General features: G+C 36.1%; 49 protein-coding genes (1 of these 49 running past the window's edge). 20 read left to right on the forward strand and 29 right to left on the reverse strand.

Features of this window, described 5'->3' with window-relative positions:
- Window positions 1-185: 185 nt before the first annotated feature.
- From ACM6F9_RS00865 to ACM6F9_RS00910, 10 genes are all read right to left on the reverse strand, one after another.
- Window positions 186-755, reverse strand: a complete 570-nt coding sequence (locus tag ACM6F9_RS00865; protein WP_414843990.1) for a hypothetical protein — start codon at window positions 753-755, stop codon at window positions 186-188.
- A gap of 9 nt (window positions 756-764) precedes the next feature.
- Window positions 765-1247: a hypothetical protein gene (locus ACM6F9_RS00870; protein ID WP_414843991.1), complete on the reverse strand. Its 483-nt coding sequence runs from the start codon at window positions 1245-1247 to the stop codon at window positions 765-767.
- A gap of 38 nt (window positions 1248-1285) precedes the next feature.
- Entirely contained in the window at window positions 1286-4033 is a 2748-nt protein-coding gene (locus tag ACM6F9_RS00875) for a hypothetical protein (RefSeq protein ID WP_414843992.1), read from the reverse strand.
- Window positions 4026-4826, reverse strand: a complete 801-nt coding sequence (locus tag ACM6F9_RS00880; RefSeq protein WP_414843993.1) for a WxL protein host-binding domain-containing protein — start codon at window positions 4824-4826, stop codon at window positions 4026-4028. Before ACM6F9_RS00880 ends, ACM6F9_RS00875 begins: the two co-directional genes overlap by 8 nt.
- A gap of 104 nt (window positions 4827-4930) precedes the next feature.
- Window positions 4931-5509: a hypothetical protein gene (locus ACM6F9_RS00885; RefSeq protein ID WP_129037491.1), complete on the reverse strand. Its 579-nt coding sequence runs from the start codon at window positions 5507-5509 to the stop codon at window positions 4931-4933.
- A gap of 188 nt (window positions 5510-5697) precedes the next feature.
- Complete coding sequence (locus ACM6F9_RS00890; protein ID WP_414843994.1) at window positions 5698-8043, reverse strand: phosphocholine-specific phospholipase C; 2346 nt, start codon at window positions 8041-8043, stop codon at window positions 5698-5700.
- A gap of 82 nt (window positions 8044-8125) precedes the next feature.
- Window positions 8126-9646: a SusD/RagB family nutrient-binding outer membrane lipoprotein gene (locus tag ACM6F9_RS00895; RefSeq protein WP_414843995.1), complete on the reverse strand. Its 1521-nt coding sequence runs from the start codon at window positions 9644-9646 to the stop codon at window positions 8126-8128.
- Window positions 9647-9666: 20 nt separating this feature from the next.
- Window positions 9667-12807, reverse strand: a complete 3141-nt coding sequence (locus tag ACM6F9_RS00900) for a SusC/RagA family TonB-linked outer membrane protein (protein ID WP_414843996.1) — start codon at window positions 12805-12807, stop codon at window positions 9667-9669.
- Between the two features lie 337 nt (window positions 12808-13144).
- Window positions 13145-14749: an autotransporter assembly complex protein TamA gene (locus ACM6F9_RS00905; protein WP_414843997.1), complete on the reverse strand. Its 1605-nt coding sequence runs from the start codon at window positions 14747-14749 to the stop codon at window positions 13145-13147.
- 99 nt (window positions 14750-14848) lie between these two features.
- Window positions 14849-15643 (reverse strand): SDR family oxidoreductase, encoded by a 795-nt coding sequence (locus tag ACM6F9_RS00910; RefSeq protein ID WP_414843998.1) that lies wholly within the window; start codon window positions 15641-15643, stop codon window positions 14849-14851.
- A gap of 397 nt (window positions 15644-16040) precedes the next feature.
- Between ACM6F9_RS00910 and ACM6F9_RS00915 the strand changes: the two genes are divergently transcribed.
- The 3 genes from ACM6F9_RS00915 (at window position 16041) to ACM6F9_RS00925 (ending at window position 22412) form a co-directional block, all read left to right on the forward strand.
- Window positions 16041-18929: a SusC/RagA family TonB-linked outer membrane protein gene (locus ACM6F9_RS00915; RefSeq protein ID WP_414843999.1), complete on the forward strand. Its 2889-nt coding sequence runs from the start codon at window positions 16041-16043 to the stop codon at window positions 18927-18929.
- A 25-nt stretch (window positions 18930-18954) separates the two neighbouring features.
- Window positions 18955-20463, forward strand: coding sequence for a RagB/SusD family nutrient uptake outer membrane protein (locus ACM6F9_RS00920; protein WP_414844000.1), 1509 nt, complete (start codon window positions 18955-18957; stop codon window positions 20461-20463).
- A 122-nt stretch (window positions 20464-20585) separates the two neighbouring features.
- On the forward strand, window positions 20586-22412 hold the full coding sequence (locus ACM6F9_RS00925) for an alkaline phosphatase (RefSeq protein WP_414844001.1): 1827 nt from the start codon (window positions 20586-20588) through the stop codon (window positions 22410-22412).
- 148 nt (window positions 22413-22560) lie between these two features.
- Here the strand turns inward: ACM6F9_RS00925 and ACM6F9_RS00930 are convergent, their stop codons facing one another.
- From ACM6F9_RS00930 to ACM6F9_RS00950, 5 genes are all read right to left on the reverse strand, one after another.
- Window positions 22561-23559, reverse strand: coding sequence for a phosphatidylinositol-specific phospholipase C (locus ACM6F9_RS00930; RefSeq protein ID WP_414844002.1), 999 nt, complete (start codon window positions 23557-23559; stop codon window positions 22561-22563).
- Between the two features lie 247 nt (window positions 23560-23806).
- On the reverse strand, window positions 23807-24487 hold the full coding sequence (locus ACM6F9_RS00935; protein ID WP_414844003.1) for a hypothetical protein: 681 nt from the start codon (window positions 24485-24487) through the stop codon (window positions 23807-23809).
- A 78-nt stretch (window positions 24488-24565) separates the two neighbouring features.
- A complete protein-coding gene (locus ACM6F9_RS00940) occupies window positions 24566-25792 on the reverse strand; it encodes a 3-phosphoshikimate 1-carboxyvinyltransferase (protein ID WP_414844004.1) in 1227 nt (408 codons plus the stop codon).
- A 113-nt stretch (window positions 25793-25905) separates the two neighbouring features.
- Entirely contained in the window at window positions 25906-26247 is a 342-nt protein-coding gene (locus ACM6F9_RS00945; protein WP_414844005.1) for a nucleotide pyrophosphohydrolase, read from the reverse strand.
- Window positions 26247-27656 (reverse strand): hypothetical protein, encoded by a 1410-nt coding sequence (locus tag ACM6F9_RS00950; protein ID WP_414844006.1) that lies wholly within the window; start codon window positions 27654-27656, stop codon window positions 26247-26249. The genes ACM6F9_RS00945 and ACM6F9_RS00950 overlap by 1 nt, the downstream gene beginning before the upstream one ends.
- Window positions 27657-27840: 184 nt before the next feature.
- Here ACM6F9_RS00950 and ACM6F9_RS00955 point away from each other — a divergent pair, with 184 nt between their 5' ends.
- Together ACM6F9_RS00955 and ACM6F9_RS00960 are read left to right on the forward strand one after the other, a co-directional pair.
- Window positions 27841-28092 (forward strand): type B 50S ribosomal protein L31, encoded by a 252-nt coding sequence (locus ACM6F9_RS00955; protein ID WP_002976190.1) that lies wholly within the window; start codon window positions 27841-27843, stop codon window positions 28090-28092.
- Window positions 28093-28196: 104 nt separating this feature from the next.
- Window positions 28197-29357 carry a GlmU family protein gene (locus ACM6F9_RS00960; RefSeq protein ID WP_414844007.1) on the forward strand — a complete coding sequence of 387 codons (1161 nt, stop codon included), beginning with the start codon at window positions 28197-28199 and terminating at the stop codon, window positions 29355-29357.
- Between the two features lie 30 nt (window positions 29358-29387).
- On the opposite strand, the gene ACM6F9_RS00965 is transcribed toward ACM6F9_RS00960, so the two are convergent.
- On the reverse strand, window positions 29388-30215 hold the full coding sequence (locus ACM6F9_RS00965; RefSeq protein ID WP_414844008.1) for a hypothetical protein: 828 nt from the start codon (window positions 30213-30215) through the stop codon (window positions 29388-29390).
- 302 nt (window positions 30216-30517) lie between these two features.
- Here ACM6F9_RS00965 and ACM6F9_RS00970 point away from each other — a divergent pair, with 302 nt between their 5' ends.
- The 7 genes from ACM6F9_RS00970 (at window position 30518) to ACM6F9_RS01000 (ending at window position 38115) form a co-directional block, all read left to right on the forward strand.
- The gene (locus ACM6F9_RS00970; RefSeq protein ID WP_047373602.1) at window positions 30518-31027 is read left to right on the forward strand and encodes an RNA polymerase sigma factor; all 510 of its coding nucleotides are present in this window, start codon (window positions 30518-30520) and stop codon (window positions 31025-31027) included.
- Window positions 31002-31691 (forward strand): hypothetical protein, encoded by a 690-nt coding sequence (locus tag ACM6F9_RS00975; RefSeq protein WP_414844009.1) that lies wholly within the window; start codon window positions 31002-31004, stop codon window positions 31689-31691. Before ACM6F9_RS00970 ends, ACM6F9_RS00975 begins: the two co-directional genes overlap by 26 nt.
- Window positions 31692-31707: 16 nt before the next feature.
- The gene (locus ACM6F9_RS00980) at window positions 31708-32994 is read left to right on the forward strand and encodes a DUF4252 domain-containing protein (RefSeq protein WP_414844010.1); all 1287 of its coding nucleotides are present in this window, start codon (window positions 31708-31710) and stop codon (window positions 32992-32994) included.
- Window positions 32995-33005: 11 nt separating this feature from the next.
- Window positions 33006-33509: a DUF4252 domain-containing protein gene (locus ACM6F9_RS00985; protein ID WP_414844011.1), complete on the forward strand. Its 504-nt coding sequence runs from the start codon at window positions 33006-33008 to the stop codon at window positions 33507-33509.
- A gap of 31 nt (window positions 33510-33540) precedes the next feature.
- Complete coding sequence (locus ACM6F9_RS00990; RefSeq protein ID WP_414844012.1) at window positions 33541-34245, forward strand: hypothetical protein; 705 nt, start codon at window positions 33541-33543, stop codon at window positions 34243-34245.
- A 189-nt stretch (window positions 34246-34434) separates the two neighbouring features.
- A complete protein-coding gene (gene guaB, locus ACM6F9_RS00995) occupies window positions 34435-35895 on the forward strand; it encodes an IMP dehydrogenase (protein WP_414844013.1) in 1461 nt (486 codons plus the stop codon).
- A gap of 348 nt (window positions 35896-36243) precedes the next feature.
- Window positions 36244-38115: a GEVED domain-containing protein gene (locus ACM6F9_RS01000; RefSeq protein WP_414844014.1), complete on the forward strand. Its 1872-nt coding sequence runs from the start codon at window positions 36244-36246 to the stop codon at window positions 38113-38115.
- A gap of 143 nt (window positions 38116-38258) precedes the next feature.
- Here the strand turns inward: ACM6F9_RS01000 and ACM6F9_RS01005 are convergent, their stop codons facing one another.
- The 4 genes from ACM6F9_RS01005 to ruvC all read right to left on the reverse strand — a co-directional run bounded on the left by ACM6F9_RS01005 (window position 38259) and on the right by ruvC (window position 41488).
- A complete protein-coding gene (locus tag ACM6F9_RS01005; protein WP_414844015.1) occupies window positions 38259-38951 on the reverse strand; it encodes a T9SS type A sorting domain-containing protein in 693 nt (230 codons plus the stop codon).
- A gap of 5 nt (window positions 38952-38956) precedes the next feature.
- Window positions 38957-39550 (reverse strand): phage tail protein, encoded by a 594-nt coding sequence (locus ACM6F9_RS01010; RefSeq protein ID WP_414844016.1) that lies wholly within the window; start codon window positions 39548-39550, stop codon window positions 38957-38959.
- Between the two features lie 161 nt (window positions 39551-39711).
- Window positions 39712-40782, reverse strand: a complete 1071-nt coding sequence (locus tag ACM6F9_RS01015) for a DUF4407 domain-containing protein (protein WP_414844017.1) — start codon at window positions 40780-40782, stop codon at window positions 39712-39714.
- 151 nt (window positions 40783-40933) lie between these two features.
- Window positions 40934-41488: a crossover junction endodeoxyribonuclease RuvC gene (gene ruvC, locus ACM6F9_RS01020; RefSeq protein ID WP_105701144.1), complete on the reverse strand. Its 555-nt coding sequence runs from the start codon at window positions 41486-41488 to the stop codon at window positions 40934-40936.
- Between the two features lie 109 nt (window positions 41489-41597).
- Between ruvC and ACM6F9_RS01025 the strand changes: the two genes are divergently transcribed.
- Together ACM6F9_RS01025 and ACM6F9_RS01030 are read left to right on the forward strand one after the other, a co-directional pair.
- Window positions 41598-42089 carry a hypothetical protein gene (locus tag ACM6F9_RS01025; protein ID WP_414844018.1) on the forward strand — a complete coding sequence of 164 codons (492 nt, stop codon included), beginning with the start codon at window positions 41598-41600 and terminating at the stop codon, window positions 42087-42089.
- A gap of 1 nt (window position 42090) precedes the next feature.
- Complete coding sequence (locus ACM6F9_RS01030; RefSeq protein WP_414844019.1) at window positions 42091-43449, forward strand: M64 family metallopeptidase; 1359 nt, start codon at window positions 42091-42093, stop codon at window positions 43447-43449.
- A 30-nt stretch (window positions 43450-43479) separates the two neighbouring features.
- On the opposite strand, the gene ACM6F9_RS01035 is transcribed toward ACM6F9_RS01030, so the two are convergent.
- The gene (locus tag ACM6F9_RS01035) at window positions 43480-44004 is read right to left on the reverse strand and encodes a 2'-5' RNA ligase family protein (protein ID WP_414844020.1); all 525 of its coding nucleotides are present in this window, start codon (window positions 44002-44004) and stop codon (window positions 43480-43482) included.
- Between the two features lie 80 nt (window positions 44005-44084).
- Between ACM6F9_RS01035 and ACM6F9_RS01040 the strand changes: the two genes are divergently transcribed.
- Both ACM6F9_RS01040 and ACM6F9_RS01045 read left to right on the forward strand, forming a co-directional pair.
- Entirely contained in the window at window positions 44085-44408 is a 324-nt protein-coding gene (locus ACM6F9_RS01040; protein WP_414844021.1) for a PadR family transcriptional regulator, read from the forward strand.
- Window positions 44405-45124, forward strand: a complete 720-nt coding sequence (locus tag ACM6F9_RS01045; RefSeq protein ID WP_414844022.1) for a hypothetical protein — start codon at window positions 44405-44407, stop codon at window positions 45122-45124. The genes ACM6F9_RS01040 and ACM6F9_RS01045 overlap by 4 nt, the downstream gene beginning before the upstream one ends.
- Before the next feature lie 14 nt (window positions 45125-45138).
- Here the strand turns inward: ACM6F9_RS01045 and ACM6F9_RS01050 are convergent, their stop codons facing one another.
- From ACM6F9_RS01050 to ACM6F9_RS01080, 7 genes are all read right to left on the reverse strand, one after another.
- Window positions 45139-46248 (reverse strand): serine hydrolase domain-containing protein, encoded by a 1110-nt coding sequence (locus tag ACM6F9_RS01050; RefSeq protein WP_414844023.1) that lies wholly within the window; start codon window positions 46246-46248, stop codon window positions 45139-45141.
- Window positions 46249-46417: 169 nt separating this feature from the next.
- Entirely contained in the window at window positions 46418-47122 is a 705-nt protein-coding gene (locus ACM6F9_RS01055) for a diphthine--ammonia ligase (protein WP_414844024.1), read from the reverse strand.
- Window positions 47123-47163: 41 nt separating this feature from the next.
- Window positions 47164-48207 carry a hypothetical protein gene (locus ACM6F9_RS01060; protein ID WP_414844025.1) on the reverse strand — a complete coding sequence of 348 codons (1044 nt, stop codon included), beginning with the start codon at window positions 48205-48207 and terminating at the stop codon, window positions 47164-47166.
- A gap of 78 nt (window positions 48208-48285) precedes the next feature.
- Window positions 48286-48486 (reverse strand): hypothetical protein, encoded by a 201-nt coding sequence (locus ACM6F9_RS01065; protein ID WP_414844026.1) that lies wholly within the window; start codon window positions 48484-48486, stop codon window positions 48286-48288.
- A 169-nt stretch (window positions 48487-48655) separates the two neighbouring features.
- Window positions 48656-52003: a methylmalonyl-CoA mutase family protein gene (locus ACM6F9_RS01070; protein WP_414844027.1), complete on the reverse strand. Its 3348-nt coding sequence runs from the start codon at window positions 52001-52003 to the stop codon at window positions 48656-48658.
- Between the two features lie 261 nt (window positions 52004-52264).
- The gene (locus tag ACM6F9_RS01075; RefSeq protein WP_414844028.1) at window positions 52265-53509 is read right to left on the reverse strand and encodes a hypothetical protein; all 1245 of its coding nucleotides are present in this window, start codon (window positions 53507-53509) and stop codon (window positions 52265-52267) included.
- Complete coding sequence (locus tag ACM6F9_RS01080; protein ID WP_414844029.1) at window positions 53506-53904, reverse strand: hypothetical protein; 399 nt, start codon at window positions 53902-53904, stop codon at window positions 53506-53508. The genes ACM6F9_RS01075 and ACM6F9_RS01080 overlap by 4 nt, the downstream gene beginning before the upstream one ends.
- A 282-nt stretch (window positions 53905-54186) precedes the next feature.
- Between ACM6F9_RS01080 and ACM6F9_RS01085 the strand changes: the two genes are divergently transcribed.
- Window positions 54187-54519, forward strand: coding sequence for a hypothetical protein (locus tag ACM6F9_RS01085; protein ID WP_414845090.1), 333 nt, complete (start codon window positions 54187-54189; stop codon window positions 54517-54519).
- Here the strand turns inward: ACM6F9_RS01085 and ACM6F9_RS01090 are convergent.
- Complete coding sequence (locus ACM6F9_RS01090) at window positions 54516-55610, reverse strand: DUF3667 domain-containing protein (RefSeq protein WP_414844030.1); 1095 nt, start codon at window positions 55608-55610, stop codon at window positions 54516-54518. The two genes, ACM6F9_RS01085 and ACM6F9_RS01090, sit on opposite strands and share 4 nt — an antisense overlap.
- A gap of 349 nt (window positions 55611-55959) precedes the next feature.
- Between ACM6F9_RS01090 and rplM the strand changes: the two genes are divergently transcribed.
- From rplM to rpsB, 3 genes are all read left to right on the forward strand, one after another.
- A complete protein-coding gene (rplM, locus tag ACM6F9_RS01095) occupies window positions 55960-56415 on the forward strand; it encodes a 50S ribosomal protein L13 (protein ID WP_047385928.1) in 456 nt (151 codons plus the stop codon).
- A gap of 6 nt (window positions 56416-56421) precedes the next feature.
- A complete protein-coding gene (gene rpsI, locus ACM6F9_RS01100) occupies window positions 56422-56808 on the forward strand; it encodes a 30S ribosomal protein S9 (RefSeq protein ID WP_047385930.1) in 387 nt (128 codons plus the stop codon).
- A gap of 183 nt (window positions 56809-56991) precedes the next feature.
- On the forward strand, window positions 56992-57671 hold the 5' portion of the coding sequence (rpsB, locus tag ACM6F9_RS01105) for a 30S ribosomal protein S2 (protein WP_034692922.1). Its footprint extends 82 nt past the window's final position; 680 of the gene's 762 nt are visible here — the first part of the coding sequence; it begins with the start codon at window positions 56992-56994; its stop codon lies off the right edge, out of view.

Genomic DNA, 57671 nt, shown 5'->3' on the forward strand with positions numbered 1-57671 from the left:
GTACAATTGATAAGAAGGTGGTCAATACACTATTTATTCTATAGAAATCTGAAGTATTGAAAAGTCTGAATTGATAGCTTTCCTAATCCTGCAACCGTGGAAATCGCAACCCTATAAATAATAGAATCAGTTTACCCCAAAACTCGTAACTCATAACCCGAAACTCTATAACACGAATCCCAGATTCAATTCGGGCCTATTGTGAAAACAATTTGGGTACCATAAGTTGTTGCGGGAATGGTTACAGAGACGCCACTTATTTGAACTTGTCCATTAATACCTGAGAACGTTACACTGTTTCCCAGTCCTAAAATTCCGGAAAAATTGATGGTAAAGAATGCGGTAGCCACGGCTTGTGGTATTTCCACATAAGTAGTTCCACCATTGATGGTTGCAGTACAACCAAGGCAGAGCCCACTGATATTCGTTGTTCCACCACTTCTTTTAGTATAGAGATGCAGATTACTATTCCATGTAGTTGGGGTATGATGTACGCTTATTCTTGCGGCCCCACTTGTAAGAAGATTTAGAAATGATCCGGGTAATGTTCCGGATAGAGTATATAAATTGGTAGCACTTTCATAAGTTCCGGCATAGTTTGTTCCTGCTTCGGTGATGGCTGGTACACTTACAGTCCAGTTACTGCCGCCAACATTTATTGTTTGCCCTTTCATATAGTTAGTGACAATAACAAGAATAAAGCATATATATATCTTAAGATAGATTTCTTTTAAAAAGTGAGCGTTGATTTTCATTTTTCAATTTTATTCTGTGATGGTGTAGGTAATGACGACAGCTGTATTAGCCTGTGCAACTAAATTAGCATAAGTATTCGTCGTTAATGAAATAGTGAGCAGATGACCGTTACTTGAGCCATTTCCTGTATACGCCCCCCCAATTCCACTGATAATAGTAGTAGCAGTAGTAGACAAGGTGACTATCCCTGCGGAAGTACCCAAAGTTCCTCCTCCCGCGCCTGTAGCCGCAGCCGCCTGTAATCTAATATTGACACCATCAATGACTTTATTTACAGATGCGGTAATTCTCCTGGTAACTCCACTGGGAGCTATAGCAGAAGTATAGTTAATTCGTTTTGATGTGTTGGGAGTTGGGCTTACAATAGCATTTCCAGCTTCCGTAGGAGCGGTAAAATTGAGTGAAAAACTTCCTGTAGGCTCAATATCCATTAAAGTGACCACTGGTAAAGTCATCGTAACATTAGTCTGAGAATAAAATAATCCCGACAAAACGAAGAGTGGTATTAACAAAAGGGAACGGATCAAAATCATTTTTTCTTTTTTATTTCATTATATCCCACTTTTAAGGATTCCTGCTGGTATTTTATTTCTATCTGCTGCTTAACAACATTGATGCTTATTTTTTTTGTTTCCGAAGGCTGTAGCGTAAACTGAAATTTATCGTTGGAAACCTTGTAGCGCTTATCAAGACCATTACGGTAAACTTTTACGGTCCAGTCTCCGGGCCTGAGGTAAGTGAAATCAAAATCCTCTCCTATAAAACAGATTTTTCGGTAAGTTTGATCTTTACTTGTTGCTTCTATAATAATACTTTCCTTTTTCTTTTTTTGAACTAAAGGTTCAGGAAGGCCCGGTTGATTTTTATTTTCTGTTTCCAGAAATTGGATATGCCCCTTAACATTGGCAGCAGTGGTTAATCCGAAATTAAAAATATTTTCTTTGTTACTAAGAGAAAGTGCGGCAGGAAAGGTTAATGTAGAAATATCATTGATACCTGTTGTTGAGCGGTCTATTTCCAGGAAATAATTTCCCGGGATCACATTTTTGAATACATAATTCCCCTCTTTATCTGTGACTGAAAGATAGCTGCCTAGCATTAATCTTATTCCTTCAGTCTTCTTTATTCCGAGATTACTAATGTTTCCGGATAAAGAAATATATTCTGCTATTTTCTGTACCGGAACGTTAGGACGCCAGGTATACCGCATGGAAAATATAAAATCTTTGTCTCCAATTTCACCTCTCTGTAAAGAATATCTTCCGGAGAGATCCAGTTCATTTCCGGGAAAAAGCTGTTGATGAAAGAGAAGTTCAAACAAATTTCTGTCTTTAAAATATTCTTCAGGCATATAATTGTTCTGATAAAAAATACTTAAAGAAGTTTTATCCGAGAACCTGCTGTATATTCTTGCTCCATAGTAAAGCTGTTTCTGATTCTGCAGCTGATATCTTGAGCTGATAGCATAACTTCCGAATACATTAAAAGATGTTCTGAATTTTTGAAATGAAAGATTAGCGGAATAGAAACTTGAATTACCACTAAATCCCAGCAGATAATTGTCTGTCTTTCCAAACTGTCCTTCTAAGTTTACCTGAAACATTCCGATCTTCTGATCTATGCTCACTTTGAAAAAACGCTCATAATAATCAAACTGTTTGGGTTCCAGACGATCCTGGTATTTCTGATAGCCATTATTAAGGATAACAGAGCCATTGGATAGATATTTATACTGTAATCCATACTGGAAATACTGTCTGTACGGAGCAGCTAAAAACAGAGTGTCTCTCTGAAAATTTTTAACATCCTGAGTATAGTTGATAAAAGCACCTAGTTTTTTTGAAATTTTGTAATAAACATTTCCGTTAAAGGTATTGGTATTGGTGAAATATCCAGCAAATTCTGGGCTTGCTTTTACATACATTAAACTTCCGTTGAATTTTTCAAAAGTAGCATCCGCCTGAAGCATATAAGCTGTTCCATCGGTCTGTTTTGTTGTACTGTATGCCACTTCTCCGGAGAGATTGATGTTTCCGGATATTTTGAATTTTCCCTTTGCATAAGGAAGGTGTGCATCAGAATCCAGTCTTACGTCACTATATCTGGTTTCTCCTTTTCTTGGTGTTTTATAAAGATATCCGATAGAAATTTCTGACTGTTTCCTGATTTTAAAGGTAGAATAGAAATTAAACTCATCTTTTATATCCCTGAAGAACCTTGGATGATTATAGAAGCCTCCTATGCTCACTTTATTAAAATCATACCGGATTTCTGCACCGCGGCCATATCTTGCAAACTCTGTTAAGTAGGATGAAGAGTAGGTTTTATCACCCAGATGAATAAAAAAATCATCACGTTTATAGTTTAAAAAATATTCTTCATATTGAGTAAATGAATTAAGCTCTACAGGATTGTGTGTAACTGCCCGAAATTCGACTTGGTTTTTATTGTCTTTATCAAGTGTCCCTTTCCCATAGATTTCCCCCTGAAAACCGTCATTGTAAACGCCCATATTCTTCATTCCGATAAAAGACAACGAAACGGCAACAGGAAGCCTGTGATAAATGTCATTTTCTGAGGGTTTTACGGAGATTACCTGAGTGCTTATGTAAACGCTTTGATTCTCTTTAGTGTTCCCTTTTGAATACACCGAAAGATTAAGGTTCTGAAATTCATTTTGGCTCAGTTCAGGATTTGTTATTTTGTGGATCGTGATTATTTTTGACTCGTTGGGTTCTAATACTAACGAAAAATCACTATCAAGAACTGCATTTTTACTTTCCAGAAAAATGTCTTCCGTTATATTGCCATTGTTTTTTAAAAGAAAGGTAGCCCGTATCGTTTCTCCGGCCCTTACAAATTCTGGTGAATCAAGAGCTGTGACAGAAAGGTTTCTGTTCCCGGAAACCGTTATTTTTGATGTTTTTGTGAAGGATATTCCGTTGCTGCGATCGGTAATATTCAATGTTACGGAATAATTACCCTGGCCTGTTTCTGCTGCTATACGCAAAGGTACCAGATAAACCGAAGTTTCATGGGGAGCAATCTGAAATTCCCCTTTTGCTAAAATGGGTGTAATAGATGGAGTTGATGTGGTAGCTGAAATCTCATACGTTTTGTTTTCAGCTGAATTATTTTCTAATGTAAAAGGGATAGAAGTAGACATTCCCGGCATTAGACTATCTTTTTTACTGATCAATCGGTTGGATTGATGTTGAGAAAAAATAAATACCGGGAATAATGATATAATAATAAATAAAGTCCAAGTTCTAATCATTTTTTACTTCTAATTCCACATTGAGTGCAAATGCATTCTCCTCTTCATCCGTAGCTATAATGGTGGCTCTGTATTTGTCTGGTGGTATTTTACTGATATCAATGTAAAATGTCTTTGAGGTTTCAGGTAGCAGCCCCATCGTTAAACTTGAATAAGTTCCTACTTTTTCACCTGTTTTACGGTTATAGATTTCAATAGTTGTTGTGGGTTTACAGTAAAGATTACCATTATTGGCTATTGCAATCTTCGCGGTTTGTTTTCCCTCCTGCTTTTCTACTTTTACGCTTTCAAACTTAAGATCAGGTTTTGCCTTTTCTGCCTCAAAATCGGTAATAACCTGAATAGCATATCGTATCACAGAAGTGATGCTCACTCCAGGTTTACCGTCGCTGGGTTTTATATCCTCCACCGGCTCTACAATGATGACACTCCAATAGCTTCCGGGATCTACTATCTGATTAGGAACAGTAATTTCATAAAATACATCTGTCTTTTCTTTACCTTTCAAAGTAACCAGATTGGTATTGAGTTTTATCCACTCTCCGTTGGTGCGTTTATTGGTACGTATTGCTGTGTAATTGATGGTTCCATCAGCATGATAACCAAAATCCTGTAAGAATAATTTTACACTCTGAGGATTACTGCTTGTGTTTTCAATAGAAACTTTTCCTTTGTAAACCTTCCCGTTTTCTATTTTGTAAGAATGCGTAAGCCCGTTGAGAATCACAATGTCGGCGTGTAAAAAGCTGAACTGCAAAATCAGGGTGATCAAAAGAAGAATACGCTTTATCATCATGTAAAGTTGGGTGTTAAATCATTAATAATACAAAACCAGGAAGAAACTGAATGACAATTTCTTCTTGCTTTTGAAATACAAATTAGGAATTTATTTAAATTCTAATTGTCTGATATCGTATAAGTAACGGTAGCTACTACTGTGGCTGTTGCCTGTAAATCTGCGTATGCTGCTACACCTCCGGGGCCGCTTCCGGCAGCAAGGGCATAGGTAAGATTGTGCCCGTTATTGGCGCCATTCCCTGTATAAGCACTTCCGATACCTGAAATAATAGTCTGATCAGCCGCACTTAACGTTAATAGACCTGCAGATGTACCCAGGGTACCTGCTCCTGATCCGGTAGCTGCAGCTGCAGTTACATGAAGATCCACTCCCGGAACAATGGCATTCATTTTTACACTTACATTACGGGTAGGATCTGCAACAGATTTGATGGAAGAATAATTAAGCCACAAAGTAGTATTAGAAGCACTTGGTGTAACAGGATTTCCTGCTTCAGTAGGAGCAGTGAATCCAAGAGTGATGTTTTTTGTAGCTGCTGGCTCAATATCTACCAAAGCAACTTCGGGAATAGAAATTGTGACTGTATGGTTGTCTGTATTGGTGTCCTGTGCGCTAAGGTTCCCGGACAGAGCAAACGCAAATAAAGACATTGCAATCGTTAAATTTAATTTTTTCATGATGCGGATAATTAGTTAAGTGAATATAACAAAATTCAGTATAATTTGAAAAAAATATATTATAATTTTTATATTAATAATTATTTAAGCCATGTAATGCATTATATTTGAAATATGCTTTAACAGAATAAGTCAAAAAAAATCCTGCACAAATAAGTACAGGATTTTATCAATATTATAAGCGTTTTCTATGCCCAATGTGGATCAGAAACAGAAACTTTTCCGGTCTCTATTCTTCCTGCAAAATGCCATAGATAGTCATTAAGCGTTAATTTCAAATCATACCAGCCTTTATTTTTATCAAGATCAATGATGATTTTTTCTTCAGGTTTTTGTACTGCAATTGTCCTTTTAGTCTTTCCGTACAAATTTTCCAGCTGTAGGGAAACAGAATTCTTTTTATGGTTTCTGACAGTCAGCTCAACCTGGCTTTTTGAAGTCAAATTCACCAAAATTACTTCCAATTCGGGGGTATTCTGGCCTTTAAATCTCCTGAAAAAGCCATTGGGACCGAAAATTTCGTAATCATAAGCTCCGGAATGCACAGCATGGGATATCTCTTGCCTGGAATATAAAGCATAAGAGAAATGATAATTATTACTATCAAATTGGGTTCTGTCATACACTAAAAGTGGAACTCCGTTTTCTTTTAAATTAGCCATTTTGATATGCCCATCTTCTAAATTGACATGGAAATTGTAAGGAAGTGGGTTGGAGGGTTTCAAGCCTCTTTCCTGAATTTCAAGTAAATTCTCCTGAAGTTCATTTTCAGAATACCATTTCAGATTGGGAACAGGTTTATTTTTAGCGGCATTGATTGTTTTCGCATAATCTTTCTGATCCAGATAATCCATCTGTGGAGCTTTTACACTGGAAGAATTGAAAGCAGAAGTAAGATCTCCGCACACCGCTCTTCTCCAGTCGCTGATATTATCCACATGTACATTCTTTTTGAATTTCTTCATAATGAATTTCTCCAGAAACTGTAGCACAGAAGTATGATCCGATACTTCAGAATTTACAAAACCTCCTTTTGTCCATGGTGAAGCAATGATCATCGGGACTCTGTAACCTAAACCAACGGTTCCTTCTACTTTTTCATAGCTTTTTAAAGAAGGATTGCTCATGTATTCCTGAGATTTATCTACATATTCTACCCCTTCTTTTCCGTTCATATCTACAGGTTGGCTTGGATTCACTGGTGGAGCGAAAGGAAGTACGTGATCGAAGTATCCGTCATTCTCATCGTAATTGATGATAAATATTGTTTTTTTCCATGTTTCAGGATCTTTGGTCAGAATATTTAAGACCTCGGAAATATACCATGCTCCGTACCAAGGTGATCCCGGATGGTCTGAGAAATGTTCTGGAGCTACCAACCAGGAAACAAGGGGTAGTTTTTTCTCCTCCACGTCTTTTCGGAACTGGAACAGTACATCACCTTCCGGAACAACCAGCCTTTCTCCGTTTTCATCTTTTCCAATTTCCAGTTTCCAGTAATCAGGATCATTGGAATTGGTAGTGAAAGCTTTTTCGTGAAGGTTTTTTTCTTCTTTTGAAAGTTTTGAATAATTATCCGGATGGTATTTTATCTGATCTTCCTGAACTTCAGTCAGCATTGCTTCCAGCCTTTCTTTCTGATTAGGATTTTTTTCAATCTCTTGTTTCAGGTAAGCAATGATATTGGGAATATTCTGATAATATCCTTTTGAAAACTTCACATTGAATTTTGAAAACCATTCAATCGGATTATCGGTAAAATTACTTAACCAGGCTTCTTGCTCACCTGACATTCCTTTTGGAAGACTGATTTCATTCTGATAAATTCTCCACGAAACATTCTGCTCTTCTAAAATCTCCGGGAAACTTTTCCATTTTGCCTGTCTTGCTTTGTCATAATCAATATTTTCATTCACGACATTGGCTTTTACTTTTCCGTTTTGCTGTTCTCTTAATGTTCCAGACCAAAGAAACAGTCTGTTCGGAGTGGTTCCGGTAAGTGAAGAGCAGAAATACTGGTCAAATATGGTAAAAGCGTCTGCCAGCTGATAATAGAACGGTAGGTCTTCACGATTATAATAACCCAGTGTAAGTGGAATATTTTTGTAATCTTTATTTCCTGAAGCTTTCGCCTGAAGCCATTGGTCAAATTTACCTTTGTTCAGTGCTTTCTGTTGATCCGCCCATGAATGAGGGAGAGAGCTCATCCACGTTGATTTGGTATTTCTTAAATCCAGCCGGGCAGGGGAGGCATATTTTCCTTCATCATTCTTTTGAAAGAATATAGAATGGCCATCCTGTTTTACAAACGCTCTTTTATCCAAAAAACCTCTTACTCCTTTAAGAGCACCAAATGCATGGTCGAATGAACGATTCTCCTGCATCAGGATTACAACATGTTCTGCATCGTAAAATGTAGACTGTGCAGCCGGATCAATGGCTAAAGCTTTTAAAATGGAAGGATGAAGAACACTTGAAGTTCCTAACCCAGCTAATAAAAGACTTGATTTTTCTAAAAATTCTCTTCTGTTCATGTTCAATCGTAATAAGAAAGAAACCGCAAGTTAATAGGATTTTCCTGCGATTTCTTTGTTTTATATAAAAATAATCAGATTTCTATTGTAACCACCAAGGTTTGGAGTTGATATTGTCATTTCCTCCATACTGAGCAGCCAAAGCAGCTTTTAAATTGTTGCTGTTATAGCTGTATTCCGATTGCGGATATCTGAATCGGAAAGGCGCTGCTACTCCTGCTTTTAGAGGGTAGTTTGGATATCCTGTTCTCAGATAATCATAATAAGAGGTCCATTGTGCCTGGTGAAACATCGTCATGTACTTTTGAGTCATGATTTTTTCAAGCTGTGTCTGAAGAGGATCTGCATTATTGTAAACTACTAAAGGAGTTGTCAGATATTGATTCACATCAAAGCCTGAGAAATATTGTCCCGGATTTTTTACATACGTTTGATAAAAATTGAAACTTGCTTTAATGGCATTGTCATAATGCGTTTTTGCCGATCCGGAAATCCAGCCTCTTGCTGTAGCTTCAGCCAGAATAAACTCAAGTTCCGAATAACTTAACACAGAAGCAGGCTCATTGGTAGGATCTTTGTAAAAACGATCATTTACTTTAGAGATGTTTTTTGCTGTGATCAACGCTGCATTGTCAGAATAAGGTGAGGTAGGGTTTCCTCCGTTGTATCCTGTGTAATCTGTGATGGCTTTTCCTGCTTCTTTAGCTCCTGTAGTTTGCGCTGCAAAAGTAAACAAACGTGGATCATGTCTGTCTTTGAATAGATTAATGAAATAATCTGCCATATACAAACTGGAACCGTATCCGCTGTTATTAAACATCGTATATCTGCTGTCTGCAGCATCGGCAAACTTAAGCTCACCATTATCTGCAATCGAGGTCATGAGAGACTGGCTCCCTGCAATAGAAGCAAATTCTGTAGCAATATTATAATTTCCTACAGTTGTTTTTTTAGAAAGTGTGATTAAAACCTTTAAACGGAAAGAATTGATCAGTTTTTTCCATTTCATAGCATCTCCATTGTACACAATATCTCCTTCAATTTTATCATTGGTATTAATAAGATCATTGGCTTCTTTTAATTCTGATAAAATTCCGGACATGATGGCTTCCTGGGCATCATATTTAGGCTGTGTAATTCCGGATTCTCCTTTTGCCGCTTCGGAATAAGGAGCACTTCCTACTTTTAAACTGATATTGAAAAAATGATAGGCTCTCAGAAATTTACCTATGGCAGCATAGTTTTTATTGTTGATTTTTTCCGCTTCCTGCATCATTTTTCCGGTGTTCAGAAGTCCTTTTGTATAGACTTCAAAAGAGGCATCATTCCATTTCATATACTGGTATGAATTTTCACCATCAGTACCAATCATCATTCTTGAAGCGTACATATTATCACCGTTTACCTGAAACGTATATTTTTCCACATAGGTAAGAAGAAATTTAGGATCAATGCTTGCCTGGTCATTAGGATTTTCATTGATTTTATCAAGGTTGGATTCGCATGAAGCCAATGTCAGAAGTCCGGCAGCAAAAATACTCTTCATTAATCCTTTCGTTGTTTTGCCTCTTTGCCCTTTCACTTTGTTTATATTATTTTTCATTGTCTTGACGTACTTTTTAGTTAAAACTTAAGATTAAAACCGATTCCGAACCATCTGCTTGAAGGATCCTGAATATCATTCTCTGTTTTTGCCTGGAAATCAGGGTCAGAATAAAGATTCTTTGATTTTTTCCACATCGCCAGGTTATAAGCAGAGATATTGGCGGTGAAACCTTTTACCATACCTTTCGGATTCAATAATGAAGAGAAATCATATTCCAGAACTACAGATCTAAGTTTTACGAAAGTTCTGTCGAAAACGTTGGCAAACTCTTCACTTTCATCCTGCGTTACTCTTGCCTGGTATGGATAATTCTGTGCCCAGTCCTGGAAGCTGATTGCTTTGGTGTGTGGAGTATACTGACCTGTTGCCGGATTGTAATTAACCCCATCCGGTACAAAATAGTATGTTCCTGGATTGGCGTACTCAAGATCTCTGTAAGCTACAGAATTTGGATGTTTTCCTCCCCACCACATTTTTTCCACTACCTGCGATCTCATGACACCACCGATGCTTCCATCAATTCCGATATTTAAAGTAAACTTCTTGTATTTGAAAGTGTTGTTGAAACCGAAAGTCCAGTCCGGATTGAAATGCCCCAGATTACTTGGTGCATTGGCTCTTGTTGGCATTCCTGTATTGGCATCCAGAATGACTTTTCCGTCCGGAGATTTTTGCCATGTGTAATCATAATAGCTGTCCATTCTTTCGCCTAACTTAATGTTTTTGTAGTTCGGCATATTATCATAAATGGAAGTCAGCTTTTGTTCATAAGTACTCCAGTTAATCAAAGTTTTCCAACTGAAATCGGCAGTTTTTACCGGAACTAAACCAAGGGAAACTTCAAAACCTTTTGTAGTATATTCATTTCCGTTTACATATTGTGAAGTGAAACCAGAAGATTCAGCAGCTGGAAACTGGAGAATATTATTATAATCTAATGTTCTGAAATAAGTGGCGTCTAAGGTAATTCTGTTATTTAGGAAACCTGCGCTTAACCCTAATTCATAAGATTTTGTCTGCTCCGGTTTCAAAGAGTTTTCTACATTCAGAGTGGTTGGATAATAATACGTAGGATTTCCGTTGAAAGTTATTCCCTGATTATTCAAATAGTAATTTCTGATGGAATAAGGCTGGAAGTCATATGCTACTTTTGCCCATGAAGCAGACAATTTCAGCATATTGATAGACTCCGGCAATTTTACCAGGTTTGAAATAACTGCACTGATGGATGCAGAAGGATAGAAGTAAGACCTGTTAGCCTTAGGTAGAGTAGAAGACCAGTCGTTACGTCCTGAAATATTGATGAAGAAAGCATTGTACAATCCGATATCAATCGTAGAATAAGCACTGTAAATCAGCTTTTCCTTCAGATAGGAATAATTTTTCAGCGCTCCGATAGAGTTTTCAAAGGAGTAAACTTCAGGAATCTTCAATCCATCCGTAGATCTTTCGTTATTATTGTTTTTATAATAGAAAGCTGAACCTCCGGCATTGATGGTGAAATCAAAGTTTTCAGATATTTTTTTCTTGTAAGTGGCAAGGACATCATAGTTGAGATTCCATGTCTTGTTATCTTTTAAAATATAACCTCCACTTCTTGGTGCACTATAATTGAAGTAAGAATAAGGGCTCAATACTTCTGTTTTGCTGTGGTTTTCCACAAGGGAAATTTTCCCTTTTACCGAAAGATCCTGTGTAGCTTTATACTCTAAACCTGTTTGTGCATTGATGATGTTCGTTCTGTTCTGATTTTTATAATACTCAGCTCCGAACCAAGGGTTGTTGTACCATGCATAGTTCCAGTTGGCTTGTGCTCTTCCTTCTCTTCCTGGAATCCACATGTGGTTTTTCAGGGCTTTTCCGTCTACATCGCCTCCCATCCAGATCAGAATGGTGTACATGTGTCCGCTTGGGTTGTAATCGTAGTTCGGAATATTAGGGGTAAAAGCCTGGTTGAAATTGAATTTTGTATCAAAGATTAATTTATCTCCAAGATGATTTTCAGAAGAGAAGTTGATTCCATATTTCTGAAGATAAGAATTGGGAACTCTGTCATCATAGTTCATGAAGTTTCCGGAGAACCTGTATATATCTTTATTATCTCTGTAGCTGATCGCAAAATTATTATTATTGATCACTGCCGGCTTTAAGAATGTACTTAAGTTATCATGGTATTTCCAGTCGATTGGAACTCTTTCGTATCTTGATTTATCATCATATTGAGTTCCAGTTACAGCGCCATACCATGGCACTACCTGTCCTGTTACTTTATCTCTGATCGGGCTGTTCCATTGGGCAATCTGTAAACCGGGAACAAATTTGGGCCCCCAAATCATATCTCCGTCATTCACTCCGCCATCAGCACCGTCCCAGAATTCATATTTTCCGTGTGAACCATTTCCATATTCAGTCTGGGTTTTCGGAAGATTGGTGAACCCTCCGGTGATCATGGTATTCTGAGAAAACTCTACAGAAAATCCTTTCTTCTTAGCATTTTTAGTGGTGATCAAAACTGCTCCGTAACGGCCTCTTGAACCATATAAAGCAGAAGCGGTAGCTCCTTTCAGTACATTGATGTTTTCAATATTGTTGGGATCTAAATTCTGGAAAACCTCTCTTTCAACAATCACGCCGTCAATCACAAAAACCAGATTGGAGTTTCCTCTCAATGTAAACTGGGGTGCCTGCTGCATTCCCGTTGGGTTAGAAACATTAAGACCTGCTACCTGCCCGGAGAATAAATTCCCAATACTTGGTGTAGTGATGGTTTCAAACTGTTTGGTTCCCACTTCCTGAGTAGAATATCCAATTTTTTCTTTCTTCTTGGCAATACCTAATGCGGTAATCACAACACCTTCAATCTGTTTTTCGTTGGGCTTTTTTAAGACAACGGAATACTGTTTTTTGGAAGAAACCTCAACGGTATAAACAGAAAAATCAGGAGCAAAAAACTCAAGAATGTCTTTGGGGTTTGCAGAAATGGTGAAATTACCATTTTCGTCTGTAGTAGCAGTCTTTCCTGTGTTTTTGTCGGTGATGTTCACACCGGAAACACTAGAACCGTTTTCAGATTTTACATTTCCTGTAATATTGATTTCTTGTGCAGAAAAATAAAGGGGAAGTAAAAAAACGGCAAAAGTGGCTAGAGTCTTCTTCATTTTTTTGAAGGCAAATTTAGCAGAGCACTGTTACCTGTATTTTAATGAAGTATTAAAATAAAAATACGATTTTAATATTTTTTAACAGGAAGAATTAATAGAAAAGTAAAGTATAAAATGTCCTTTGTATAAGGGATTTTGCTTTATTATATAGATATTAATATAAGGTAGGAAGGAAGCTGGGAGAGGGAGGCTGGAGGTTATAGTGGTATTGTCAACGACTTGAAATTTTCAGTAATAAATTTTTGAAGAAAAACTTTTATCTCATGAAAGAAACAGATTGTGAAACCAAGACTCCGATAACTTCCAACCTCCAGCTTCTCTCTTCCTTTCTTTTTTAAAACCTGCTCAGAATTCCCCAGTGGATTTTGATATCATTAAACTTAAAAGGATTACCAAATTCGTTACCATTAGACAGCTGGAAACTCATCAGCCCGATAGGAATGAAGAAATTGAAACCGAGCCCAACACTGTAGAGTTTGGGTTTTACATTCAATGATTTATTATTGAGCTGTCCGTATTGCCCAAAAACATCGAAGAATGCCTGATTTCCGATCAGATATCGGTATTCCAGACTTCCGTAGTAGAAAAAGTCGGCGGCGAGGGAGTTTTCATTGAATCCCCGCATAGAATTCCAGCCCCCGAAACGGTATAATTCATTGGCAGAAAATTCTATTTTAGAATCCATCATAGCTCCTTCTCCTTTAATGTTCAGGAAATGATTCCCTGAGATATGGTAATTGTGTTCCCCAAAGAAATAAAACTGGTTTTGGTTCGCTTTGATGTTATTCTTTGAGTAAGTGGTTGTTAAGAAGTCATATCCTGCATTGATCCTTGTTTTATAAAGAAAAAGATCAATATCGGTAGGCTCTACCATTTCAAACCATACACCGATTCCGCGTTTGTTATAATCTTTCCCCTGAACGTACAGCGTATCAATAATAGTAGAGGTTTCCAAAGTTGCTCTCAAACCTATTTTGTTCCGGTTGTTGATATGGTAATAAAAAGCTGGAAGGAACTTTACGTTGGCAAACGTAGAATCCTGTCGGTAGATATTTACTTTTGTATCCATTCCGACATTTGATTTGAACAGGTACGGAATGTCCACCCGAAGATCGAAATTCTGTCCCTTATCCGGGTTTCTCTGCCAGTATAAATTGACCGTTTCAAAACCATTAAACATATTCCTGAAATTGACATTCATGGTTCCGTTTAACGTAAACTTTGAGCTCTTGTCATTTCCGAAACCAATCACTCCATCAAAGGTATTCGTCTTTTTCTTTTCCAGAAACAGATAAATGCTGGTGGAATCTTTCGTAAATAAAGTTTGTGGCTGCCGTTCGAGAGTCAGAAAAGGATGACTTTGAAACGTTTTGTTGATAGCCAAAAGGTTTTTGTCATCATAATTTTTACCTTTAAACTCCTTTTCCAGATTTTTGATAAATCTTTTAGGAACTTTTTCATATCCTTTAACAACAAAATTATTGATCGTTCTTTTATCATTCTTATTGATGTCAAGTTCTACGATCGGATAACCGTTTTTCTGACCTTTATATTTTGATTTGATTCTGCTGAAAGAATAGCCTTCATCAATATAAGTCTTGTTGATACTTTTCTTGGTGGAGTCTAAATTTTTGGTGAAAAAATCTTTCTGAATCTTCAGTTTCTGAACCAGAGAATCTGTAAGGTTAACATAGGTTTCATTGAAATTTTTTCCTTTGTCATAGAAAATTTCAGTGCTGTCACCTTTTACTTTTACATCTTTCAGCTTGGTGAAAAAATAATTACTTTGAGCTAAAGAATCCAGGAACTTTACAGCAGAAGTGGAATCTTTTACTTTTTTTCTGACTTTGGTTTCTGTATCGATCAGCCAATACTGCTTCTTCTGCGCTTGTGTGAAAACGCAGAACAGTACAAAAAATATTTTTAAAAGTAATTTCAATTTATTCTTCTGAATATGAAGAGGAATCTCTATAAAAATACAAAAGATTCTTCACTGCATTTCATTCTGTTCAGAATGGCAATGCGCCTTATCAATCAACTAATTTTTATCCAGTTTATTATATTTCTTCATCAAATTCTCATAAGTTCCCTGTGGAAGAATCCATTTCAAAGGAACCCCGATTTTCTGCCCGAATTTACCAAAATAATAATGAGCTTTCCATTTATTTTTTGCTAAAAGTTTTTCAATGTATTCTGCTACTTCCAAAGGCTCAGTGCCGTCATTTACATGAGAATTCATCAGCGCGTACACTTTGTCGAAAACATTTTTGTAAGGCTGGGAAACCTGTGCAATGACTCTATTGTCTGCAATATTGGTTTTAATATCTCCCAAATGCAGAGAGCATACATCAATATTCCAAGGGTATACTTCATACCTCATTGCTTCCGTTACTTTATCCAATGCCGATTTTGATGCGGAGTAAAATCCACGGAAAGGCAGTCCCATTTCACTTCCGATACTGGAAACATTAATGATTTTTCCAAATTTGTGCTCACGCATGTTCGGAAGAACGGCGCTCATCATCTGTACAGGGCCGGCAAGATTCAGGCTGAACAATTTTAAAATATCTTCTTTCGTAGAATCTTCTACAGCACCTACCATTCCCATCCCGGCATTGTTGATGAGAACATCAATCTTGGATTCTGTTTTTAAAACCTCAGCGACAGCATTCTGAACTGCGGAATTATCGGTCACATCAGTTGGGATAGATTTGAAGTACTGGCTTTCTGTATGCTTTCTGCTTAATCCGTATACTTTATGTCCTTTTTTACCAAAATATTCGGCTAAGGCAAACCCGATTCCTGATGAGGTTCCTGTAATAATGATGGTCATTGAATTCGTATGATTTTTAATGTTTTATTTTTCTTCTGATGCAAATCCAAATGTTTTTTAAGGTCTGTATTCAAAAGTAAAATCTATTTTCAGCAAATGTAAAAAAAGAAAAATGAACTCAGTTATTTATTATTCCTGAAATAATTTTTAATGATTTCTTGATCTATTGTCCCGGATTGATGATAAACTTAAAATAAAGTTAATCTGAGTTATGCATAGAATATCAGTGGAATGATTACTTTTAATTGCTTATATATCTGTAAAACAGGTGTTTATTTTTATTTTGTGGTAGGAGGTATCTGAAAAAAGCTAAAATTTCTTAATAAAAACATAAGAAAACCTTAATGAGGTGTGGGAGCAGGCTGTTCTAATTTTGCACCTAATCAAAAAGGAGATCATGAATGTATTTAAAATCCCTGTCTCAGTAACATATTTAACGGGTAGGGTATTACTTATTGGTGCAATATCAGCTTCACCGATGTTCCTCGCTCAGAAAAAAGACAGCTTAAAAGAAAAATCAATCGACGAGATTGTGGTTGTAGGGTACGGAACACAGAAAAAAAGTAAAGTTTCCGGCGCGGTTTCGGAGGCTTCACTGGATAAGCTTACTTCCAGATCTCTGTCTGGTGTAGGAGAAGTGCTTCAGGGTAAAGCTCCCGGAGTCACTGTAGTGAACGAAGGTGGAGATCCTAACGGAGCACCTAAGGTAAATATTCGTGGTTTGGGAGGAATCAATGGAGAAACTCCTCTTTATGTAGTAGACGGAGTGGTTTTTAACGGAACTCCTTCTATTAATCCCAACGATATTCAGGATATCTCTGTGCTTAAAGATGCTTCTGCAGCTATTTATGGAGCAAGATCTTCAGGAGGGGTTATTCTTATTACCACTAAAAAAGGGAAAAAGGGAAATCTTACAGTAGATTTTGATGTTAAATACGGGATCAATGAGGCATGGAGGCTAAAAGAATCTCTGAATGCAGCAGAGTTTCAGGATGTGATGTACAAGGCCTATGAAAATGCAGGGAAACTGGGAAGCTTACCTATAGCTTTTAATCCTACTCAATATCCGGACGGAAGAATTACCAGAACAGACTGGATGAAAGAAATTTTCAGAACCGGAACTATTCAGGAATACAATGTGAACCTAAGCGGAGGAAGTGAGAAATCCAGATATTTTGTAGGGATGAATCACAGAAGCCTGGAAGGAATCTTACTGAATACTCAGGCAAAACGATACAATTTCAGAGTCAATTCTGAACATAAAGTAAAAGACTGGCTGACGATCGGAGAAAATATGTACTATAATTATTCCGACGGAAACACAGCAGATACCAAGAGTGGATATACAGGAGCTTTGGTTGCTGCTATGTATTATCCACCCAATGTTCCGGTATACACTCCTAATGGTGCATTTTCAGGATTGCCGATTGATGTGGCAGGAGGATATGGGGATATGATCAATCCGGTGGCTTATCTTCAAAGAATCAGTATCAGAAACCCTACTCATGAGATTTTGATCAATCCATATGCGGAAATTACATTGGCTAAAAATTTAAAATTCCGTTCCAATTTTTCACAGACTTTTAAATTGGGTACTGTAAAAAACTTTACCTACAGGGTACTGGAGGTTGGGAAAATTTTTGATACCAATAATTTAGAATATCAGTCTAATAATTCATCTACAGCACTTGCAGAGCAGTTACTTACCTATAAAATCACTGCGGGACAGCACAATTTTGATTTCCTTGGAGGTTTTACGTTCCAGAAAACAATTGATGATGGTTTTGTTGCAAAATCGTACGATTTCAGAAGTGAAGCTGAGGTTTTCCAACACCTTCAGAACGCTGCGGATACCAATAAAGATGTTTCCAGTTACAGATTCAAACAATCTTTGGTTTCTTATCTGGCGAGAGTAAACTACGACTATGCAGGAAAGTATATCGTAAGTTTATTGGGAAGACGTGATGGTTCTTCACTTGTAGCAAAGCAGAACAGATTTGCCAATTACTATGCGGTTTCCGGTGCGTGGGTGGTTTCGAAAGAAAACTTCATGCAGGATATTTCTTGGCTTTCAAGTTTGAAACTGAGAGGAAGTTATGGTATTCTGGGTAACCTTGGAGGAATTTCACCACAAGCTGTGAACCCATTGATGACCAGAGACAATAATATCATTTTCGGACAGGATCCTTCTCAGAATATTGCTTATTATGCTACTACACGTCCGAATCCGGATTTGAAATGGGGAAAATCTGAGCAGACCAACTTCGGGGTGGATGCTTCATTCTTTCACAACAGTCTTTCCTTACAGTTCGATTACTTTGTGAAGAACTCTAAAGATCAAATCTTCAATGTAAGCTTACCAAGTACGGCAACGTATAATAATCAGTATGTAAATGCAGGATTATTCCAGGATAAAGGATTTGAATTAGGAATCAATTATAACAAGGTCGTTTCAGGTGATTTTACTTTCTCAGTAGGTGCTACAATGAGTCAACTAAAAAATACGGTGAAACAGCTTGCCAATGTGGATGAGATCTTTATCAATGATAATGGAGTAAGAGGAGTATTGAAACCAACCCGTGTAAAAGTAGGTGATCCTCTGTATTCTTTCTATGGTTATAAGACGGGCGGAATTTTCCAGACTCAGGAAGAAATCAACAACTATAAAGATGCTAACGGAAATCTTATCCAGCCGAATGCAAAACCGGGAGATATTAAATTCCTGAAAAAAGAAGGAAATACAGGAGTTCTTAATAATAATGACTTCGTCAATCTTGGAAGCCCATATCCTAAATTCTCTTATGGATTCTCTTACAACATGACCTGGAAAAACTTTGATCTGAATTTATTCTTCCAGGGAGTATACGGAAATAAAATATTCAACGGGATGAAGTTTATTTCTTTGAACCCAGGTGGAACAGGACAGAATTATAATATGGACAAAGATATTCTGAATGCATGGACTCCTCAGAATACCAATACCGATATTCCAAGACTGGTACACGGTGATCCTAGTGGTAATTATTCTAAAGTGTCAGATTTCTATGTGGAAGACGGATCTTATTTAAGATTGAAGAATCTTACCATTGGTTACTCATTACCGAAAGAATTGTACAGCAGGCTGGATGTAAACAAAGTGAGAATCTATATGACTTCCAACAACCTGTTTACGATTACAAAATATACAGGATTTGATCCTGAAGTAGGAATGAACTCTTACGGAGTAGATACCGGAAGATATCCTCAGGCACGCTCATTCATCTTTGGAGTGGAGATCGGATTATAATTTTTAACCAACAAAAAGAAAGAACATGAAATTTTTCAATAAAATATTTTTAATATCAGGAATATCCGTTATGCTTTTGTCATGTACAGGAGAGCTGGATGTTCAGCCGGAAGGAACGCCTACAGAAGCCAGTTTCTGGAAAACCGAAAATGACCTGATTACCGGAGCAAATGCCATGTATAAACCTTTATTCGATGGAGAGTTTTATGGAAGAGGATTATTCTGGTTCATCAATGCCAGTGATGATATGGTAACCGGAAGAGCGAAGAGTGAGGCTGATAATGCTAAAAATTTCAGCAGTAATTACATCGCAGCGGGTGATCTTGAAACGCAATGGAACAAAAGATATAATGTAATCGGAGTGGCTAACCGTGTCATCCGTAATGTTGATAATATTCAAACTTCACAGGCTATTAAAAATAAATACCTTGGAGAAGCTTTATTCATGAGCAGCAGAATGTATTTTGAGCTGGCTTATTCTTACGGAAACGAAAAAGCTGGGGTTCCGATTATTGACCGTTCAAAAGATCCGGATCCAAACCCGATTCCAAGAGCAGCCAACGTAATGGAAAACTACACTTACATTGTGAACGACCTGAAAAAGGCTGCAGAATTATTACCTACACAGGCAGAACTTCCCGCAAAAGATTACGGAAGACCTCATAAAGCAGCAGCTTGGGCATTGCTAGCAAAAGTATATCTGTTTATGAAAGACTGGAAAAATGCGGAGTTCTGGGCCAATGAAGTAATGACCAAAGGAAACAGAGCCTTGTTGGGAAATTTTGCTGATGTTTTTAAAGCAGATAATAATTACAGCTCAGAATACATCTGGTCTATTCCGGGAACACCTAAGTTTACAGCATGGGGAAGTATTCTTCCAGGCGTAATGCTTGAAAATAAAGGATGGGGAGAATACAACGGATGGGGATATTTCCAACCGACTAAGGAATTATATGATGAGTACGAAACCGGAGATCTTAGAAGAAGTACTACCATCCTTAAAACCGGAGATCAATTTACTTTTAACGGAAAGGTAAGAACATATGCTTCTACCAATTCTCTTACCGGATATCAGTTCAATAAATATATGGATGCCTTCAAATATCAGCTGAACAGTGGTCACGTGAGTGCCAATGGAGATTATCCATGTACAGATCTTGCCGTTCCGATTATGCGTTATGCTGAGGTAATCCTTATCAAGGCAGAAGCTTCACTGATGCAGGGGAAATCTGCAGATCAGGAAATCAATATGATTAGATTACGCGCAGGATTAACCGCGAAAAATGGATGTACAATGGCCGACCTGAAACATGAAAGACGTTGCGAACTGGCAGGTGAATGGGCAGACAGGCACAGAGACCTTGTACGTTGGGGAGATGCGCAGGCAGCTTATGCGAAGCCTCTGCACGGTATCAATGGACAGGAAGTGTGGGCAGCAAGAAACTTTAATCCGGCTATACATAATGTTTGGGCAGTTCCACAGGCTGAAATCGTAAACAGTCACGGGATCATTAAACAAAATGAAGGCTGGTAACATTTTAATCTTTTATATAAGCCACTATATCATTGCAGAAGTTTCTGTGATGATATAGTTTTTTTCAAAGAAATGGAGATAGGCCGGCTTGTTGGGCCTATAAAAAAATAATGATATTAAGAATGAAACTATCAAAACTACTGGCTGTAATGGCTCTTGCTGTTTTTTCTAAAAATCAGGCACAGAATTATTTACATTACAATGTTGGGAATGCACATTCTCATAATGACTATATGCAGGAGATCCCTTTCTGGCAGGCTTATTATGCTAATTTCGGATCTATTGAAGCAGATGTTTTTCTGGTAAACGGAAAACTTTGGGTGGCTCATACCGAAAAGGAACTTTCGGGAGACAGAACACTGGAAAATCTTTATCTAGACAATATTTCAAAACAGATTAAACTCAACAAAGGAAATATTTATCCAGATGCCAGCAAGAAACTTCAATTACTTATTGATATAAAACAGGATTATAAAACTTCACTGGCTGCTTTAGTGAGTACATTAAAGAAATATCCTGAGATCACCGGAAATCCAGGAATTAAAGTTGTTATTACCGGAGGAAGACCTCAGCCGGAAGATTTTAAAAATTATCCAAGCTATCTTTATTTTGATGGAGATTTAGATAAAAACTATTCCACAGATCAACTGAAAAGAGTAGGAATGTTCAGTGCAGATCTTCCGGGGCTGGTAAAATGGAATGGAAAAGGAATTCCAAGGGATGAAGAAACGCAAAAAATCAAAACTGCTGTAGACAAAGCGCATGCTCAGCAGAAACCTGTTCGTTTTTACGGAGCTCCGGACTTTCCGAATGCCTGGGTAAATCTGATGGATTTGGGAGTGGATTACATCAATACCGATCATATTCCGGATCTTAAAAAATTCATGAATACGATTCCGAAAAACTTTTATAAGAATACAAAAGAATACGCTACTTATTCGCCAACTTATCAGTCAGATGGTGTGGAGAAAAAAGTAAAGAATGTGATCCTTCTTATTCCGGATGGAACTTCTTTACCCCAATATTATGCTGCTTTTACAGCAAACAAAGGAAAACTGAATGTTTTCAACATGAAATCCACAGGGCTTTCCAAAACCAATTCATCCAATGCTTACATTACAGATTCCGCACCAGGTTCTACAGCATTCGCAACCGGTGTGAAAACCAAAAATACTTTTGTAGGGGTTGACAATATGGGAAAAGCACTAGCACAAATCCCTGATATTATCTTTGAAAAAGGGATGACTTCAGGATTGATTTCAACGGGAGATGTTACAGATGCTACGCCTGCAGATTTCTATGCTCATTCAGATAACAGAAACAGTTCAGAACCTATTCTGAAAGATTTTGGAACTTCAAAAACAAAAATATTGATCGGTGGTCCTACAAGCGGGTTGTCTCAGGAGAATATTCAGAAATTCAAAGAAGCAAAAATAGACTTGTATCAGGATTTGAAATCTGTAACTAAAATAAACAACCGTACTTTGATTATTGATCCTCTGGCTTCACAAAGAATAACCAATGGAAGAGGAAACTGGTTGGCAGATGCCTTTGATCTTACTTTAAATGATTTAAAGAATAATAAAAAGGGATTCTTCATGATGATTGAAGCTTCCCAAACTGATGGCGGAGGTCATAGCAATAATATAGAACAGCTGGTTACAGAATTATTGGATTTCGACCATGTGGTAGGGAAGGCTATGAAATTTGCTGATGAGAATAAAGAAACTTTAGTGATTGTAGTGGGAGACCATGAAACAGGAGGATTAACGCTTTTAGACGGAAGCCTTAAAGAGGGTTGGATATTCGGAAATTTCAGTACGAATGATCATACTTCTATTCCATCAAGTGTTTTTGCTTATGGACCGAATTCAAAAGAATTTACAGGATTGTTCGAAAATACGGAGATCTTCAATAAAATACTGGCCGCATACGGAATTCAAAAATAACTTTTTAATTTATACTTTTACTTTTACAAAGAGAGACTGTTTCGTTTTTGAAACAGTCTTTTCTTTTAAGTTAATCTGTGTGAGAAAATAATAAAAAGGCTGCCTCAAAAAGAGAGACAGCCTTTGAGTATATCTAACAAATAATAATTTAGAAGTTGGTCTTAACGATTAATTCAGAAAGTTCAGCATTCACAAAGTCAATCGGCATTACCCCAAATGAACCTTGAGTATTGGTTTGGAAGAATGTTTTAAGTTTTGGATTAATAGCATTGGATACCGTAGGAATACTAGGAATTCCGAAAATTCCAGGTTTATAACCGCTGGTGAAATTCACGAAAAGCTTACCATTCGTATCATTTTTAGCTTCATTAAGAAGGCTGGAAATTCCATTCCATTTATCATCATTGTTGGTTACTTTGTAATAATCCTGTACTTTTAACTGTACCCCGGAATTGTTGATATCAAAAGTAGTATTGTCTGCCCATGGTGAAGCATTGATTCCCTTAGTTGTTCCTGCAGAGAATCTTCTTAATAACTTGATCTTTCCTCTTACGGCACCCAGCGTAGGAATATTTGAACCCAGATCCCATTTGGAAGGATTTTTCTGTACATAAGAATCAAAAGTCTGTTCAAAACTTCTGGTTGTATTCGAAGCATCATATTCTTCCTTTACAGACATGATAATTGTTTCAGATGGATGGCTGTTAAGAAACGTATAGCAGGCATTCAATACATCATCAAAATTCAGATTTTGGTAAATCGCTCCGTGATGAATGGCGAAAGAATTGTCAATATGTCTGCAACGTATATCCAGGAAACGAACTCCTGCATTCAGTTGTTCTGCAATGCTAAGGTTTTGAGTTTTTGCCGTACCTGATACAACAGGGGTATCTACACGTGCTCCGGAATCATGAGTTCCGGGAATGGAGATTTTTGAAAGGGAAATATTATCCTGAAGACCAGACATCCAGCTATTCATTTCGATGGGTGCTAAAGAAGCTCTGTTGTTATTTTTTGCAAAAGAAGCTAAATTGTTTTCATTAGAATCCCTTTCAATCAAGCTGTCATTTGAACAGGAAAAAAAAATAGATGCAGTAACCACTCCAAGTGTGATGGCTGTCATACGTTTCATGCTTTGTTTGAACATAGTTTTTTTATTTTTTTAATGTAGCTTAAAAATAAGAATATATCAAAACATAAGGAGTTAATTTAACTTTAAGAGATAATTAAGTTGGTTTAAAGCTAGGAAGCTTGAAGCTGGAGGATGGAAGAGGAGAAGTTGTTAATAGTTAAAGAGTACTCCAATTTTAAAGAGAAAGTATTTACAATAAAAGCTGCTATCATAGATTAACCGTCAAACAGTAACCTCCAGCATCCAGCTTCAATCTTCCCTCTTAAAAAACAAAATCCTCCTTCAACCCGGAAACTTTAAACTTGTGTTCCCCGATTTTGAAATCATCCATTCTGATGAGGTTCTGAAGTTTGTAAGTAAACTCTTTGTGAAAATCCTGAGGTATTTTTGCATCATCATCACAGGAAGAAAAGTGCTTGTCAACAATTACTTTTCCTGTAGAAAAATTGATGTCATTGGTAAAACTGAAATCGCAGGTGTCTTCAAAATGATCAAGTGATCCTATCAGATAGAAGTCTCCATTTTGAAACCTGAAAGTATGTTTGTATTGCTGAGTATGTCTGGAATTGGTAAAAAACGATTGGGTGATACGAAGGGTGTTATTTTTTATACTGATTTCAAGCGTATTGTCTGAAGGGTAAAATCCGGTTCCGGTTGAAAAAAGAATAGAAGAATTCTTTTTCCAGACTTTGATTCCGTCATTTTCGTTTTTTAGAATATAGAAAACTCTTGTATAGTCTGTGGTACCTTCCAGATTTCGGTCGTCTGATGCTTTTATGTTTGTATCAAAGACTAATATCATTTCATCTGTTCCATCTTTGTCAAGATCACCTGTGGCTTCTGCAATCTGGGTATATCCTTTTGGAACGGAAAAGTTCTTCAGATTCTGAGCAGATAAACTCGAAACAGATAAAACAGCCAAAAAGGAAAAGAAAGTTTTCATTATTATAATGATAGAATTAAAATGTGGTAATCCGAAATAAAAAACATTTTCAAATTACCACACTTTTATATTGTTAAGTTAATGAGTCAGTATACTTTCAAGATCTTTCCAGAACATCGGATAAGACTTTTCTACTACATCTTCATCTTCAATATTCAGTTCTTTAATCAGACTGAACGGAGCAAAGCTCATTGCCATTCTGTGATCCTGATACGTTTTGATCGAAATATTATCTTGTGGTTCTCCGAAACTAATGGATTCAATGGTTAAATCTGTGATCTCTGTTTCTGTCCCCAGTTTTTTAAGCTCATTATATAAAGCAAGAAGTCTGTCGGTTTCCTTTACTCTTAAGGTTCCTAATCCGGAAATATCAAAAGGGATTTTTAAAGCAGCCGCTGTTACACATAAAGTTTGTGCAATATCCGGACAGTTGTTCATATCCAGGACAATCTTTTCCGGGAAAGAAAAATCAGGCTGAGGTTCAAGAGTTAATTTATGTTCATCTTCTGAGAACGTAGTTTTGATTCCGAAGAACTTCTCGTAGATGTCAGCAATTGCGGAATCTCCTTGTGTGGATTCTTTGTAAAAACTTTTAAGGTGAATGGTTTTTCTTCCCAATGCACAGATAGAGTAGAAGTAAGAAGCCGAACTCCAGTCGCTTTCCACCTCATAATGAACTGCTTCAGTATTATTGTCAGGAGTGAAAGGTTCTACTTTGATGGTATTTCCTTCAAAGCTACTTTGAATGCCAAATCTGGTCAGAATATCAAGTGTCATTTCAATATAAGATCTTGAAGTAACATCGCCCACAAGATTAATAATCAAACCGTTTTCTAGCTTTCCTGCAATAAGGAGGAGTGATGTGATAAACTGGCTTGAAATATTGGCAGGAACATTTACAGAAGTCTGAGTGATCTTTCTTCCAATAATTTTTAAAGGAGGAAATCCTTCATTTTCCATATATTCAATTTCTACTCCAAGATCTCTCAAAGCAGTTACCAGATTTTTGATGGGTCTTTCTTTCATTCTTCCGGAACCGGTAAGAATAGTTGTCTTCCCTTCCTGAATAGAATAATAAGAAGTAAGAAAACGCATTGCCGTTCCTGCATGATGAATGTCCACCACGTCTGTATCTTCGGATAATGCTTTTTTCAGCAACTGAGTATCCTGAGAATTGGATAGATTACCGATTTTTATATTGCTAAACAGGCTTTCCAGAATCAATAAACGATTCGAAATACTTTTCGAACCGCTGATCTGTACTGTTTTATCTCCTGATAATTTTGATTTTTCTAGCTTCTTCATTATGATCTACATTATATTTAAACAATTATGAGTTAAAAATATTCTATAATTAATAACTCATAATTCATACTTATTTAAGTTTTTCGTTATTCTGATGGCGGTCTTTATCGCGGTCAGTTTTTATTTTCATTTTTAAGTTTTTCGTTATTCTGATGGCGGTCTTTATCGCGGTCAGTTTTTATTTTCATTTTTCTGTCGAAGGCATCCTGCAGATTGACACCGGTCTGATTGGCCAGACACAACGTTACAAAAAGCACATCTGCGAGCTCTTCACCAAGATCTTTAGTCTTGTCGCTTTCTTTTTCGCTTTGTTCACCATATCTTCTGGCAATGATTCTGGCAACTTCGCCTACTTCTTCTGTCAGCATAGCCATATTGGTAAGTACATTAAAGTATCTTACTCCAATGGTTTTGATCCATTCATCTACCTGCTGTTGTAACTGGGTAATCTCCATTATTGATAAGCTCCTATAGTTGGATTAGTCGTTCTGGATACATTCACAATATCGAAAGGTACCGTTGCTGCTACAGCTGTATTCCCTTTTCCTATGGCTGGAGAGGTGGATTTTACTCTTAAATTCATCTTAGCCATAAAATAATTGACAAACTGAGGATCGGTATTCTTTGTTGTTTGTACCACACGTGGATTGTTATCAAAAGTGAAACCTGCTCCCGTTGCACTGGTATATTTGATTAATGAATTTTGAAGTAAGAATTCAAACTGCTGTCCCGGAGTCTGCTCAAAATGCACAGCATCATCCCTGTCAGAATATATAATACTGTTTTTGATATCAAGTAATTGCAAGGCTCCCTGTTGTGTTTGCCCGGCATCATTCTTCCATTCATTGGCTGCAAAAATTCCTGCTCTGTCGAAAGAACTCATAGTCTTAGAATAATTTGCAATAGTAGCATGAGTATAACTGTGTTTTCCACCAAGGAAAATACCAATACAGGATAAACCACAATTGTTCATCACAAGATTATTGGCATTCACCGTAGAACCTACTGCGTAGATTCCATATTCAAAGAAAGTATGGATGAAAGAATTAGTAATAGTAGCATTGGTTTGTCTCATATCAAGACCTCTTGTTCCTCCGAAAAGTCTGGCATGATTCATATTAAGAGTAGAATTGGCTTCCATTCTGATTGAATTCCAGTTTTTAGGAATCGTATCATAATAAGGATCATTTCTATCACCACGAAGAATTACCTGATCAGTCTGGGTTCCATTAATATTTAAAACAGCACCTGAAGAAACTTTCATTCCGCTGTTTTTGTGGAAGTAGACTTTAGTTCCAGCGTTGATATCAAGGGTAACACTTGGGTTGATGGTAAGGTTTCCGTAGATGATCTTTGCTTTATTGTTATTCCATGTGGTGGAACTGGTAATTACATTTGGATTGCCAGGCGTCTGGATAAAAAACTCAGCATCCTGAACTACAGAAAATAATGTCACGTGTTGTTGGCCACCAGGACTGGTGAAAAGTACTTTGTCTTCGGCAATCGCTTCAGGTCCGGTAGCTTGAGGAGCAATTTCAACAAATATATAAAGACTGTCTTTCTTTCTTAAAGGAACGTTTTGAAAATCATATCCTGGTTTTCCATCCACATTAATTCTATATAATGATGCGGCACCCTTTTCAAGATTTACTCTTGGGATCATAATATCTTTATCTTCATTATTATATACCTTTACAACATAAGTTTCCGAACGCACCTGATGATATACCGTGTCACAGAAGACCGTATCTCTTGAAAAACGTAATTGCTGCGTAGGACTATCAAAGGTTATATCATCTTTATTACATGATACTGCTACAAGTAACATCCAAAAGGAAAAAGCCAGTAATAATTTGAATTTCATTGAAATTAAAGTTTAAGTAAGTTCCAAATTTAACGAAAATACTTTGAATTTCTTATCAATAAAAAAATATTGAATCGAGTATTTGGAATTTAGAAAAAATGTTGTATTTTTGCAACCTAAAATTTAGCAGAGAAATATCCATTACTATTTCGAAAGCAAACTTAATTTTTTTAAAAATAGTATTATGAAAAACGGAATCCACCCAGAAAATTATAGACTTGTTGTTTTCAAAGATATGAGTAACGACGAGGTGTTTCTTTGCAAGTCTACTGCAGAAACAAAAGACACTATCGAGTATGAAGGACAAGAGTATCCTCTAATCAAAATGGAAATCTCTTCAACTTCTCACCCTTTCTACACTGGTAAAGTAAAACTAGTTGATACTGCAGGTAGAGTTGATAAGTTCATGAACAAATACAAAAAATTCGCTAAGTAATTTTTGTATAACTAAAAATAGTAAAGTCTTCCAATTTTTGGAAGACTTTTTTTATTGTAAATTTGCTAACCTTGAATTTTAAACTTTAAACCAAAAACTGAACGATGCAATTAGTATTTTCAGATGCACAATATTGGGAAGACTTTCTTCCACTTACCTTTACACGCCCGGTTGCTGCGATGCGATGCGGAATTCTTACATTCTCTGAAAGATGGCAGAAAATCCTTGAAAACACTGAGGTTTCATACTTCACAGAAATGTACCTTCAGGATAAATTTAAAAGCCCGGAAGAAAAAGAAAGTCTCTTTTTAGTTCCAAATTTCCTTCCTACAGAAACTGTAATTCAACAGATTAAAGATCTTAAGCAAGGAGAAGCTTTGGTTTATGAAGACGAATTGATCGCCGCTAAAATCAATATGAAAGGTTTTTCTCTCAATCAGATTGAAAAAATGACGGATATTAAGGAAGAGCTTATTTTCTTCAAAAGACCAAAAGATCTGTTTTCTTATAACCATCACGCCATTGATTTCGATTTTGAATTGCTTACCAAAGGAAGAACTTCACAGGAATTATCTTCCACAAACGGTTTTTTAGGAGATAAAAAAGATTTATTTATTGAAGAAGGTGCTGAAATTGAATTTTCTACTCTGAATACTAAAACCGGGAAAATTTATATTGGTAAAAATGCTGAAGTAATGGAAGGCTGCCATTTGCGCGGACCTATCACACTAGGGGAAGCTTCTAAATTTAATCTTGGTGCTAAAATTTATGGCGCTACCACTATCGGGCCCCACTGTAAAGTAGGTGGAGAAGTGAATAATATTATCATTTTCGGATACACAAGTAAAGGACATGATGGTTTCATTGGAAACTCAGTCATAGGAGAATGGTGCAACTTTGGTGCTGATACCAATTCTTCCAATATGAAGAACAATTATGGAAATGTAAAACTGTGGAATTACAGAACAAAAGCATTTGAAGATACAGGCTTACAGTTTGCAGGCCTTATCATAGGCGATCATTCCAAAGCAGCAATCAATACTCAGTTTAATACAGGAACGGTAGTTGGAGTTGCTTCCAATATTTTCAAACCAGGTTTCCCTCCTAATCTTATAGAGAACTTTTCATGGGGTGGATTGAAAGATGACGAAAGATTCAAACTTGACAAAGTATATGAAGTAGCAGAAAGGGCCATGGCAAGAAGAAAAGTCGCTTTAACAGAAGAGGATAAAGCGATTCTGAAACATATTTTTGATACGTATTAATAGAGAAACCTCAGAAATTTTCTGAGGTTTTTATTTTGAGTATAATAAATATAAAGTGTCTACAAAGTTATCCTTCGAAATGATATCAGCTTCTTTTCCTTCAAAAGAAAAATAGTGGTATTGAGGATTTTCCTTTCTTAATTTTTCAAATTTTTCTTTGCTAATATTTCTTCCATCGAAATAGTCATAATTTGGAGGAGGGTTTTCGACGATTACTATGCCTCCTATATATGAAAGTTTAGAATCAATCTGAAATTCTTTCTCATTTATTTGTTCATTTTTGGAAAAGATAATGGAAGTATTTTCGTAAATATCTCCATTTATTGTATTAGGTACATCTCTGTTGGGGTTTTTATAGGTTTCATCATTTAACTTATCAAAATTAAAGTATAAAACATTTTTTCTTTTAATCAGCTTATTGGGTATTTCTAAAGTGAAATTTCCATTTTTTTCTGTTATTGTTTTTATATATCTTGATTTACAAATGAAGAAAACTTCAGCATTAGATATTTCCTTGTTAGTTCTTTTAAAGATCAGTTTTCCTGAAACCTTTGTGATAGCTGTTGCTTTTTGTTCGGTAGCAATTCCCGGATTGTTTTTAATCTGAGCCTGAACAAAAGTAAGATTGGTAATTAAAATAATTCCTGTAGTAGCTAAAGCTAATGATAGTTTTGAAATTCTTCCACAGATTTCTTTGCCATTGGCTGTCTGAAGAATCTCATGAATCTGTTCATCAGTTTTCTCAGTAAAATCTACTACACATTTAGAACATTTCTCACAGAATTTCCCTGAAGGAAAATCTTGCATATTTTCCCAGCTTTCTGGGCAGGGATTTTGGATCCTAACTTGGTTTTTCATAATCTGTGTTGGTAAATAAAACCTCCAGTGTTGGAGTTCTTATCTTATTGTTAATACTATTTTCTCTTTTGATTAAATATATAAAACTTTTATTACTCTACAAATGTGTGAATAATATTTTGAATTACTATCGTAAAAATTATTGGTTTCCGTAATATGCAGTGTTTTTTAGAATGAAAGATGCATTATTTTAGAAATAGTTTCCGGATAAAAATAAAAATTTCAACATTTTTCAAAGTTTTTTTATTTTTGATGTAATAGATCTGTAACGGTAACTGTCTTACCTATAAGAAACAAAACTCATGACCCAAGAAACTTTCAAGAATACGGTGTTTATTCTCAAAGACGAGATGTATCGTTTTGCGAAGCGGTTTGTCATGAGCAGTGATGAAGCAGAAGATGTCGTGCAGGATCTCATGATGAAGTTTTGGCAGAAGAGGGATGAACTGGGGCAATTCGGGAATTTTAAATCCTATGCGCTGAAGTCTGTCCGGAATGAATGCCTGAACCGCCTGAAGCATCACGATGTAAAGATCGGCTTTGCGGATATGCAGCTTCATCGCTCGGAGCTTTACAGTATGGAAGTTGATAACCTTAAGGAACATATTGTAGGATTTATCAATCAGCTCCCCGAAAAACAAAAGATGGTCATCCACTTGAAAGATGTAGAAGAATACGAAGTTTCCGAAATTTCTGAAATGCTGGAAATGGAGGAAAATGCAGTCAGGGTAAACCTGATGCGTGCGAGACAAAAAGTAAAAGAACAAATCTCACAACTGATGAGCTATGAAAAAAGATCAATTACAAGATAAATACAACGAAATCTTCCGGGATATTAAGGAAGAAAAAATGGACTGGAGTTTTGAAGACTTTCTTCAGACTGCAGAAGGTGCGGAACCTGAACAGAATACTGCACCTGTTATTCCACTGCAAGAAAAGAAAAAGCCCTCCTTTCCTAAATGGTTCTGGATGGCCGCCAGTGTGATGCTTATTTTTAGTATAGGATTGTTTTTTAATTATAATAATTCCGATACAACAGATGCGCAGAACAGGGAAAAGCTTGTAAAAGACGAGATCTTAAAACAGAAATCCGGATTTATGGAAGAAAATAATGATCATCAGGAACAAGTAGCAGTGAATCATACTGATTCTATTTCCGGAGTGAAAAAAGATTCTGTTTTCCAGGAAAATCAGGTGGCAGAAAAAGATGTAATGGACGAAATCCTGCCCAAAAGAGGAAGACTGAAAAAAGAACGAAAACCTAGATATGTTGATAATTCTTCCTTCCCGAATAAAAATTTAAATGATTCTGCAACAGCATACAATGACTCTTATGTAATTGTAAACGGCAAAAGAATCAGTAGTGAAAAAGAAGCTCTGGATGTTACAAGGTATTCCTTTATGAAATTAGGAAACGAGTTTAAAAAAACAGTAGCATCTTCTCAAAAAAATGAAAATCTTGACAGCGAATACTAAAAATCAGAACAATCCCATGAAAAAAATATTTTTTATAATAGCCATAATGCTAAGCAGCTTTGCAACTTATTCTGCACAGACTGAGAAATTGGATAAGCTTTTTCAGGATTTTGAAAAAAATGGAAGAGTAACATCTATCAATATTAAAAAACCAATGTTCAAACTACTGAACACCATTGATGTTGATGATGCTTATATTGGAAAAATAAGACCTATTTTGAACGATGTGGATGGGCTTAAAGTTTTGATCATCCCTAAAATCACCTTCCCCGATCGTTTAAAAGATGAGAATCTTGCCAATATAAAAATGAACGAAGACAAGACAGAAAGAGTGAACAAAGCTTTGAAGTCTCTTAACTTTAATGAACTGATGTCCATGAGCAGTGATGGAACCTCCATGAAGTTCCTGGCTGAAGAAGAGAGAGACAATTATCTGGAAAATCTTGTTTTCAACGTTGATTCCAAAGAAGAGAATATTATTTTTATTCTCAACGGAAAAATGAAATTATCAGATGTAAACAAGATCATTAATTCTGGTGAAACAAGTACTTCTACTATGACCAGTACCACAAGAAGCAGTCTTACATCAGATAACACTTCTTCTTACCTGAACGGAGATAACAGAAATGTAGGTGAATTCTCAAAAATAGATGCCAGCGTAGGGGTAAATGTTACCTTCAAACAAGAAAATACTAGAAGTGTAAAAGTAATTGCTGATGCAGATAAGCTTCAATATGTTATCACTAAAGTGGAAAACGGAGTGCTAAAAATATATGTAGATAATAAAGGCGTTCGAAATCTGAGATTTAAAAACCTGAACGTTAATGTTTCTGCTCCTAAAATTGATGCTATAAAAACATCATCTGGCAGTGTGTTTACAGCAGTAAATCCTATCACGGAAAATAGCTTGGCAATTGAAGCAGAATCTGGTTCTATTATTAAAGGAACATTCAAATTGAATGAAAACGCTGCGGTAGCAGTAAGTTCAGGTTCTGTTCTGGATGTTGACATTAAAACACCCAAGCTGGCACTGGAGACTTCCAGTGGTGCAAGTATTAGCTTATCAGGAGAAGCTGCTTCTGCAGTGATTGATATCAGTAGCGGAGCATCTTGTAAAGCGGATGATCTTAAGATTGCTACAGCGGTGGTAGAATCTACTTCAGGAGCAAGTCTTTCCCTGTTGGTAACAGATAAACTGAAAGTAAGCGTTTCATCAGGAGCTGCTGTAAAATTGAGAGGAAATCCTGATCTGGATGCCAGAGTAGATAAAGTGTCCGGAGGAAGCTTTAGACAAATCAAATAAAAAACTAACCTATGAAGACTCTTAAACACATTTTTCTCACTATTCTGACAATAGGATTGTTTCAGTCATGTATTGTTTCAGAAAAACCGAATATAGATTTTTTCCAGAATTCAAAGTATGATTTCAAAGGCGCACAGTTTGCCAGTATTAATGTACCTATGGTTTTGGCTAAATCTTATATTAAGAAAGCCCTGAGAGAAGAAGGAGAAAGTGAAGAGACTATAGATCTGGTTAAAAAGGCTTCCAAAATAAAAGTACTTACCGTAACCAACGGAAGCAAAGAAATGCTAAATGATTACGCCCTGTTTTTGAATAATAACCATTATGAAGAATGGGCCAGTATAAAACATGAAGGAGACGATATCAACATACGGGTAAAACAGGATGGAGATATTATTAAGAATATGCTGATTACTGTAGGTTCCAGTAAAAACGAAATGGTGTTTGTAGATGTGAAAGGGAATTTTACGGCCAATGATATTTCGAAAATGATCAATTCAGTTTCAGATAAATAAACCAGATAATTAATCTCAAAATCTTCACAGCATGGAAAAATTGATAAGAGAAGTCCGTATCCTTAAAATCTATGCCGTTGTACTTACCATACTATGTGCTATGTTTTTCTTCCTTGCATTTAAAAATCAGTCTTCCAACGAACGTTTTAAAGAAATAGATGTGGAACGTATCAATATCGTTGAGAAAGACGGAACGTTAAAAATGGTCATCAGTAACAAAGAACGCCAGCACCCAGGTTTGGTGAATCATAAAGAGTTGAAACCAAGGGAGAGAGAAGCTGGACTTATTTTCTTCAATTCCATGGGAGATGAATGTGGAGGTCTTGTATATGACGGCAATGAAAAAGAATCCGGGATGGTGTATTCTGTAGATCAGAGAAACACAGATCAGATTATGCAGCTTCAGTATTTTGAGGGATCCGGAAAAGATAAGAAGAGAGTATACGGATTAAAACTTTGGGACCGCCCAGATGATTTCCCACTGGAAGATATTATTAAGTTTGAAGACTCTCTGAAAAAATTAAATGACCCGGCTGCAAGTAAAAAAGCCTATGCAAAACTCAGAGAAGAAGGAAAACTTACCAATGAGCGCTTTTTTGCTGGCAAGACAGCCACTGGTGATGTAGGGATCTTTATCCGTGATACCAAAGGAAAGGTAAGATTAAAACTATACGTTGATAAGAATAATCAAACCCATATTGAGAATCTGGATGAAAATGGAACCCCTGTCAAATAAACCTTTAATGTTCATTATTTAATAAATAACTAAAGTAGTTTCATACTTATTCAATTATTTTGTATCGTAACCGTTCTGACAAAAGAACGGTTTTTCGATTTAAGTTATTGATTATTAAATTTTATTTAAACTATTAAAAAGGATTTTCATATCTCACCAAAATAACCTAATTTTGCAAAGAAAGTAAAGATGTCTATTCATAACAAAATTGTAGAGACAGCCATCACTTTCGATGACGTTCTTCTAGTCCCTTCTTATTCAGAAGTTTTACCTAACCAGGTTTCATTAAAATCAAGACTTACCGACAAAATTACGCTGAATGTTCCGATAGTTTCCGCTGCGATGGACACCGTTACAGAAGCTGATCTGGCAATTGCTTTAGCAAGAGTTGGAGGGTTAGGATTTATCCACAAAAACATGACGATCGCTGAGCAGGCAGCTCAGGTAAACCGAGTGAAGCGTTCCGAAAATGGAATGATCTCAGATCCGGTTACATTATCCAAGGATCATACTTTAGGAGAAGCTAAAAATCTTATGTCGAAATATAAGATCTCCGGTCTTCCGGTAGTAGATCCAGATAATGTTCTGATCGGAATTATTACCAACAGAGATGTAAAATATCAGGAGAATCTTGATATGAAAGTTGAAGAGATCATGACGAAAGATAACCTGATCACTTCCGACAAAGATACCAACCTTGAAAAGGCAAAAGAAATCCTTCTTAAGAACAGAGTTGAAAAACTTCCTATCGTAGATAAAGACAATAAACTTGTAGGTTTAATTACCATCAAGGATATCGACAATCAATTGGAGTACCCGAACGCTAATAAAGACGAGAATGGTCGTCTTATCGTAGGTGCCGGAGTAGGGGTAGGAGAAGATACATTGACGAGAATTGAAGCGTTGGTACAGGCTGGAGTGGATATCGTAGCTATTGACTCTGCACACGGTCATTCTAAAGGAGTTTTAGATAAAATTTCTGAAATCAGGAAAGCATATCCGAACCTTGATATTGTAGGAGGAAATATCGTAACTGCAGATGCTGCTAAAGATCTTATCGCAGCAGGAGCAAACGTATTAAAAGTAGGAGTAGGACCGGGATCTATCTGTACAACCAGAGTAGTTGCCGGAGTAGGAGTTCCTCAGCTATCTGCAATCTATAATGTATACGAATATGCTAAATCTCAAAATGTAGCTGTAATTGGTGATGGTGGTATCAAACTTTCAGGAGATATCGTTAAAGCAATTGCCAGTGGTGCAGGTGCAGTAATGCTAGGTTCACTTTTAGCAGGTACAGATGAAGCTCCGGGAGAAGAAATTATCTTCCAGGGAAGAAAATTCAAATCTTACCAGGGAATGGGAAGCCTTTCAGCAATGAAAAGAGGTGGTAAAGAAAGATATTTCCAGAGTGAAGCTAAAAAATTCGTTCCGGAAGGAATTGAAGGAAGAGTTCCACATAAAGGAAAATTGGAAGATGTTATTTTCCAGTTGACTGGAGGTCTGAGAGCTGGTATGGGATACTGTGGAGCAAAAGATATTGAAACACTTCAAAGAGATTCCAAACTGGTAATGATTACCGGAAGCGGATTGAAAGAATCTCACCCGCATGATGTAATTATCACGCAGGAGGCTCCGAATTATTCATTATAAACAATAATTGAATTTATATAATTAAAACTGCACAATTTGTGCGGTTTTTTTATTTTTCGATTTTATACTAACAATATGATTACTAGTGTTTTGTTTTTATATTTCAACTTTTGTGAATTATTTATATACTTTATTTGTAGTATTATTTTTATGAATTATTTAAATAATTTAATCACATTTTGATGTGGCTGTAATTTTATTTTAATTATTTGATGTAACAAAAATCTATGTTTTTCTACTAACTGTAATGAAGTTTTAAATTTTAAATTTGTTTTTGTGTTAAATATTATCATATAAGGCATAAAAAGAATAAATTTGTAACCTGTTTAATTTTTTTAAATTACTATAATGAAGAAAACTATACTTTGTGGGATCTTGTTACTTTCCCTTTCGGTATCAGCACAGCAAAAAAAAGACTGGTGTGATTTTGATAACGAACAAAGAGTACACCAGAAACAGAATAGTGAAATTGACGAAATGATTCGCAATATCCGTAACAGAGTTATTAGCAGTAACCAAAATACAACTGCTAAAAATGGAAGTGCATACAAAATTGTAGACGGAGTTTATGAAATTCCTGTTGTAGTACACGTAATAACACCTACTGGTGCTGCTCTTGGAACGGCTTACAATAAAACGGATGCACAAATTCAGGCTTGGTTGGATCATTGTAATCAAATGTATGCAGGTACTTATCAGTGGGCTCAGGGAGTTCCAGCTGATTTTGGTAATGCTGCTACAATGCCTATCAAATTAGTATTGGCGAAGAGAGACCCTAACTGTAATGCTACTACCGGAATTGTAAGATATAACGGTGGAGCTCTTCCGGGATATGATGCAAACGGCGTGAACCGTAGCGGAACAGCTGGTGTTACTACAACACAAATTAAATCAATTGCACCACACTGGCCTGAGGCTTCTTATTTTAACATCTATATTATGAACAAAGTAGATGGAGGTGGGCAGTATGGAATTATGGGATGGGCAGGACTGCCTCAGAATCCTGATTCTTCATACGAATCCTTCATGAAATCTTTTGTAGTTACTCTACAGGATGATATTACTTTAGCTCATGAATTTGGACACAGTATGGGATTGTTGCATACTTTTGGAAATGCTAACGCTCAACCTCCACAAGGAGATACAACTACAACTAACTGTCCAGCAACTACTGGTAACTGTGCAACAGATGATGACCAGGTTTGTGATACGGAAAGATCAAGAAGTTTGTTGAGTGACTTTCCGGCACCTACAAACAGCAGTATGAATTATTGTACAGGTACAAACTATCAGGGAGTACAGTACAATATGATGAACTATACCAATCCAATAGCATTCAAGTTTACTAGTGGACAGCATGATAGAGCGGCTCTTTATTTCTTCTTATTAAGAGGAGCTCTAAGTACTTCATTAGGCGCAACGGCTCCTACTGCAGCTGCTTCCGTTGGTACCCCTATCGCTGCTACTTGTAACCCAAGTGGTATCTTAAATACAACAAGTAATTATTTTGTAGGGCCAACTCTTGTAAAACTAGGAGCTATTAACAATGGATCTGTAGGATACTGGCAAGGGGCTCCTGTTTTTTATGAAGATTACACGGGAGCAAGCTGTCTGAAAGCTACATCTACAGAGCTTTTAGCAACAGGTACCCATAACCTTCAGGTAAATGTAACAGATTCAAATAATGATGTGAGAGTTTGGATTGACTATAATAATAACGGAACATTCGAAGCTTCTGAATTGGTGGCTTCTGCGGATAATATTATTGCAGATCCGGTTACGGCAATTGGTACTTACAGTACTACCATTACAGCTCCAGCTTCAGCCGTGCTTAATACTCCATTGAGAATGAGAGTTCTTGTAGATGACGAGAACCCTAACATGACTCCTTGTGGACAATTAAAATATGGACAGGTTGAAGATTATACGGTGAAATTTGTGACTAACTTAGGAACAAGTGAAGTGAAAGCAGATAACAGTGATTTAACAGTTTATCCAAATCCTGTTTCAACCGGAGACAAAATTTTCATTAAAGCTAAAAATGTTAAAAATCTGAAAGTTTCTATTTCTGATATGTCAGGAAGATTGGTATCAAGCCCATCTGTAACTGAAGAAGGAAATGGTGTTTTCAAAGTAGACCAGCAATTAGAAAAAGGAGTGTATATGATTCAGGTTTCTAATGGAAAAGATTCTAAATCTTCTAAATTGATCATCAAATAATTGGATCAAAGCTTACAATAAATATAAATGTCCCCATTAGAGTGGGGACATTTTTTTGTATTCTATTTCGAAAGTTTTATTCATTAAAAAAGCTTCCGGAAATCCCGAAAGCTTTCATGATTGATTCCTTTTTCAAAAAGGATTTATTTTTTAATGAATTTAAATTGATGAGTCTGAAAATTTCGGGTGCTGATTTTCAATACATATCCACCAGGAACAAGTTGAGAAACATCAACCTTTGAGTCAAACGTTTCAGACTTTATTAAACGTCCGTCTATATTATAAATTTGAATAGACAGCCCGTCATCAATGCCTGAAATACGGATAAAATCTGTTACAGGATTAGGGAAAATCTGAATTTTATTTTTCGAATACTCTGAGGTCCCTAATGTTGAACTCTGTACATCACCGGTCATGGTAGAATTTACTGCAGTAAGGTTACCACCGCATTGTCCGCCTGTAGCTGTTGTATTCTCTATCCATGTTCCGATAGTATTACCCGGAGGGATTGGGATTGAGTTATTTCCTGTCGAATTGTAATAGATTAAAGCCGGATTGGCAAAAGTTCCATTTCCATCATCAGCAATAAATTCCCATCTTGTAAGAGTATTGTTCCACTGGATTTTAAATTCACAGGTTCCTAATCCGCCGCAATCTTGCCCGCCATCAATAGGAGTAGTCATATAGATATTCTTATTAAAGGCATCTACCCCCGTTTTGTTAAATACATAAGTATTAGGAGGACTGCTAAACAGATTAGGACATCCGGTAAAAGTTATTGTCTGCGCAAAAGCTGAGCTTCCCAGGGCAAGACATACTAAGTAAAGAATTTTCATAGCTGTTAGTTTTGTGATGGAAAGACTCCCACTAATGAAATAATGCATTTCAGCGTAATAAACGGAGGTCTGTTTTCATGGGGCTGGTTTCCGCCGGTGTTGTTTACCATTGTACTCTTCATCGTAGTATTTGCTGCTGCATCAGAATACTCTTTGTCTAGAACTTTGGTATCTGCCGGAAGACTGTTGGTGGGAGAATTTTGATTTCCCTCAGTAGTTACGGCATTTACCGTGTGGCTATGTGCCGGCATTTGTGTTACCAATAAAGTTACACTTTCAGTTCCTCCGATCTGTCCCATGCTGTATGTAGTGGGACCTCCCGGAGCCTGTCCGTTATGAACAAGTACTCTTCCTCTCATGTCTGGCAGAGCGAAAGTGGTTGTTCCGTTTCCGCCATAAGTAGTTCCCAAAAGGGAAAAGAGAGCTTGGTTTTGAGCAATAGCCAAGAGCTGCCCATTGCATTCCGCCCAGTTCTTCGGAGCAAAAGTATAAGGAACAAAAGCAATTTGTCCTAAATAGGGATCCGATGCCTGAGCTTTTAGAGAAGGAGTGAATGCACTGCTGATCAGCAGTGTACATGCAATAAATAAGTTTTTCATGATGACAAGGTTTTAAGTAGTATAAATTTATGAAATATTTTACATAAAACGTTTATAAATAAAAAAACCTTTCATTATATAGTGAAAGGTTATATTTTATTAATCAAAATTGGCTTTTTTATAGTTTTTTTCTCTAATGTCTGGAAGCCGGAAAATGAACTTTAATTTTTAAGATTATCCTTAAAATCCTCGATCCTGAAGTCAGTTAAAGCATTTCCTTTTTCAATTTTCTCTTTAGAGTAAAGCCTGAAATCATTTTCCGTCTTTTCTAAAAGATAATCATAAGGTCCTATATGAGAAATTAGTTTTACCAGTACAGGCGAAATTTCAAGACAGATAAATAATCCCATGATAAAAGTCGCCGCAAGCCCTATGATCGCTGAATTTTTTCCAAGCTCATCCAATGCTTGAAGCCTTGCTGCAAATCCATTGAATTTATCTTCAAAAGTCTCCGTAGATTTTCTTTCAGTTTCCAGGTTGGTATATACCTTGGAAATTTCTTTATCCAGATATTCCAGTCTTGGAGCAGCCTGTTTTTGATAATTTTCCAGATCCTGTTTACGTTGTTCTTTTAGCTCCTGTTTACGTTTGGCATTAGGTCCGTAACCTTCTTTTCCGCTGGTTAATCCAGATTGTTTTCCGAGAATTTCCTTTTCAAGCTCTACTGAAGCAGAATCATATGCCTTCTGATATTGAGCAATTTTACCGGAAATTTGCTGTTTTTCTGTTTCGAAAGGTCCGCTTTGTTGAAGAATTCTTCCGTTCATTTCCCCTTGAAGCTGTTTTTTATTTCTTTGAATAATGGTATTCAGTTGCTTGTTTACCTCTTTCTCAAAAATTTTAAGCTCTAATGGTTTCGAAATAATGATCCCTAAAAATGTAGCAAGGATAAGACGCGGAATGGCCATCAGAATCTGATTCCACCAGGTTCCTGTCTTTTTAATCGAAGAAACAATATAGCGGTCAAGATTAAAGATCATCAATCCCCATAGAACTCCAAATCCTATTGAAGCCCAGATATTATCAAATACCGTGTACATGGCATAACCTGCAGACAAAGTAGCAAATACTGCAGTAAATAGCACAATCCCTCCAATTCCGGAAAACTTATTCCATTCACTCGGAGTTTTTCTTAAAATATGGATGTTCCCTCCGGAACATACCATCAGAAACTTTTGGAACCAGTTTATTTTATGAGTTCCTTGATTTATAGTTTGTTGGTTTGTTTTCATAACTGAAAATTTATACAAAGGTAGTACTAAAAATCATACCAATGTAAAAGATAGTATTATGTTTTACCAAGTAATTAGATGTAAATTTATAAGATATTGTTTTATATAGAGTTATAGCGATAGTTTAGAAATGTAACGAAAAAAGTAAAAATTATTTCAATCTATCAGGATTCTGCTTTAGAAAGCTTTCCCATCCGGAATACGATTTGGTATCTGATATCGTTCCGGAATTAAAATGATGACATACCGCAACAGCAAGGCCGTCGGAAGCATCTAAATATTTTGTTGGGAACTCCTTTAAGTTAAGTAGATTTTGGAGCATTCCTGCAACCTGTTCTTTGCTGGCATTTCCGTTTCCGGTGATGGCCATTTTGATTTTTTTAGGAGAATATTCCGTGATAGGAATATTTCTGTAAAGGCTGGCTGCCATAGCCACTCCCTGTGCACGGCCCAATTTCAGCATACTTTGTACATTCTTTCCAAAGAAAGGAGCTTCCAGAGCTACTTCATCAGGATGAAACTCGTCAATAAGAGATAATGTTCTTTCAAAAATATATTTGAGTTTCGTTTCGTGATTAGGATATTTCTTTAAAATAAGCTCATGGATAGAAACCATCTCCATTTTTCCTTTTTTTACGGAGATAATACCAAATCCCATTACTGTAGTTCCCGGGTCAATACCTAAAATTATTTTCTCTGAAATCATTGCCCCAAAGATAGGGCTTTCTAGGCTTTAAGTATAAAAAAGTATCTGAATGAATTTTCATTTATGTTTGATATATTTAAAACTTTAGTACCTTTAAGCAAAAAATGATATGAAAAATGTATTTAATGTACTCATTGTTCCTGTTTTTCTGTTTTGTAGCTTCCAAAAAGAGAATGGAGAGTCTCAAAACAAGAAATTGAATTCAGAAACGGTTATAAAGAAAAGTGACAGAATTATTTATCTGTTTTTCAAGGCGGATAAAGATCAGTCAGGAAACGCGAAGATTACTCTTCAGAATAGTAAAATTGCAGATGGAAGACTGAAGCAAGTCTCTTCTTTTGAAAGAAATGAAGTTCGCAAAGGAGATCTTATTATCAGTTTGGCAAGTTCAAACGGAAAAGAAGTGGCTCAACAGCTTGTGAGAGATCCTTTCAATCCTGAAATGGAAGTCTATGAAAAAGAAGGCATCACCAGACATAAAGCTGCCTTTCAAAAAACGGAGTTCAGTGCAAGGTTTTCCTTTTCTGAAAATGTTCAGATGGTGAAAGTTGAAAAAGCAACTGAAGACGGAGTACAATTATTATTTACACAAAAACTATAATATGAAAAAAGTTTTATTTTCCCTTTTAATAGGAAGCAGCTGTTTTGCCCAGACATTTGAAACGGTTCCGCTTTTACAGAACGGAGACAATAGTAAACGTGTTATTATTGCTATTCTGGGAGACGGATTTACCGCGGCACAGCAAACCGATTTTACTACATCAGCTCAAAATACGGTTAACTATCTTTTTACAAAAAGTCCTTATACAGAATATAAAAATTACTTCAATGCGTATGCTGTAAAAGTAATTTCTACAGAATCTGGAGTGAAGCATCCGGGGACGGCAACAGATGTTGTGGAGCCTGTAATTCCTGTGTCTAATCCTAATAATTATCTTGGTTCTACTTTTGATGTAGGAGTTCACAGATGCTTATACAGTAATACGTCCAATACAGTAGGACAGGTGTTGGCAGCGAATGTTCCTGATTATGATATCACCTATGTATTAGGGAATTCTACAGAATATGGCGGTTGTGGAGGAACTTATGCTTTTGCTTCGTTAAATGCTTCTGCAAATGAAATTGTAGTACACGAGCTGGGGCATTCCTTCGGAAAATTAGCTGATGAATACTGGTTTGCAGGATCATTGGAATCACCGAATAAAACTCAAAACTCTAATCCTGCTACCATAAAATGGAAAAACTGGGTAGGATTGAACGGAGTAGGAGTATACGCTCACGCTGAAAGCCCTACATGGTTCAGACCACATCAGAGTTGTGAGATGAGGTATCTTAACCAGCAGTTTTGTTCTGTATGTAAAGAAGCAATCATTGAAAGAATTCACTCTTTGGTTTCTCCTGTAGATTCTTACACACCGGCAAACAATACTACAGTAGATGCTACCTCTAGTGTAACGTTCACAGCTACAGAAATTCTTCCTAATCCTAATACATTAGTCAATACCTGGACTTTAAATGGAACAGTTCTGGGATCAACAGGAAGTTCTATTACGATTACTCCGGGACAGCTTAACGGAGGAAATAATACATTGACACTTTCTGTGGTAGATAATAACCCGCTTCTGAAAGTTGATAATCACAGTACTCTTCATGTTACCAATGTTACCTGGACGCTTAATAAAGCTACTCTTGGTACTTCAGAAGTGAAAGCAGAAGAAAGACGTTTCAGTATTTATCCAAATCCTACTGACGGAGAATTTTTTATTAAAGGAAAGCAGGGCTTCTCAAAAAATGTGACGGTTGAAGTTTATGATGCTTCCGGAAAGATGATTCCATCCAGATTTGAACTCAATGATTCCGCAATAAAGGTGGATATTAAAAACTATCCGGCAGGTACTTATCTGCTGAATGTAAAAGAAAACAAAACTCTGATTCTTTCTCAGAAAGTCATCAAGGAATAATATAACGAAACCGGCTACTACAGCCGGTTTTTATTTTGTTAATTTCTTTTCAGCAATGGGAAGCCAGTTTTCTTCATGACGAAGAAGTAAAATTTTATCAACTAAGAATTTAGTTTGATATTCCTTTGCTTTATATTTATCCCAGGCTTTGAGGTAATTCTCCCAGGTCAGATTTCTATATCCTACAGTCATATGAGGATGAAAAGAATATTTACCAAAATTAAACTGCTGCTTTACTCTTTGATAAAGTTCTGTTAAGTATAAGTTTTCTGTTGGTTGAACATACAGCACCGGATTTTTAGGATTAGGAAAGCTTCCAAATCCATTCAGTTCGATCTCAAAAGGAGTCATTTCTGTATTGATTTTCTGAAAAGCAGTATGAATATCACTTTCCAGTTCCAATTCTCTGGAGAATGGAGGAAAAAGAGTAATGTGAGCTTCATTTTTTAAAGCTTTGGAATTAGCATAATGAATGGCTAAATCTTTTTTAAAGATTTTTACTTCTTCAATAATCTCCTGAGGAGGGTAGATGGCTATGAAGTACATTTTTTTCATAAAGCAAATTAAAAAGTTTTTACATTAAATTTATATACATAAGAAAATTATGCATAAGTTTACAATGTATAAATCATTCTATGAAAAAGAATAGTCTTTATAAAGGTACCTTGCAGAATATTATTTTGAAGCTCCTATCCAAAGAAGTCAAAATGTATGGATATCAGATTACCCAAAGAGCCAAAGAACTCACCCAGGGTGAGCTAGAAATGACCGAAGGGGCACTCTACCCATTACTTCACAAATTGGAAAGTGAAGACATGATTACCTCCGAAATTCAGAAGATCAACGGAAGAGAAAGAAAATATTATCTGCTGACAGAAAAAGGGAAAAAACAACAGGCAGAAAAAGAGACTGAGATGAAAAGTTATTTACTCAACCTACAGACAATATTCAATATATGATCACTGAAGCACAGGAAAATAAAATTACAGAGTATTTGATCGTTCAGGAGCTTTCATTAGATATTCTGGTAGAAATCAGAGATCATATGATCAGTCAGATTTCGGATATTCAGTTCAATGAAAATATGAATTTTGAGGAAGCTTTCTCAAAGGTAAAAGAATCCTGGAATGGGGAGTTTGCAATGGTTCATTACCTGTTATTTTATCCCACTAAAATTCCTTTGATTGCCAAAAGAATTATTCAGGAGAAATACAGTGGTCTTTTCAAAAAATCTTTGATGGTAGGTGTTCTGGCTTTTGCTGTTAATCTGCTGCTGATTTATATGGTAAGAAATCAAGAGCAGTATAATCTGTTTTTTAAACTGCTGAATGGATCATTTGTGTTGGCAACCCTATTGATATGGATTTTTAATTATAAAATCTGGAAATATATAAAGGCTGACTTCAAATACAAAGGAAAATGTCTTTACACAATGTATCAGCAGAATCTGGGGTTAATGGTTGTTTGTGCCAGCTCCATGACGCAGGTGGCAATAAGGAACGGGCATTATGCTTACCAGTTTTTCAGAGAACAAAATTATACTGATATTGCAGGAGTTCTGATGACTTTAATTCTTCCCTTTGTATTACAGGTAGCTCTTGTTTTTGCGCTATTCAATTTTATTGAACATAAAAAGAATTTAGTGAAAATGCAGGAATTTCTAAAGTCAGCATAAATAGGTCATCCAGACTAATGTTTTGATCTAAGCTGTGTAAGCGTATTTTCAAGATGATCTGTGATCTTTTTTACTTCAATATGAGGTCTGAAGATTACACCTTTTCCTCTTTCCTCATCTGCAATATTCGAAAGTATAATTACAGAAGTCTTAGTGTCAGGATAATAGATGTTTAAAGAAGGTGAACCTTTAATATAACCACTGTGGAAATAAGAATTAGGCTGGCCAATATTAAGCATAATTCCATAAGCATACCCCATTTTTCCGAAGATAGCATGATGTCTTTCCGAGCTTTTTGCCATGAATAGCTTCAGTGTTTCAGGTTTTAAAATTTTTCCACCATACAAAGCGTTGTTCCATGAATGAAGATCCTGAATAGTTGATAATATTCCGCCGGCTGGAGTACCTATTTCGTTTCCGCCTAATCTTTTCGGCATATTCGGAACTTCTGAAAACTTAGCAGGTGTACCAACATAGGCACTTGCAAAATTATTTCCTTTAAAAATATTTCCTGTTGAAGAATGAGTCATTCCTGCTTTTTTGAACAGTTCCTGGGCATTCTCATCATATGACTTTCCGGATACTTTTTCCACAATCTTTCCAAGTGTATTAAATCCGTCATTGGAGTAGAAAAAATCAGAACCGCTTTTAAACATCAGCTTTCCACCCATCAGATTCAATCCTGAAGTATGATTGAGTAATTGATGAATCGTAATGTTTTCATATTCTTTGGTCTGAAATTCTTTCAGGTATTTTGAAGCTTTATCTGTCACATTAAGTTTCCCCTGTTCCATCTGGAGCAGGATCAAAACAGCTGTGAACTGCTTACTTACAGACCCTATGGCAAAAATGGTATTGCTGTCAATTTTAGTTTTTCTTTTAAAATCTGAATAACCGTTTTCTTTTCTGTAAAGAGGAAGAGAGTCTTTAAAAACGGCAATGCTTCCATTGAAATGATACTTTTTGAAAGTGGAATCAAGTTGTTGTTCTAAAAGTGTTTTCTGAAAAGCCGCAATAGTAGAATCAACAATAGCTTTCTTGTCAACAGGAGCAATTTTAGGAGCTTCAGTGGTACAGGAAAACAAAAAAGAGAAAAGGGACAGGATAATAAAATTTTTGATCACAGGTGTTGTATTTTTTTAATGATAATTGATACTCTTAAAGATACTAAAATATCAAAAAGAGTAGTAAGGGAAGCAAATTGCGTGCTAAGATGAGGTACCGGAGCAATTAAATAGATCTTTGTGGATAATATATTGAAAAAGCCTGTGAAAGAATATTCACAGGCTTATTTTATAACAGATCACAAAACCAGAAAGTATATTCTCCGCCTTCTTCTTCAGGAGATGTTTTTGGTTTAGGATACGTTTTCTTTACGGTCTCTCCGATTTCAAACTGAATTGGATTTTTGAAAATCGGCCCATCAAAAGTAAAGGTATGAAACTCTCCGTTTTCTCCACATGGATCTACATTTTCAGGAAGATCATCAATGAATTTCTGATCAATAATCCGTCCGGCAAAACTTTTGTCAAGGTAAGATCCGTTGACACAGGTTACAATGGTTTTAAAGCCAAGAGCTAAAAATTCATGGATGAGGTGAGAGGTGTCTTGTTTCCAGAGCGGGAATACAGCTTTCATCCCGATAGCATTTAATTGGTCTTCTCTGTATTTTCGCAGATCTTCCAAAAAAATATCCCCAAAAACAGAATGAGTAATACCCTGAGCTTGTATTTCAGTCATTGTTTTACTCATAATTTGCTGATACTCTTCCATGGATGGTTCTTTGGGAAGTTCCATTTTAATTAACGGAATCCCGAGGCTTTCTGCCTGTTTTTCTAAAAGAGAGATATGTACACCATGCATGGAGATTCTTTGAAATTCCTGATTGACACTGGTAAGTAGTGTAGAAATTTCATATTGATTCTCCTGTAGTATTTTATAAAGGGCAAGGGCAGAGTCTTTTCCGCTGCTCCAGTTGAATAAGGCTTTTGGTTTCATGTGAAAATAAAAATCTCTCAAAAATAAGGAGATTTTATGGCTTAATAATTCTTATTTGGAATTTCCCGGATCGGAACAAATCCACCATTGAAATAATCGATCTTCATTTCAAAAGGATAGGTAGGATTGCTCATGATCAGAACTCCGATGGCTCCGAAGAATGCAGCACCGGTTACCATCATACTTCCTGCATTGGGATTTGATCTTATTTTGCCGATGAAATAATAATCATTGTCTCTTTTTATAGCCTTTGTAAATAGATTTTCTATGGAGAGGTAGATGTAAGGCTCACCTTTGTAAATAATAGCATAAATACCCTCCTTTTTGATTTCTTTTTCCTGTCCGTTTTCCGTCTCATAAATTTTCACAATCTTAGGAGAATTACCATAAAACTTAACATTCGTAATAGATTTGTCAGGCTGTTGGTTTTTTAAAGAGTGATAATCTTTATACACTCCATCTTTCAGCTGAGATGAATGATAAAAGCTAATGGATTGCTTTGCTACATTATCAAAATTGTGAATCTGTTCTAAAGTATACTGATTGCTAGCTTCAGGTTTTTTCGTAGCATTTTTACTAATGAAATCAGCGAGCATTTCGCTTCCTTTTTCGAGTGTTTTTTTTGTGACATCAGTTGCTTTAATATCAATAACGATATCGGTCTGATCCATCAAAGAATAGGTTCCGTTATTGTTTTGTGAAAATAAGAATCCTTGAAAATAACAATAACCATGCTCACTGAGCTTGGCAGTAATCTCTGCAAAATATAATTGCTTAAGATACAAAATCATAGTTCCATCCTCAGTGTCTTCTCCATTAATGCTGTTCAGGATACTCTGAAACTGTTTTGATATACTGGAGCTGGGAACCACTTTTGCTTTAGCGTTTAGCATTCCCTGTTGTACAATACCTAAAGAAGTGGTATCTTCTCTTTTATCAATAAGCTTTATCGTTTTATAGTAGCTTTTTTCTATCTTACTTCCAGGTAGAGTAATGGTAAATGGTTCAGTGCGTTTTTGGCTCCATAAAGCAGATGTAATGCATGTAAGAATTAAGAACAGAATTTTCTCAAAATTATTTTTCATGGTTTATTAGCTTTAGACTAAAAATACAAAAAACTCCCGAATACATCAGGAGTTTTTTTATTTGCGAAAAAGATTTTCTTATTTTGAAACAGGTTTTCCGTAGTTGTTTTGGGAGCTTGTAACATCAACTTTGTCTTTTTCCGCCTGGTCTCTTTTTTGTAATTCTTCAACATTTTTAACCATGTCGCTTTGATGAGAGTTATCTGGAATAGGGGTTTTACAAGAAGCTAATGCTACAAAAAGACCCAACACCGAAATAATTTTAATACATGCTTTCATTCGATTTTTTTTTGGTGGCAAATATATAGGATCAGGTTGGTTTATTTTTAATTTTTAACAAACATTATAAATCAACCGGATAAAATTTAGATTTTTTTCACATAAAAAATAAAAAACCTCAAAGAATTTCTTTGAGGTTTGATGTATAAAAAATGTCTGTCATATAGACTTACATATTTCGTCTGTACTTACCACCTACTTCAAATAATGCATTGGTAATTTGTCCTAAAGAACAGTATTTCACAGCATCCATCATCATTTCGAACAAGTTTTGCTGGTTGATCGCTGCATGCTGAAGTTGTTTTAAGGCTTCTTCAGATTTACCTTCATTCGCTTGCTGGAAGTTATGAAGAGACACAATCTGTGCCTGTTTTTCTTCTTCTGTAGAACGGATAACTTCTCCCGGTAAAACGGTTGGTGAACCATCTTTTCCTAAGAATGTATTTACTCCGATGATCGGATATTCACCTGTATGTTTCAACCATTCGTAATGCATGGATTCTTCCTGGATTTTTGAACGCTGGTACATGGTTTCCATTGCTCCAAGAACACCGCCTCTTTCTGTAATTCTGTCGAATTCTGCATATACCGCTTCTTCTACAAGATCTGTTAATTCTTCAATGATGAATGATCCCTGAAGAGGATTTTCGTTTTTCGCTAATCCTAATTCTTTATTAATGATCAGCTGAATAGCCATCGCTCTTCTTACAGATTGCTCGGTAGGCGTTGTAATCGCTTCATCATAAGCGTTTGTGTGAAGTGAATTACAGTTATCATAGATCGCATAAAGTGCCTGAAGAGTGGTTCTGATGTCGTTGAAATCAATTTCCTGAGCATGCAGAGAACGTCCTGAAGTCTGGATGTGGTATTTCAACATCTGGCTTCTTTCGTCTGCGCCATATTTTAATTTCATGGCTTTTGCCCAGATTCTTCTTGCTACACGTCCGATTACTGAATACTCAGGGTCGATGCCATTGGAGAAGAAGAAAGATAAGTTTGGTGCAAAATCATTGATATCCATTCCACGGCTTAAGTAATATTCCACGTAAGTGAAACCATTAGCCAGTGTAAATGCCAGCTGGGAAACCGGATTAGCGCCTGCTTCAGCAATATGGTATCCTGAAATGGAAACAGAGTAGAAGTTTCTTACTTTTTCTGTGATGAAATATTCCTGAACGTCACCCATTAATCTCAATGCGAATTCCGTGGAGAAGATACATGTATTCTGAGCCTGGTCTTCTTTTAAGATATCAGCCTGAACGGTGCCACGAACAGTAGCAATTGTTTTGGCTTTGATTTCCGCATATACATCTGCAGGAATCACTTCGTCTCCTGTTAGTCCTAATAGCTGTAGTCCCAAACCATTATTGGATGGAGGAAGTTCACCGTTGTATTTTGGTCTTTCCAACCCTTTATTGTCGAATTTCTCCTTCAATTTAGCTTCTACTTTAGCCTCTAAACCATTTTCTTTGATGTATTTTTCAACATTCTGATCAATGGCAGCATTCATGAAGAAAGCCAATAGCATTGGTGCAGGACCGTTGATCGTCATTGAAACCGAAGTCAATGCATTTACAAGATCAAATCCGGAGTATAATTTTTTAGCATCGTCCAATGTAGCGATAGAAACTCCCGCATTTCCGATTTTACCATAAATATCTGGTGGTAAAGCCGGATCCTGACCGTACAATGTTACAGAGTCAAAAGCTGTAGACAGACGTTTAGCTGGCATTTCTGCGGAAACATAATGGAATCTTCTGTTGGTTCTTTCAGGGCCTCCTTCTCCTGCAAACATCCTTGTAGGATCTTCTCCTGTTCTCTTGAACGGATAAATTCCTGCAGTGTAAGGGAAGCTTCCCGGAAGGTTTTCCTGTCCTTTCCATTGGATCAGATCACCCCAGTCATTGTATTTTGGTAATGCAATTTTTGGAATTCTTAAGTGGGATAAAGATTCTGTAGAGGTTTCAACCTTGATCTCTTTTCCTCTTACGAAATAAGAATAAAACTCTGCGTGGAAAGCTTTTTTTGTATCGTCCCAAGTTCTCAGGAAATCGATATTATCCTGTTGAAGCTCTTTTTCAGCTTTTTGATATTCAGCATCCAAAACTTCATTGGATATGATATTTTTTACGCCTTCAATATGATACATTTTTCTGGCTAATTCTGCCTGTTTTTCAATATTGATGTCGTATTGCTTATTATTTTCAACAATTTCAGAAAGGTAACGAACTCTTTTTGGAGGAATAATCGTTACTTCTTCTGTAATTTCTTGTTCTACAAAAGTTTTTAGATTTAAATCAGAGAATTTATCATTTACTTTTGAAACCAATCTGTTGTATAATTCTGTTGTTCCATGATCATTAAACTGAGATGCTTTGGTTGCATACACCGGCATATCATCTAATGGACTTTCCCATAGTAAATGGTTTCTCTGGAATTGTTTTCTTACCGCCTGAAGAGCATCCAATGCGCCACGTTTGTCAGATTTATTCAATGCCACAAGATCTGCATAGTCTAACATGTCGATTTTTTCCAACTGTGTAGAAGCTCCATATTCAGGAGTCATTACATACATGGAAACATCTGCAAAATCAGAAACTTCTGAACCAGACTGCCCTATCCCTGAAGTTTCAAGAATGATTACATCCGGATGAGCCAGTTTCAGTACATTCAGTGCAGAGTGAATGAAAGGAGAAACAGAAACGTTATTTTCTCTGGTTGCCATAGAACGCATATAAACTCTTGGATCATTGATCGCGTTCATACGGATTCTGTCTCCCAATAAAGCACCTCCGGTTTTCTTTTTCGAAGGGTCAATAGAAATAATGGCAATTTTTTTATCTGTATTTGAACGTAAGAAACGTCTTACTAATTCGTCTGTTAAAGAAGATTTACCTGCTCCTCCGGTACCTGTAATACCAATGATTGGAATGGTTAAATCTTTAGATTTTTCATCGATAGCCTTTACAAGCTCAGGTTTTTCTTCTGAGAAGTTTTCAACGGCTGAGATGATTTGTGCAATGCTTGATGGATTTTCAAAACTGATATCATCAAGATCTTTAGCTGTAACATCTTTTCCTGTAGCAAAATCTGATCGGTGTACCAGATCATCAATCATTCCCTGAAGTCCAAGTTCACGGCCGTCATCCGGAGAATAAATTCTGTCTATTCCGTAAGACATCAGATCTTTGATTTCTTCCGGAAGAATTACACCGCCACCACCGCCAAAAATTTTGATCTGTGGTGAATTTTTCTCTCTTAAAAGGTCGTAGATATATTTGAAATATTCGTTGTGACCTCCCTGATATGAAGTTAATGCAATTGCATTGGCATCTTCCTGGATTGCTGTATTTACAACTTCCTCTGCTGATTTATCGTGTCCTAAGTGGATCACTTCGCATCCTGTTCCCTGAATAACACGACGCATAATATTGATCGCAGCATCATGCCCATCAAATAATGAGGCCGCAGTTACGATTCTTACCTTGTTGGTTGGAGTATATTTTTGGGTTTCCATAAAAAATTCTAGACAGTTTCTAAGTTCTCAAATATAGTAATAAAATGAAAACCTTGACTTGTAGATTAATATATTGAATTATAGGTATTTATAACAAATGTTTTTTTTAAGTAATTGACTTTGTAATAGGTTATGTCTGTATTTTCCAGATTCTTACATTACTTCTTTAAAATATAAATGTCGGTAGAACAAAATCTACCGACATTTTCTCTTTGGTCTAAGCTTGAAGTTTGGTTTTTGTTGCAGGAAAGATTTTCTGTTTTATTGTTTTTCAGAAAAAAGTGTTTTTCTTTTGCTGTCCAACCCCCAGTTCAATCCTAAGAATGAAATGAGATTATCCTTATCACCGTAATTTTTTCCGAAAGCGGCATTAATGTACACACTGTCAGATACTTTATAGTTGATGATTCCATTGGAGCGATAAGTGTTATCCAAATCACTGCTTCTGTAGATGAATTCATAGCCAATGGAGAATTTGTTGTATACAAGCTCTATTTTTCCACCAAAATCATAATTGTTGGTTTTGCTGAATCCGTTGGCAAGATCATAAACTGTTTTGTCCTGCATGTATCTTGCAACAGCATAGAAATTCAATCTTTTTTCTGTTTTTGAAGGGTCTGTAGAGGTTTCTTTGATCATTACCTTTGATTTTTCTTTCTTTTGATCTTCAACTGGCTTTGGGTTTTTCCTTTCCAGATTGATTCCCGAACTCATCGTCATCCAAACTCCGAATTTTCCGAATTGATTATTTTTAAACTGGTTATCCAAAAAGAAAGTACTATAGGCTGAAGCTACATCTAATTGAAAAGCAGGTTTTTCGTCAAGGTATTTTTTATAATTTTCAGTTTCAGTCTTGTAATAATCCGGGACGAACTTTTCTAGCGCTTTTGCCCTCATCTCATTTTTTTCATCTGGGCTGGCATTGGATGCTTCTATATCATTATATTCCTTTGATTTTCTAAACTCTTCCTGGATATCGGTTAATTCCTTTGAGATATTTTTATTTGATGCCGTAATAGCTTCTATATTTTTTTTATTTCTTATTTTAAATATGGTGGTTCGCAAAGAAAACGATACCGAAGGGTTTTCTGTGTCAAGATTTTCAATTTTATAATTTCTCAGAAAAGCAAAGGAGAATGAAACGTTTTTGGCTTCACTGAAAATGTTATTTTTATACTCATCTTTATTATCCGCATTTTTAATAGTTTTAATGCCGGCATACTTTAATGCATCCATCTCCGTCAAGGGAAATAGATGGGTAGGGGTAAGTTCTACTGCATAGGCATTGGGAAGACCTTCATTTTCACTGAAAGAATTGACAATGCTGGTCATGAAAGCTTTTTTTGATTTTGGAGTTTCCAGATCAGAGCTTGCCAGGCCGAGAAGCATTACACTTGGTGCATTGGAAAGTTCCAGTTTGTTTAATTCTGCAGTAATTTCTTTACTTTGAGAAAATAAAGATGTCATTCCAGTCACCAGAGCTATTAGTATTAATATCTTTTTCATAGCTCAACTTTTATGTATTTATAAACTCCATAGATGAACTTACCAGTTAAATCTTCTGTTGTTTTGCCTTTAAAAGGATTGAAATTAAAATTCTTACTAGGGATTTGAGGGAATTCAAACTTTATTCTGCAGGTATTGATTAAAATCTGAAGATGATTCACCTGCATATTAATATTGAAAGAAGTTGCAAAAAGTAAATTATCAGACTTTAAATCTGCTTTTGGAATGGTAAAAGAAAATCCGTCATCTTTTAAATTGTTGTCATCAATCCGTGTCCCATTGATAATAAAATGGGGATCACCAAACTGTGTATTGGCACTGATTATTACATTCACTTCAACATTGTCTTCGTTAAAGTCCGTAATTTCTACTGTTTTTTGGGGAATCTTTTTCATGTCTATTGTTTTTTAGTTTGTGAATTTTTTTCAAAACCTGATCTCTCATTTTCAATACCTTTAAAATAAGTATGATGATTTTTCAGTTTTGATGGTACTTCAAATTTATGATTTGTAATAATAGAGGTCAATTACCTTTTCGGGTGATATTGTATTGTTTTAACCATACTGTCAAATTTCTCTGAAATGAAAAAAATGCAGCCTTTAATCCAATAATTAAATGGGATCAAGAATTCTGCACCCCAATTAAATTCTCTACTTTTGCAGCATATTTTTACAGACATGCAAAAAGCTTTGATGTATTTCGCGTTAGGAACAGTAGTAAGCTTCCTGATCAATTATTTCTTTATAAGTTCTGAAAATATCGCACTTGATATTTATTATGCCTTTGCCTTCGGTTCTGCATGGGGAATCGCTTATTATCTGGATACTCCTAACTTTACACTGCCGAAAAAATTAATTCTTTCATTTGTAGCGATGGGAATTCTGGTACTTATTGGTGCTTTGATTTTTAATCTTGAACTGGCCATTCCGTCTATCCTGAAATTTTCAACCGTTTTTGTTGCCTATTATTTATTTGCAAGCTTCAGAGGGAATAAATCCCTTAGAAACTAATGAAGCATAATGAAGCTTAGGTACATCAGTACCATAAACATTAGAATCAATCCGATATAGTTGATAATAAATAATACGGAACCTTTCAGAATACTGATTCTTTTTTTTGTTTCATATACCCTGTGATGGGCAACAAAGAAATAGACTGTCATATAGAGCCCCAGCCCCAGACAAGCTAATATATATAATAAGGTAAGTAAATTATTATTTGGAAGAAAGCTTACAATTTTTTCTCCTACTATAAATACCAGTATTGCTAAGAGAAGGAATGAAAAATAATGAAGAGTAAATATACCATGATCAAAATACCACCATTTTTTCTTGTTATGGAACAGCCATAAAAAGAAGGCAAATATCGGTAGATAAACAAAAAGCGCTTTCGGAATGGTGTGAATAAAATTCTCTTTATACTTTTCCCAAATCTGATTTTTGCTGTATCCATCTTCCTTCAATTCAAATACTTTTCCTACAATAGGTCTCATTATTGTATAAATTCCTGTTTTATCCTTGGCAAGAATAGAATCATACTGCTTCATGGAGTAAGCATGCATAATAGATTCTTCTTTAGAATCAAATGTGCTGTCAAAAAGCTCAGTTTTTTCTTTACCGTCTTCTATTTTTAATGTATCCAGCGCTTTTTGAGTAGCGTTTGCTGCTTCGTTGGACATGACGCCTCCTTTTTGTAATTCTTTTACAATGTCTTTGGAAACTTCTTTCTGTTTTTTTGCTTTTTCTTCCGTTTTAGCTTTGCTAGGCCTTTCTACCTCCTCTTTGGCGTGGGGTAAGATATTGGGAAGGAAAAATGTAAGAAAACTTATAAATATATAGAGTTTTACGGGAGCTACATATAATTGTCTTTTCCCAGCCAGATATTCTTTGGTCAACAGTCCGGGACGGGTAAACAAATACTGTATCGTTCTCCAGAACTGCCCGTCATAATGGGTGAAATCTTCAATGAAATGAGTAAAAAGAAAATGGAAAGGCTGTCTGCTTTCAATGTTTTCTTGTCCGCAGTGTGGGCAAAACCTTTCTTCAACTTGGTATCCGCAGTTTAAGCAGGTTTTGTCTTCTCTTAGTTTTCCGTGGCTCATGGATTTTAGAATATGATTAGCGCAAATATAATTATTTCAATGAAATTATAATTATATCTGTGTATTTTACGGAAATCTTTAAAGTAAATTTAATAAAAGAAAGAGTTGAGGGAAAAAACTCTTTGCTGTTTCATTGGTGTTTTTAGAATCTTCGAAGTGTTTTTTTCATCGGCACATGAGTTGACAAGATTTATGCCAAAATTGTAAATAGTGTTAAAATCTATTGATACAGGGGTGTAGAACCGAGATTATATAGATAAAATAAAATATGTTTTTGGGTTACAAAAATAATTTGTACCTTTGCACACCCTTTTAGGGGTAAATTATGTTTAATCTTTAACTAAAACGTGTGAATACATTAAGTTACAAAACTGTTTCAGCGAACAAAGCTACTGCTAATAAAGAATGGGTTGTGGTAGACGCTGAAGGACAGCCGTTAGGTAGATTAGCTTCTACGGTTGCAAAGATTTTGAGAGGTAAGCACAAAACGAACTTTACACCTCACGTAGATTGTGGTGATAACGTGATCGTTTTGAATGCTGGGAAAATTACACTTTCCGGAAACAAGTGGGCTGATAAGACTTATATCTGGCATACAGGATACCCTGGTGGACAGAAGTCTATGACTGCGGCTGAACTTCAAAAGAAAGATTCTTTAAAGGTATTAGAGAAGTCTGTAAAAGGTATGTTACCTAAAAACAGATTAGGATCTGCTATCCTTAAGAACCTTTATTTATATGAAGGAACTGAGCACAAACATGAAGCTCAACAGCCAAAAACAATTAATGTTAACGAATTTAAATAATTAATTATGTCTATAGTTCACAAAATCGGAAGAAGAAAGACTTCTGTAGCAAGAGTTTATGTAAGACCAGGTTCTGGTGTTATTACAGTAAACGGTAAAGATGCTAAAGAATATTTCTCTACAGACGTGATGGTTTACAAATTAAACCAACCGTTTATCCTTTCTGAGACTGTTGGTCAGTATGACGTTACCGTAAACGTATTCGGTGGTGGAAATACAGGTCAGGCAGAGGCTATCAGATTAGGTATTTCAAGAGCTTTATGCGAAATCAACGCTGAGTTCAGATTAGCATTGAAGCCAGCTGGTTTACTTACAAGAGACGCAAGAATGGTGGAAAGAAAGAAGCCAGGTCAGAAAAAAGCAAGAAAGAGATTCCAATTCTCAAAACGTTAATTTTCAGACTTCAGATTCAAGATCTCAGATTTCAGAATTTTTTCGGTCTGTTGTCTTTTATCTAAAATCTATTTATCTAAACAAAAAAATTGCCCGTTACGTTTAGCATCCAAACGCTTCTCCCATCTAAAGAAGTTGTTGATTGTTTAAAAGACGGAAAGTAAACTAACAAAAACAGAAAACATGGCAAAAGCAAATGTAAAAGACCTTTTAGAGGCTGGCGTACACTTCGGTCACATGACTAGAAAGTGGAATCCAAATATGGCTCCATACATTTTTATGGAGAAAAACGGTATTCACATTGTAGACTTACATAAAACAGCAGTTAAATTAGATGAAGCTTGCAGCGCTTTAGAAAAATTAACTTCTGCAGGTAAAAAAGTTCTTTTCGTAGCTACTAAGAAGCAAGCGAAAGAAGTGGTTGCAAAACACGCTTCTGAACTTAATATGCCTTATATTACAGAAAGATGGCCAGGAGGTATGTTAACGAACTTCGTTACTATCAGAAAGGCTGTAAAGAAGATGAACTCTATCGACAAAATGAAAAAAGACGGTACGTTCGAAACTTTATCTAAAAAAGAAAGATTACAAGTTGACAGACAAAGAGCTAACCTTGAGAAGAACTTAGGTTCTATCGCTGACATGGTGAGACTTCCATCTGCTGTATTTGTAGTTGATATCTTAAGAGAGCACATCGCGGTAACTGAAGCTAAGAAACTAGGTATTCCAGTTTTCGGTATCGTTGATACAAACTCTGACCCTAGAAAAGTTGATTTCGTTATCCCAGGAAACGATGATGCTTCTAAGTCTATTGATATGATCCTTAGCGTAGTTTCTGAATCTATCAAAGAAGGTCAGTCTCA

It is taken from the genome of Chryseobacterium sp. IT-36CA2 (genome assembly GCF_949767875.1).
Taxonomy (GTDB): Bacteria; Bacteroidota; Bacteroidia; order Flavobacteriales; family Weeksellaceae; genus Chryseobacterium.

What these genes read in the sequence shown, in the direction of transcription:
- ACM6F9_RS01065 (WP_414844026.1), bottom strand. Translation starts at nt 48,486, where the DNA reads ATGAAAGCATGTATTAAAATTATTTCGGTGTTGGGTCTTTTTGTAGCA.
- ACM6F9_RS00940 (WP_414844004.1), bottom strand. Translation starts at nt 25,792, where the DNA reads ATGAAGAAGCTAGAAAAATCAAAATTATCAGGAGATAAAACAGTACAG.
- ACM6F9_RS00945 (WP_414844005.1), bottom strand. Translation starts at nt 26,247, where the DNA reads ATGGAGATTACCCAGTTACAACAGCAGGTAGATGAATGGATCAAAACC.
- ACM6F9_RS01035 (WP_414844020.1), bottom strand. Translation starts at nt 44,004, where the DNA reads ATGAAAAAAATGTACTTCATAGCCATCTACCCTCCTCAGGAGATTATT.
- ACM6F9_RS00970 (WP_047373602.1), top strand. Translation starts at nt 30,518, where the DNA reads ATGACCCAAGAAACTTTCAAGAATACGGTGTTTATTCTCAAAGACGAG.
- ACM6F9_RS01000 (WP_414844014.1), top strand. Translation starts at nt 36,244, where the DNA reads ATGAAGAAAACTATACTTTGTGGGATCTTGTTACTTTCCCTTTCGGTA.
- ACM6F9_RS00925 (WP_414844001.1), top strand. Translation starts at nt 20,586, where the DNA reads ATGAAACTATCAAAACTACTGGCTGTAATGGCTCTTGCTGTTTTTTCT.
- rpsI (WP_047385930.1), top strand. Translation starts at nt 56,422, where the DNA reads ATGTCTATAGTTCACAAAATCGGAAGAAGAAAGACTTCTGTAGCAAGA.
- ACM6F9_RS01080 (WP_414844029.1), bottom strand. Translation starts at nt 53,904, where the DNA reads ATGAAAAAGATTCCCCAAAAAACAGTAGAAATTACGGACTTTAACGAA.
- ACM6F9_RS00890 (WP_414843994.1), bottom strand. Translation starts at nt 8,043, where the DNA reads ATGAACAGAAGAGAATTTTTAGAAAAATCAAGTCTTTTATTAGCTGGG.
- ACM6F9_RS01045 (WP_414844022.1), top strand. Translation starts at nt 44,405, where the DNA reads ATGATCACTGAAGCACAGGAAAATAAAATTACAGAGTATTTGATCGTT.
- ACM6F9_RS00960 (WP_414844007.1), top strand. Translation starts at nt 28,197, where the DNA reads ATGCAATTAGTATTTTCAGATGCACAATATTGGGAAGACTTTCTTCCA.
- ACM6F9_RS00965 (WP_414844008.1), bottom strand. Translation starts at nt 30,215, where the DNA reads ATGAAAAACCAAGTTAGGATCCAAAATCCCTGCCCAGAAAGCTGGGAA.
- ACM6F9_RS01070 (WP_414844027.1), bottom strand. Translation starts at nt 52,003, where the DNA reads ATGGAAACCCAAAAATATACTCCAACCAACAAGGTAAGAATCGTAACT.
- ACM6F9_RS01040 (WP_414844021.1), top strand. Translation starts at nt 44,085, where the DNA reads ATGAAAAAGAATAGTCTTTATAAAGGTACCTTGCAGAATATTATTTTG.
- ACM6F9_RS01060 (WP_414844025.1), bottom strand. Translation starts at nt 48,207, where the DNA reads ATGAAAAATAATTTTGAGAAAATTCTGTTCTTAATTCTTACATGCATT.
- ruvC (WP_105701144.1), bottom strand. Translation starts at nt 41,488, where the DNA reads ATGATTTCAGAGAAAATAATTTTAGGTATTGACCCGGGAACTACAGTA.
- ACM6F9_RS00910 (WP_414843998.1), bottom strand. Translation starts at nt 15,643, where the DNA reads ATGACCATCATTATTACAGGAACCTCATCAGGAATCGGGTTTGCCTTA.
- ACM6F9_RS01010 (WP_414844016.1), bottom strand. Translation starts at nt 39,550, where the DNA reads ATGAAAAACTTATTTATTGCATGTACACTGCTGATCAGCAGTGCATTC.
- ACM6F9_RS00885 (WP_129037491.1), bottom strand. Translation starts at nt 5,509, where the DNA reads ATGAAAAAATTAAATTTAACGATTGCAATGTCTTTATTTGCGTTTGCT.
- guaB (WP_414844013.1), top strand. Translation starts at nt 34,435, where the DNA reads ATGTCTATTCATAACAAAATTGTAGAGACAGCCATCACTTTCGATGAC.
- ACM6F9_RS01085 (WP_414845090.1), top strand. Translation starts at nt 54,187, where the DNA reads ATGCAAAAAGCTTTGATGTATTTCGCGTTAGGAACAGTAGTAAGCTTC.
- ACM6F9_RS00990 (WP_414844012.1), top strand. Translation starts at nt 33,541, where the DNA reads ATGGAAAAATTGATAAGAGAAGTCCGTATCCTTAAAATCTATGCCGTT.
- ACM6F9_RS01025 (WP_414844018.1), top strand. Translation starts at nt 41,598, where the DNA reads ATGAAAAATGTATTTAATGTACTCATTGTTCCTGTTTTTCTGTTTTGT.
- ACM6F9_RS00865 (WP_414843990.1), bottom strand. Translation starts at nt 755, where the DNA reads ATGAAAATCAACGCTCACTTTTTAAAAGAAATCTATCTTAAGATATAT.
- ACM6F9_RS00980 (WP_414844010.1), top strand. Translation starts at nt 31,708, where the DNA reads ATGAAAAAAATATTTTTTATAATAGCCATAATGCTAAGCAGCTTTGCA.
- ACM6F9_RS01015 (WP_414844017.1), bottom strand. Translation starts at nt 40,782, where the DNA reads ATGAAAACAAACCAACAAACTATAAATCAAGGAACTCATAAAATAAAC.
- ACM6F9_RS00915 (WP_414843999.1), top strand. Translation starts at nt 16,041, where the DNA reads ATGAATGTATTTAAAATCCCTGTCTCAGTAACATATTTAACGGGTAGG.
- ACM6F9_RS00950 (WP_414844006.1), bottom strand. Translation starts at nt 27,656, where the DNA reads ATGAAATTCAAATTATTACTGGCTTTTTCCTTTTGGATGTTACTTGTA.
- ACM6F9_RS00880 (WP_414843993.1), bottom strand. Translation starts at nt 4,826, where the DNA reads ATGATAAAGCGTATTCTTCTTTTGATCACCCTGATTTTGCAGTTCAGC.
- ACM6F9_RS00930 (WP_414844002.1), bottom strand. Translation starts at nt 23,559, where the DNA reads ATGTTCAAACAAAGCATGAAACGTATGACAGCCATCACACTTGGAGTG.
- ACM6F9_RS01005 (WP_414844015.1), bottom strand. Translation starts at nt 38,951, where the DNA reads ATGAAAATTCTTTACTTAGTATGTCTTGCCCTGGGAAGCTCAGCTTTT.
- ACM6F9_RS00875 (WP_414843992.1), bottom strand. Translation starts at nt 4,033, where the DNA reads ATGATTAGAACTTGGACTTTATTTATTATTATATCATTATTCCCGGTA.
- ACM6F9_RS00920 (WP_414844000.1), top strand. Translation starts at nt 18,955, where the DNA reads ATGAAATTTTTCAATAAAATATTTTTAATATCAGGAATATCCGTTATG.
- ACM6F9_RS00955 (WP_002976190.1), top strand. Translation starts at nt 27,841, where the DNA reads ATGAAAAACGGAATCCACCCAGAAAATTATAGACTTGTTGTTTTCAAA.
- ACM6F9_RS01090 (WP_414844030.1), bottom strand. Translation starts at nt 55,610, where the DNA reads ATGAGCCACGGAAAACTAAGAGAAGACAAAACCTGCTTAAACTGCGGA.
- ACM6F9_RS01075 (WP_414844028.1), bottom strand. Translation starts at nt 53,509, where the DNA reads ATGAAAAAGATATTAATACTAATAGCTCTGGTGACTGGAATGACATCT.
- ACM6F9_RS00935 (WP_414844003.1), bottom strand. Translation starts at nt 24,487, where the DNA reads ATGAAAACTTTCTTTTCCTTTTTGGCTGTTTTATCTGTTTCGAGTTTA.
- ACM6F9_RS00985 (WP_414844011.1), top strand. Translation starts at nt 33,006, where the DNA reads ATGAAGACTCTTAAACACATTTTTCTCACTATTCTGACAATAGGATTG.
- ACM6F9_RS00900 (WP_414843996.1), bottom strand. Translation starts at nt 12,807, where the DNA reads ATGAAGAAGACTCTAGCCACTTTTGCCGTTTTTTTACTTCCCCTTTAT.
- ACM6F9_RS00895 (WP_414843995.1), bottom strand. Translation starts at nt 9,646, where the DNA reads ATGAAAAATAATATAAACAAAGTGAAAGGGCAAAGAGGCAAAACAACG.
- ACM6F9_RS01030 (WP_414844019.1), top strand. Translation starts at nt 42,091, where the DNA reads ATGAAAAAAGTTTTATTTTCCCTTTTAATAGGAAGCAGCTGTTTTGCC.
- ACM6F9_RS00975 (WP_414844009.1), top strand. Translation starts at nt 31,002, where the DNA reads ATGAAAAAAGATCAATTACAAGATAAATACAACGAAATCTTCCGGGAT.
- ACM6F9_RS01055 (WP_414844024.1), bottom strand. Translation starts at nt 47,122, where the DNA reads ATGAAACCAAAAGCCTTATTCAACTGGAGCAGCGGAAAAGACTCTGCC.